This is a genomic window from Pseudomonas turukhanskensis (assembly GCF_027922365.1).
GTDB lineage: Bacteria > Pseudomonadota > Gammaproteobacteria > Pseudomonadales > Pseudomonadaceae > Aquipseudomonas > Aquipseudomonas turukhanskensis.
Genome location: NZ_BSFN01000015.1, coordinates 1 through 57172, shown reverse-complemented (window position 1 = coordinate 57172; position 57172 = coordinate 1). Strand labels below are relative to the sequence as shown.

Sequence of the window (57172 nt, the reverse complement as noted above, 5' to 3'; positions counted from 1 at the left end):
TCTGCTTAGCGTTGTAAGCCTTCTGCCAACTGGTTGCAGGTATGCCCGTGAGGGCCTCCAGCTCAGACCACTTACGCGTTTCAGAGGTATTTCTGCGGATAACCGCCCGAAAACGATCATGAATGGCGTACAAGCTTGACCTCCGGACTAAATCAGGATATTTATTCGTATAACTAGGATTATTTATCCTAGATAACTGCCCATTTATCTACTTTACCTCAGTTCGCTATGGAGAACATCCAAATGGCAACCAGTACCGAACAGCTCATTCTGGATCATTACAACAGCCCTCTCCTGTCTCTCGCTCAGGTCGCGCAAATCCTCAACCGAAGTCCTCAAGGGTTGCGCATCACTCTGAGCGGCGACAACGAAATCGCACGCAAGCTAGGGCCGGCCAAGAAACGCATAGGTAAGCGCGTTCTGTTCTGCGTGTCAGATCTAGCTCGGTTCATCGACGAAGCCTGAGCCGACGATGAGCATCAAAGCCATGAACTGGGCATGGGAGCAGAACCTTCCACCAGGTTCAAAGTTGGTTCTCATGGCGCTAGCAGATAACGCTGACGACCAGGGTTACTGCTGGCCAAAGATCAAAACGATTGCGGCTAAGTGCTGTGTATCGGAGCGGACAGCTCAGAGAACCGTCAAGGAACTTCTAGATAGCGGTTTGCTGAAGATCAGCGCTCGTTTCAATGCGCTCGGCGGCCAGGTTTCCAACGGCTACACCCTCGAAATGCACCCCCCTGACAAATTGTCACCCTCCCCCGCATTGATACAGGAGGGGGGTGACAGCCGTGACACCCCCGGGGTGACACAGCTATGTCGCGGGGGGAGTGACACAGCTATGTCACCCCTACAACCACCACATGAACCCAAAAAAGAATCATCACCAGCGCGGCCATGCGTACTTGCTCGGCTGGCACCTGAAGAGCACGAAAAAATCATGACGATCATGGATAGCCTGCCACAGGAAAAGCGCGCCGAAACTAAGGCACTGCTGGTCGATGCGCTGACCAGAGGAAAAATCCAAGCAAGCCCATCGCGCTGGTTGCGTGCAGTCATCCGCCGCAGAGGCTGCGCGCCGCTATCCGCCCAGGCTGCTCTCGATATGTCCGAGCAAGAGTTTGAACAGAAGCTAATCCAGGGCGGCATACCTCCCGAGGATGCGCGGTTCATAACCAGGCAGACCATTACAAACCGGCAAGCCCAACAACGATTGAATCGGCCAACCGCGATCTCGATCCCTCAAGTGTCAATCAACGCGGATCGAAAGCGCCCAGAGCACCCACGCAGCGCCAATGTCGCTGGGGAAAACGTGATTGGTTGACACTTGAGGGATTATCAAATGACCGAATCAGCAAGCAACCCACAACATCACTCATCCGCCACCCGTAAAAGCCTGTCGGAGCGCATAGCCGCACGCATCCAGCAACAGACGGATGCCAGCACAGCTGCGCGAAACCGCAGCGTATTCATTTCCCTGCGCGAAGACATTCAGCAGGCCGTCACCGATGGCTGGTCGCTGCTGGCCATCTGGCAGGTTTTGTTCGATGAACAGCGCGTCACGTTTACCTACCAGGCCTTTCGCCGTTACGCCCGCCAGCTGATCGACAGCCCAACCGTAGAGCCCAATTACCAGTCTCGGCATGCAGCAAAACCCGCGCAGACACCAACCGCCACAACTCGCCCCTTCGCGTTCAATCCAACCCCCGCCAAGGAGCATCTGCTGTGATCAAAAGCATCCTCCCTGGCGTTCAAACCGCGTTTACGCCGTTCAACTGCCGTTCAATGTATGGGCTCGTTGCACTGCACGCCCCAAACGCCACCCGATACCGGGAGCATGCAACTTATAGAGGCGTTAAGGAGACGGGCAGGATAGGTGAAGTACCTGTACCGGCAAGCCGGCACAGTCACTTAACTTTGCCCGTATTCGCACCTGCGGTGCTCAATGGGAGTCCTGCCCTGCGGGGCCAGCGGTGGACGCCATGAGTGAACAGCAGCCCACCCGCAAAGGCAGCACACCGATCTATGTTTGGGTGCTACCGGAAGAAAAAACGGCGATTGAATCCAATGCTCGGGCCAGTGGACTCAGCACATCGCGTTATCTGCGCAGCGTGGGCCTGGGCTACCCGGTGCATGGCATTCTCGATTATCAGCGCGTAGACGACCTGGCGCGGATCAATGGCGACCTTGGCCGGCTGGGTGGCCTGCTCAAACTCTGGCTGACCAATGATGAAAAACTGGCTATCTACGGGCGTCCGCAGATCCAGCAAACCATTCTTGGCGTACTCGACGCGATCCAGGAAAACCAGACAGCCATACGCTCCACCATGGCAGCAGTGGTCACACCTTTAGCGGCTAAAAAGGTGCAACCATGATTGCCAAGCGAGTACCCATCAAGTCCGGGCGCAAAAGCAGCTTTGCCAAGCTGGCGAACTACATCAGTAACCCGCAGGAGAAGTCCGAACGGGTTGGAGTCGTCAGCGTCAGTAACTGCCACTCAACCGAGATAGAGGATGCCGCCCTAGAAGTAATGGCGACGCAGGCCAGGAACACTCGCAGCACCTCAGATAAAACCTACCACCTGCTCATCAGTTTCCGCGCTGGCGAGCAGCCACCGGCACAAGTCCTGGCCGAGATTGAGCAGCGTATTTGTACCGGGCTGGGTTTCGCAGAGCATCAGCGGGTCAGTGCCGTACACCACGACACGGACAACCTGCACATACATATCGCGATCAACAAAATCCATCCTGTCAGGCTGACGCTGCATGAGCCGTTTCGGGATTACCGCACGCTCGGTGAGTTATGTGCGGCCCTAGAGACCGAATACAGCCTTGAACAAGACAACCACCAGGCGCGCAAAAGTGGCGCAGAAAATCGCGCTGCTGACATGGAGCATGCGGCGGGTGTCGAGAGCCTTATCGGCTGGGTGAAGCGCGAGTGCCTTGAGCAGATCCAGCGCGCACAAACCTGGCAATCACTGCACCAGGTGATGCATGAACACGGCCTGGCTTTGCACCTTCGCGGCAATGGCCTGGTGATCAGCGATCAAGCAGGCACCACGATAAAAGCTAGTTCGGCCTCAAGGGATTTATCGAAAGCTAAACTGCAAGAGCGCCTTGGCCCGTTTGAAGCATCGACTGAGCAACACCCCGATGCCCAGCCGAAACGTAGCTATCAAGCAAAGCCCATGCGCTCGCGCATGGATACAACGGAGTTGTACGCCAGGTACAAAACCGAGCAACTGAATAACGCTGCAGCATGCTCAGCTGCCCGAACAAAGGCGCATGAGCGCAAAGCTCAAAAGATTGCTGCCGCCAAGCGCAGCGGTGCCATGAAACGTGCCGCGCTCAAACTGGTGAGCACCGACCGCCTGGCCAAGAAAGCGCTCTATGCGCTGATCAACCAAACGTTTAAGAACGAAATCAACAAGGCCCATCAGCGCTACCTTCAAGAGCGCCAGATGATTACCTCGCAGCATAAGCCTCGTACCTGGAATGATTGGCTACAGCACAAGGCCATGTCAGGAGATCAACACGCACTGGCCGCATTGCGTGCCCGTGCTCCCGCTCAAAGCCTGAAAGGCAACACTGTCAGCGGCAGACACACCAGCGTTCATGCGCCGCTTAAAGGTCTCGATACGGACAGCATCACCAAAAAGGGCACGCTGATATATCGAACCAGCGGCTCAGCAATCCGTGATGACGGCCATGCCCTGAAAGTTTCTCAAGGCGCTGCCATCGATGACCTTGCTGCAGCCTTGCAGCTTGCCATCCAGCGCTTTGGCCAGACTCTCACCGTAAACGGAACAACCGAGTTTAAGCAGCAGGTTGCATCAGTCGCGGCCGCCCGCCGATTAGCCGTGCAATTTGATGATCCAGAACTTGAACAAACACGCCTGGCCCTCCTGGTCGGCAACCGCCTGCAGTCGAGGAAGTCACGCTCCTCGGGCATCCATCGCTAAAACGTAAAGGAGATACTGATGCGAAAGCAGAAAATTTTAGCCGCTAAAATTTCATTGGCCCTTGTGCTGCTGGGAGGGGCATCCGCCCTGCCGGCCTATGCAGGCATCCCCGTGATCGATGGGGGCAACCTAACCCAGAACGTGCTGACAGCCATGGAGAGCGTTGCCCAGACGCTCAAGCAGGTAGAGCAATACGCCAAGCAGGTCGAGCAGTACTCGACCCAGCTGCAGCAGTATGAGAATCAGCTGCAGAACACGGCCGCGCCTGCGGCCTATATCTGGGATCAGGCCAACCGCACGATCAATAAGTTGATCGAGGCGCAGGACATGCTGGCGTACTACCAGCGTAAAGCTGGCAGCCTTGACGCCTATTTGGCCAAATACCAGGACGCTGCCTACTACCGCAGTTCGCCATGCTTCAGTGGTGGGGGATGTACGCCAAGTGAGCGCGAAGCGATGTCTGCCAATCGCCGCCTGGCCTCTGCCTCGCAGAAGCAGGCCAATGATTCCTTGTTCAAGGCCATCGCCCAGCAGCAGGACAATATGGCAGCAGATGCCCGCCAACTGGAGCGCCTGCAATCAGCGGCATCTACCGCCGATGGCCAGGTCAAAGCCATTCAATATGCCAACCAGCTGGCCAGCCACCAATCGAACCAGCTTCTACAGATTCGCGGGCTGATGCTTGCCCAGCAGAATGCCCTAGTCGTTCGCAGTCAGGCAGACGCTGACCAGTCCGCCAAGGAGCTGGCTGCGCATGAGGTATCTACTGCCGCTCGCGGGCCGGAATCGCTTCCCACGAATCCAAAGAAGTGGTGAGGAGAAACGCCATGACCAAAGCCATTCCCCTCGCCATTGTGCTGCTAGCCGCAACCCTGGCCGGCTGCGAGTCGGCCACCCTGGACTGCACTGCCCCACAGAGTCAGCAACAAAAACAGGAGTGCGCTCATCGCGCCTCAACGGAGCCACGCGGCCCCGACACCCTACCTGCCAACCCGAAGAAGTGGTGATGCCATGAAGATCATTAAAAGCACTCTGCTAGTGGGCCTGCTTTTCTCTCTGTACTCGGCCGGCGCATCGGCTGAACTGGCCTTCCACGACCCGGCCACCCAGATGGGTGTACTGGATCAAGTCGTGCAGGAGTTCGTCAGTCGCGCCGCTGCCTGGCAAGGCGTAATCATGGCTGCAGCCACTTGGTTATTTTGGACGCTGGGCACCATCAGCTTTACCTGGACGATGGGTATGCTGGCTCTGCGCAAAGCAGACATCGGCGACTTCTTCAGCGAATTTATTCGCTTCACTCTGTTCTTTGGCTTCTTCTACTGGCTGCTGCAGAACGGCCCGTACTTTGCGGAAACCATCATCAATTCCCTGCGCCAGATCGGCGACAACGCTGCCGGCACAGCCGGCCTGTCGCCCTCGGGCGTAGTCGATATTGGTTTCATGATCTGGAAGCAGGCCATTTCCAACCTATCGGGTTGGAGCCCTGTAGACAGCTTGGTCGGTTTGGTGCTCAGCGCAGGCATCATGTTGGCGCTCGCCACCATCGCCGTGAACATGCTGCTGCTTCTAATCTCTGGCTGGATCTTGATGTACGCCGGCATCTTCTTCCTGGGCTTTGGTGGCTCCAGGTGGACATCGGACATGGCCATCAACTATTTCAAAACCGTTCTCGGCTTGGCCGTTCAGCTGCTGGTGATGATCCTGCTGGTCGGGGTAGGCAACAACCTGCTGACCAGCTTCTACGCCAAAATGAACAAGGCAACACTCAACTTTGAAGAGCTCGGCGTGATGCTGGTGTTCTGCTTAGCGTTGCTGACCCTTACCGGCCAGGTGCCGAAAATGGTTGCTGGCATCATCAGTGGCGGGGGTGGCGGCGGAGGTGCTGGTGGCTTCGGTACAGGAGCTATTGCAGGAGCCGCCCTTGGGGCAGCAGGTACAGCTGCGGGTGCTGCAAGCATGGCCGGCTCCGCCGTTATGAGCGGTGCTCAGAATATCTCTGGTGGCGCATCAGCGCTCAAAGCCGCCATTCAAAAGGCGCAAGCCTCGGCCGATGGCGGTTCTGATATGCCATCGCTAGGAGCTGGCTCATCAGGCTGTTCGGGCTCAAGCACTGAATCACCACTGCAGGCTGCCATGGGGTTCGACTCCAGCAGTGAACCTGGCGGCATGATGCAAAAGGCTGCCAGCCTGGCAGCGGGTACTGCATCTGAATTAGCCAAAGGTGCAGGCAGCCTGATCAAGGAAAAAGCCAGCGAGGCCGTCAGCAACTTTCAGGAGAAAGCCAGCCAAACCTTCGGCGGTCAGCTCGCATCGAGCATTCAGGGAGAGCCATCTTTCGACGGGGACAGTCTGTCAGCAGCGGGGCAAGACGATAGCGATATGAACGACGAGATAGCCCAGTTCGTCAATCGTGATCGCGGCTCGGCTACCTGAGAAATTTTAGCGGCTAAAGTTCAGGGCCATATGGCGGGCTGAGCGCTCAGGCAATGGGAACCCTCTTCATCGAAGAGGGTTCTTGATCGGGCGAGCACTTCCTTGGAGTGTGTTGCTCAGGGTTACTCAGCCCAAGCTTCTGATTGTCCCGAATGGCATCAGCAACTGCTTGCTCCATCAGCCTATTCGCGCGCTCGCGTCCGATGGCATCAATCAGTGATTTCATAAATTTTGCCTGCGTATCAAGCTTTGGAAATTTAGCGGCTAAAACCAGCGCTGCTTATTCTGATCACCGTTTCACACGAACTTTAGCCGCTAAAATTCCAAGTATCCACGGAGGAGCCTGCGTGACGAATCCCCAAAATGATCAGCCGGAAGGCTGGGGCTATATCGACAAACGTGACCGTGCCTACGAGGCCGGCATCTGGGTAGGCGTCGAGCCCTGTTACAGCGAAGAGCAGGGCAAGGCACGGGCTGCAGAATTAGAACAGGCTGACCCCAGCCACGAATACACTGCCGAACCTTTTCTGGAGCTACCGATATGGATAAGTCGAAAACCACTGAGCCCGTGAGGCGTCTCACAGATCAAGAAATAGCCGACCTGCGCGCAGATATGCAGCAGGCGGCCGAGTGGACGCGTAAGGAACTGGCTCGTCGACGCCAAGAAAAAACCACCGACTCCCCCCTACCCCGCCACGAATAGCTAACCGTGCTGGAAGAAGGCAGGAACGGGGCAGAATACTTGCCGAAAAGTTACACATTCCGCGCCAAAACGCCTAAGCCCTCGGCTTTTTCGCATTACAGAAGCGCCTTCCTTTATCATCCCTAGCATCGTGTGGTGATTACTTTCCCGGTCACTGGCTCAGGACGTTTGGCCATCGCGGCCAGTGGCCCCTCGGCCTAGGCCGAGGGGCCGAGCTGAGTAGCCAAAGCTGCGACCAAATCAATGGCCGGGATGTAGCCATCACCCACAATTTTAGCGGCTAAAATCGTCGCCTTCGCGCAGTAGCGATCTGGACAGTGGTAACCCATGAATGCAGTAGAGATTGAATCCGCTATATCGGATCTGGCCCTTGAACCCTTTGACGCGGCGGAGTTTCCGTTCACTTTCCTGGCCGCATTTGGCAACAAGGAAACCGCGCTCAAACGCCTACGCGCCGGCAACAACAACGCCTCGGATGTACCGGGCGGCGTACTACTGCGCAGCAATATTCATATCGCCGCCTGCGAGCCAGGCACCGTGGGCGAAACGCTCAAGGCCTTGCGCGCCAGCCCGGCCACCACTAAAGCCAAAGCCAAGTTCATCCTTGCCACCGACGGGCAAACGCTGGAGGCCGAAGAGCTGATCACGGGTGAAACCATCACCTGCGACTACCGGGACTTTCCCAACCACTTCGGTTTCCTGCTGCCGCTGGCCGGCATCTCCACTATCAAGGAGATCAAGGACAACCCCATCGACGTGCGCGCCACCAGCCGCCTGAACAAGCTGTACGTCGAACTGCTGAACGAGAACCCGGACTGGGCCAAGGCCGAACGCCGCCATGACATGAACCATTTTATGTCTCGGTTAGTGTTCTGCTTTTTTGCTGAAGACACCGACATCTTCACTGGCGATGGACTGTTTACCACGACGGTTGAGCATTACAGCGAGCGCGACGGCTCCAACACCGACCAGGTGCTGTCGGAAATCTTCCGCGCCATGAACATTAAGCTGGCCGAGCGTGCCAGTGCAGAACCGCGCCTGCCTGGCTGGGCCAACACCTTCCCCTATGTGAATGGCGGTTTGTTCTCAGGTAGCACCGAGGTGCCGCGCTTTACGCGCATGGCACGCACTTATCTGCTTCACGCCGGCAACCTGAACTGGCAAAAAATCAACCCAGACATCTTCGGTAGCATGATACAGGCCGTAGCCGATGATGAAGAGCGCAGCGCACTGGGCATGCACTACACCAGCGTGCCCAATATCCTCAAGGTATTGAACCCACTATTCCTTAATGATCTGCGCGAACAACTGGAGGCGGCAGGCGACAACAGAGCCAAGCTGCTTAATCTGCGCAAGCGCATGGCACGCATCCGCGTATTCGACCCAGCATGCGGCTCCGGCAACTTTCTGGTCATCGCCTACAAGCAGATGCGCGAGATCGAGGCAGAGATCAATCGCCGCCGAGGCGAGGCCAACAATAAATCGGAAATTCCGCTGACCAATTTCCGCGGCATAGAGCTACGCGACTTTCCGGCCGAGATTGCCCGCCTGGCGTTGATCATCGCCGAGTTCCAGTGTGACGTGCTGTATCGCGGCCAACAGGATGCCCTGGCTGAGTTTTTACCTCTGAACGCGCAAAACTGGATTGTGTGCGGCAATGCACTCCGGCTGGATTGGTTAAGCATTTGCCCGCCGACCGGCACAGGCGTAAGAGTGGTGGCCGATGACTTATTTGGCACACCGCTGGAGCAAGCGGAAATTGGGTTCGAGAACGAGGGAGGTGAGACATTCATCTGCGGAAACCCACCTTATCTCGGCGCTCGAGGTCAGGAGGATGAGCAAAAAACAGACTTGCAAATTCTCTTCGGACACGTAGAGAACTGGAAGTCTCTCGATTACGTCGCAGGCTGGTTCATAAAGGCAGCCCATTACGGAATGCAAACTCCTTGCACCTCTGCATTTGTATCAACGAACTCAATCTGCCAGGGAGCACAAGTTGCGATTCTTTGGCCACTGATTCAGGAGGCGGGGAGCAGCATATCGTTTGCTCACACCTCATTCAAATGGTCCAACCTAGCCAGTCATAATGCCGGCGTAACAGTGATAATCGTGGGTATCACGACTCAGCCTAGCAGTACACGTCAACTATTCTCGCTGGACACTTTTGGGCAAATTACCGAACGCCAATGTTCGCAAATAAACGCGTATCTCGTAGCGGGTCCTGGCGTCATAGTGGAGAAGGTAAGCCAGCCACTGGGGCCACAGAGCGAGATGACCTTTGGCAATACTCCCATAGATGGGGGGCACTTACTGCTGTCTCGAAGTGAGCTAGAATCGCTGCAGCTTTCGCCAGAGCACCGTACCCGTTTTGTCCGTCGCAATTATGGTTCCGCTGAGTTTATACGCGGTCTCGAACGTTACTGTTTTTGGATCGAAGATCAGCACTTGGCTGAGGCCGAGTCGATAGAGCCTATAGCTCAACGAATTAGTGCTGTTCGAAGCCTGCGTCTCAACGGAGGAAAGACGGCGAGGGATATTGCACACCGATCACATCAGTTCCAGCGAACGTATGTTGGAAAGAGTTGCACGCTAGTTGTTCCACGAGTTTCATCGGAGTCGCGTTTATATTTGCCAGTGGGTTTGCTGTCTCATAACGCAATTGTAAGCGACAGCGCCTTTGCTCTCTACGATGCCCCCCTTTGGAACATGGCACTCATCGCCTCACGCCTACATCTGGTCTGGATCGCCACTGTCTGTGGCAAGCTGAAAACGGATTTTCGCTATTCCAACACCCTCGGCTGGAACACCTTCCCCATCCCGCAGCTCACTGAGCAAAACAAAGCCGATCTAACTGCTTGCGCCGCGGCTATTTTGCTGGCCCGCGAAGCCCACTTTCCCGCCACGATCGCTGACTTGTACGACCCGGAGAATATGCCGGATAACCTACGCCACGCCCACGATCGCAACGATGAAGTGCTGGAGCGCATCTATATTGGTCGCCGCTTCAAGAACGACACCGAGCGTCTGGAAAAGCTGTTTGACCTCTACACCAAGTTGACAGCAGACACAGCAAAGGCCACACCGAAAAAGCCACGAGGGAAAATGGCATGAGCGAGCTGATTCTCTACTCGTCGGAAGACGGCCAGACCCGGCTGCAGCTGCGGGTGGAGGGCGAGAGCGTCTGGTTAAGCCAGCTGGAGCTTGCCGAGCTGTTCCAAACCACCAAGCAGAATGTCTCCCTCCATGCGAAAAATATCTTCGAGGATGGGGAGTTGAGCCCGCAGGCAACTGTCAAGGATTCCTTGACAGTTCAAACCGAGGGCGGACGGCAGGTGCGCCGTAAGCTGACCCAGTACAACCTCGACCTGATCCTGGCCATCGGCTACCGGGTGCGCTCACCACGCGGCATCCAGTTCCGTCAGTGGGCTAGCACGCACCTCAAAGAGTTTCTGCTCAAAGGCTTCGTCATGGACGATGAGCGCCTGAAGAGTCCCGGCGGCTGGGATTACTTCGACGAGCTGCTGGCACGCATCCGCGATATTCGCGCCTCGGAAAAGCGCTTCTACCAGAAGGTGCGCGAGCTGTTTGCCCTGAGTACCGACTATCGGGCACACGAGCAGGAAACCGCTTTGTTCTTTGCCGAGGTGCAGAACAAGCTGCTTTACGCCACAACCGGCCACACTGCCGCTGAGCTGGTGGTGAAACGCGCCAATCCCGGTGAACCGAATATGGCGTTGACCACCTGGAGCGGCTCACGTGTGCGCAAGCAGGATGTGATCGTCGCCAAGAATTACCTAACGGCCGATGAAATCGACACCCTTAACCGCCTGGTGGTGATCTTCCTGGAGCAGGCCGAGCTGCGGGTCAAGCAGCGTCAAGACTTGAGTCTGGAGTTCTGGCGCAACAATGTAGACAAGATGCTGGCGTTTAACGACCAGCCGATTCTTGTGGGCGCTGGCTCGGTCAGCCGGGAGGGAATGGAGCGAGTGGTGCATGAGCGCTATGAGCTGTTTGACCGCCAGCGCCGCGCCACCGAGGCGCTGGCGGCCGATGCTGCCGATTTGCAGGAAATCGAGCGGCTGGAAACGCGGGTTGCGCAGCGTGCGAAGATCAGCCCAAAGGGAAAGAGCACATGAGTATGGGCAGAATTTGTGCAACAGGTGCTAGCACCATTGCGTTGCGCCCAGCCGTTGAAGCTCAATCTGGCCTGCTGCCTAAATTGCCCGACAGGCTGTTGGACAATTACCTATTTAGAGAAAATTTTGCATGACTAACTCAACCAACCCGACCAACAGTTACACGGTGCCATCGGTATCCATTGCCACTGCGCACACCGGGGCGTCCAGCAAGGCTAACGAGTTAGGCATGCGCACCATGCAAGAGCGTGCCTTTGCCAAGCGCGGCGAACAATACCTGCTGATCAAATCGCCCCCGGCCTCGGGCAAGTCGCGCGCGCTGATGTTTATCGCGCTGGATAAGCTGAATAACCAAGGCCTGCAACAGGCCATCGTCGTCGTACCCGAGCGCTCCATTGGCGGCAGCTTTGCCGATGAGCCGTTGAGCCAGCACGGTTTCTACTGGGACTGGCAGGTGGCCCCTCAGTGGAACCTGTGCAATGCCCCTGGCATCGATGAGCCGCGTGTGGCCAAGTCCAAGGTGGATGCCGTGCGCGCCTTCCTGTATAGCGGCGACAAGGTGTTGGTCTGCACCCATGCCACCTTCCGCTTTGCCGTGGAAGAGTTAGGCATCGACGCATTCGATAACCGCCTGATTGCCATCGACGAGTTCCACCACGTTTCCGCCAACCCGGACAACAAGCTGGGCAGCCAACTGAGCGCGTTTATCAACCGCGACAAGGTTCACCTGGTTGCCATGACCGGCTCCTACTTCCGCGGTGACAGCGAGGCCGTGCTGGCCCCATCGGAAGAGAACAAATTTGAGACAGTGACGTACACCTACTACGAGCAGCTCAACGGCTATCGCTGGCTCAAGTCGCTGGATATTGGCTACTTCTTCTACACCGGCAGATACGTGGATGCGGTCGCCAAGGTGCTGGACCCGGCGCTGAAAACCATCGTCCACATTCCCAACGTAAATGCCCGCGAGAGCCTCAAGGACAAGGAGCGCGAGGTTAACGAGATCATGAGCGCGCTCGGTGAGTGGCAGGGTGTAGACCCGGCCACCGGCTTTCACCTGATCAAAGCCAAGGACGGCCGCACGCTGAGAGTGGCCGACCTGGTGGATGACAGCGACGCGGCCAGACGCTCCAAAGTGCTCGGCGCACTGAAAGATCCGGCGCAGAAGAACAACCGTGACAACGTGGATGTGATCATCGCGCTGGGCATGGCGAAAGAAGGCTTTGACTGGATCTGGTGCGAACATGCGCTGACCATCGGCTACCGTTCGAGCCTGACCGAAATTGTGCAGATCATCGGCCGTGCCACCCGCGACGCCGAGGGTAAGGAGCGCTCGCGCTTCACCAACCTGATCGCTGAGCCAATGGCTGACCAAGCTGCTGTAGCCGAAGCGGTAAACGATATGCTCAAGGCCATTTCCGCCAGCCTGCTGATGGAGCAGGTGTTGGCCCCGCGTTATGAGTTCACCCCGAAAGACACCGGGCCGAAAGAGGGCTTCAATTACGGGCCAGAGGGGTATCAAGCGGGCGGCACCAACCTGGGTGTGAATGAAACTACGGGCCAGTTCCATGTCGAGGTCAATGGCCTGACCACACCGCAGAGCACAGAAGCCACACGCATCTGCAAAGAAGATTTAAACGAAGTAGTAACCAGCTTCCTGCAGGACAAAACCGTGCTGGAGCGCGGCCTGTTCGACAAGGAAAACACCTTGCCGGAAGAACTGACTCAACTGCGCATGGGCAAGATCGTGCGCGAGCGTTACCCGGACTTGAGCGACGTTGACCAGGAAGCCATTCGCCAGCACGCCATCGCCGCCATGAACATTACCCAGCAGGCCAAGCTGGCTCTAGCGCAGGTTGATGCTAACGGTAGCGACAACGTGCAGGGCAGTACGGCGCTGCTGGATGGCGTGCGCAAGTTCGTAAACGTGCGCGAGCTGGATATTGACCTGATCGACCGGATCAACCCCTTCGATGCCGCCTATGCGGTGCTGGCGAAGGCGATGGATGAAAAATCTCTGCGCCAGGTGCAGGCCAGCATTGCAGCCAAGAAGGTGAGCATCCCCGAAGATGAGGCGCGAGAGCTGGCCAAGCGTGCTCTGCAGTTCAAGAACGAGCGCGGCCGCCTGCCTGACATCAACTCCGCAGATGCTTGGGAAAAACGTATGGCCGAAGGCGTAGCCGCCTTGGCACGCTACCGCGCCCAAGCCAAAGCGGCGCAGGGGGAATCCGCCAATGGCTGATATGAACGATGACGACCTGCTGGATGCGCTGGGGGTAGAAGTCCCCACGCTCAAGACAGCCTCTCGAACGCCTCGCGAAGAGCGCATCATTGCTGGCTTCGAGGATATTCAGCGCTTCTATCAGGCCCACGGTCGCGCCCCACTGCATGGCGAAGACCACGACATCTTCGAGCGCTTGTATGCCGTGCGCCTGGATCAGCTGCGCAAACTGCCGGAGGCACAAACTCTACTGGCAGGCCTGGATAGTCACGGCCTACTGTCAGGTACTGCGGTCGCTACAGTAAATGTGGATGACCTAGATGAGGACGCCTTACTCGCCGAGCTGGGCATCGGCAGCGAGTCCGTCGACCAGGACGACATTACAGTGCTGCGGCATGTGCGCTCCAGTGCGGCAATAAAGGCGGCAGAAGAGATGGCCGCTCGGAACCCATGTAAAGACTTCGAGAAGTTCAAGCCGCTGTTTGATGAAGTGGAAATAGGCCTCAAGCAAAAGCGCTGGGTGACCAAGCCTTTTGGCAAGAACGCCAGTATTGAGGCTGGAGACTTCTTTATTCTGAGCGGGCTCATTGCCTATGTCGCAGAAGTCGGGGACACCTACAAAACACCGAATGCGGAGACCAATGGGCGTTTGCGCGTCATCTACTCCAATGAGACGGAAAGCGATCTGTTGCTACGATCCCTGCAGCGGGCGCTTTATAAGGACAGTGAGGGGCGTGCCGGATCTCGGCTGATCAAGGTCGACTCAGGCCCACTGTTCAGCGACATCGCCGAGCCGGACGACATAGAAAGCGGCACTATCTATGTGCTGCGCAGCCAGTCCAGCCACCCCTTCGTAGCCGAGCACCGCGAGCTGATCCACAAGATCGGCGTAACCGGAGGCCGAGTAGAAACCCGTATCGCAGGCGCAGACAAAGATGCCACCTACCTGCTGGCTGATGTGGAGGTGGTCGCGACTTACAAACTGCACAACCTGAACCGCACCAGGCTGGAAAACATCTTCCACCGCCTGTTCGGCGCGGCGCAGCTGGACTTGACCATCGAAGACCGCTTCGGCCATCCGGTTAAGCCAAGGGAATGGTTTCTGGTACCGCTGCATGTGATCGATGAAGCGGTTGAGCGCATTCGGGACGGGTCGATTACCGGTGTTACCTATGACCCGCAAACAGCGCGCTTGATTAGCTAAGGCGCAGCTAAAGCGTGACGATCAAATCCGGGCGCAAGCCAGTCTCTTCGCCCGGATATCCGCTTAGGTGGCAGAACGCACGCATGACTGCAACGAGACTAGGCGGCAATTCAAACCTGTAAACGGCAGCGAGAGCTCAGCAGAAGATGGAACTGCCTCACTCGTAAATCGCGAGCTTTCGAGACGAGGACGTTGGCCGCAAAATTAACCGCGCGTTTTAGCCGCTAAAAAGCGCGCGAACATAACGTGTTTCGTGGCTAGAATTTTTCTACCGGTACCTGAACCACGGGAGAACCCAAGATGATCAAGTGGACGGCCCAATGACCAATAACGATTATGAGCCTGCCTTTATGGATGAGGATGGCCCGTGCGAAGAACTGCCCACCTTTATCTCAACAACCAACGCTTATGAGCTATATGGCCTGAAAGAAGGCGAAACCGTGGCGGATGCCATTGCCAGGAACGCGCTGACTGAGACCAAGCAGCCCAGATGCAAATAACAGGCATACGCTACTGATTGGCCTGCTCAAGTCGCCCTGGGCCAAGGGCCATATTACGAACTTCTTGTTTGCCCATTGGCAGCCGCTTGCTGCGCATTGACAGATGAGCTGCTCGGCCAGCAAACTGTCCTCAGTCCATGGACAGTGGACGCGGAGCGACTGCGATGATGAAAGGCCAAGACATACTGTTAATGCTCAAGCTGGTTAGCTTGGCAAACCAGCACCCCAAGCCCGAGCAAGCGGCCGAGCACTTTTCCATGCGTGCGTTGGAACAGTCTACCGGCATCAGCAAATCCGAAGTCAGCAATGCGCTTAACCGCTGCATTGCCGCCGGGCTCGCCAAGCTGGGGCGCAACAGCGCACTGCCACAGGTCAACACCCGCGCCCTCAACGAATTTCTCGCCCACGGTTTGAAATACGTGTTCCCGGTACGGCCCGGCCCTATCGTGCGTGGATTGGCCACTGCACACGCTGCGCCCGTGATGGCGGGTAAGCTGCTGTCTGGCGGTGAGCACATCTATGTCTGGGAGGATGCATTGGGTGGCGACATGGGCCAAAGCATTGAGCCCTTGTTCAAAAGCGTGCCCAATGCCGTACGCCAGGATGAAGCGCTGTACGCCATGCTCGCCCTGGTAGACGCCATCCGGCTGGGTAATGAGCGCGAGGCCAGCCTGGCCAAAACTCTGCTAACGCAACAGCTGCGAGGCGAACCCGATGGCAGCTGAATGGCGCATGCAGGAACAGATGCTGCAAACCGTAGCCGATGCGCTGGGGCCGGACTTACTACGTGAGGTCGCCTTTGTCGGCGGCTGCACCACCGCGCTGCTGATCACCGACGCCTTCGCCCGCGAGGCCGTGCGCTTTACCGAAGATGTCGACGTGATCGTCCATGTGCTCGGTTATGGCAACTGGCAACGCTTGCTTACTGAACTGCGGCAGCGCGGCTTTCGTGAATCCCCTGAGGACGACATTATCTGCCGCCTGCGTTTGCCCAACGCGCTGGTCGGCCGTGATCTGCTGGTCGACTTCATGCCCGACGACGAAGCCATCCTCAACTTCACTAACCGCTGGTATCGCGACGCCCTGCAAACTGCCGCAGACCATGCACTGCCCTCTGGCACGCTGATCCGCGTTGTCACCCCCAGCTACTTTCTAGCGACCAAGCTGGAAGCCTATCGGGGTCGCGGCCACAACGACCCTCTGGGCAGTCGTGATATTGAAGACATCCTAGCTGTGGTAGACGGCCGCGACAGCCTGCACGCCGAACTGGCAAAGGCCGAGCCCGCCTTACAGCACTACATCGCCAACGCCATCAGCGCCCTACTCGCCCATCGCGACTTCGCTTACGCCGTACAATCCGCCGCCCGCCAGCAGCCGGCACGGGAAGAGCTCATTTTTCAGCGCCTGGAAGCCATCATCGAACTTCCAGCAGCTCAATAACGAATACCACCCTATCCATCAGCATGCCTCAACGGCTTAACTCCATGTACTGGAGTCAAATACCCAGGCTATAAGTGCTACTGAATACTTTCGGCCACTTACGCTTAATTTCGGTAATATCCAGTTCACTCAGGATTACTGAAGGTTAAGAAATGGACTTCACCCCCGTCATCGCGCAGGTCTGGGGCATGCTGATCTGGTTTATTCCAGCAGCACTGCTGATAGGTCTACTCAAGTCGCCTTGGGCCAAGGGTCATATCGGCGAACTCCTGGTGCGGCTATTTGCCCATTGGCAGCTGGATAAGCAGACCTACCGCCGTCTGCACAACGTCACCCTGAGCACGCCAGACGGCACCACACAGATCGACCACGTATTCCTCTCGCCCTACGGCATCTTCGTACTGGAAACGAAGAACATGAGCGGCTGGATCTTCGGCGGCGAGAAGCAGGCGCAGTGGACGCAGAAGCTCTACAAACGCACCTTCAAATTCCAGAACCCGCTGCGGCAGAACTACAAGCACCTCAAAGCACTGGAAGCCACCCTTGGCGTTAACCCCGAGCACCTGCACTCGGTCATCACCTTTGTCGGCGGCAGCACCTTCAAAACTGAAGTGCCGGCAAACGTGACACAGGGCATCGGTTTTATCCGCTATATCAAGTCATTCCAGCAGCCGGTATTCACCGAGGCTGAACTCGACGCCCTGATGCACTCCCTGCAAACCGGCCGCCGCGCACCGACCCTCGCTACACACCGAGAGCATGTGCAAAACCTTAAGCGCCGTAGCGACCCAACAGCCGAGCGGGAATGTCCGAAATGCGGCAGCGCCTTGGTTATTCGCACCCGTAAAACAGGGGCCAATGTCGGCCAACAATTCTGGGGCTGCTCGACCTTCCCCAAATGCAAAACCATGCAGAGCCTTTAGCACGCGGCCCTAACATCAATCCTGCGCCTGGAGTCGCAATGCCCGTCCCTACCTACGACCAGTTTATTGAGCCGATCCTGCGCTACCTGGCCGCCACGCCCGAAGGCGCGACAGCGCGTGACGCCCATGAAGCAGCTGCTGATGCGCTGAACCTGTCGGAAGCACAGCGCCAAGAGCTGATTGCCAGCGGCCAGGCCACGTACAAGAACCGTGCAGGCTGGGCCCATGACCGCCTCAAGCGCGCCGGCCTGTCCAGCAGCGCTAAGCGTGGGTACTGGAAGCTGACTGACGCAGGCATTACCTATGCCGTCCAACACCCCGCCCCTCTGACTGCGGATAAGGTCGAACAGCTCGCCATTGGCTTTATGAATGTAAAACTCAAGACCCCTACAGATGCTGTCCCACTCGATGGGCAAGAGCAGCCTACAGCGGCGCTCAGGTCAGCCACTGTTAGCCCTGATGATCGTCTGGAGCAGGCTTTGCGTGAACTACGCGAAGCAACGGCTGCAGACCTGCTGGATAACCTTCTGCAAGTCAGCCCTAACCGTTTTGAAGTCATTGTATTGGATGTGCTGCACAGCCTCGGCTACGGCGCTAGCCGTAATGATCTGCAGCGCGTCGGCGGCAGCGGCGATGGCGGTATCGACGGGGTGATCTCACTCGACAAGCTCGGCCTGGAAAAGGTCTACGTCCAGGCCAAACGCTGGCAAGGCACGGTTGGCCGACCAGAACTGCAAGCCTTCTATGGCGCTCTCGCCGGACAGAAAGCCAAGCGTGGCGTGTTTATTACCACCTCAGGCTTTACGGCACAGGCAATCGACTTCTCCCGTTCCGTAGAAGGCATGGTGCTGGTGGATGGAAACCGGCTGGTCAACCTGATGATGGATCACGAGGTTGGAGTCGCATCGCGGCTGATCAAGTTACCAAAATTAGATAGCGATTATTTTGATGGAGAAGCATAGTGGCAAATCAAGCCTTCAGTACTTCATCTTTAGCACGCTGCTTATTTAAAGCTGACTTCTATGACGATCAGCGAATTTCGGATGACGATTATAGAAAAAGCGTTATTGCTTATGCTTTGCAAATAGCTCAGAACCCAACCGAAAAAACTCCAGCACTTAAACAAATTAAAATCAGCAACAAGGCGGGATACACTGCTGGCAATCTCGCCAGCAAGATGGTACTTCGGCGCTGCAACATAAACATTAATAAAGCATACAATATAGCCCCCAAAAACAGACAATCAATTTCTAGAGAGCTGCCAGCCTACTTAAGAGAGGGCACAAAATACAAAGTATACCGCCTAGATATAAAATCCTTCTTTGAGAACATACCTACAAATATACTGCTAAATATAATTGACGGCAGCGAAAAACTGTCGCACCAAACCAAACTTATAATCCGAGCCCACATTGAGCACTTCAAGCAACGCTACGGCAGCGGGATTCCAAGAGGCGTCGAAACCAGCCCTTCACTTTCAGAACTTTTACTATCCGAGTATGACAAGAAAGTCACCTCACACGATGAAGTTTTTTATTATTCACGCTTTGTTGATGACATACTGATTATTACATCCTCAAACGAGAAAGAGGATGAGTTTTATAAATGGCTATGTGATCTTCTCCCCTCACCCCTTGAATACAACTCCACCAAAACAAAAATTTACCCGGTGCCACGCCGCAAAAAAGCAGGCACAGCCAACCCAAATGGAAAGTTAGTACTCAGCTTTGACTTTCTTGGGTATTCATACAAGGTATACGACACACCACTACCCTTGAAAGACGGTGTAGAAAATAGCAAGACCGCAACTTCTATATATAGAAAAGTCCGCATAGATATAGAAGAAAAAAAGATCCGAAAAATCAAAGAAAAACTATGCAAAGCTATATATAGCTTTGCAAAAAACAAAGACTTCAAACTACTCTTCGACCGCATAAGCTTCCTAACAAGCAACAGGGAACTTAAAAACAAAGGCGGGGACAGAAAAGTACCCACTGGAATTTATTACAACTACGCCTCAATTGATACGCCGGCAGACAGTTTAAATAATCTCGACAGATTCCTGAGAAGCACACTCACAGGCAAATCCGGCAGACTCCACAAAACTTATTCATCGCACATCACGAGCGAGCACAAATCAAAACTATTAAAGCTAAGCTTTACTCAAGGATTCGAGAAGCGAGCACATAGGAAATTCAGTCCTAACCGGCTAAAAGAAATAACAAGGGTTTGGCTATGAAAAATAAAAAATACACAAAAATTGATAAGAAAGATCACTTCAGAGCCATTCTCACAGATACCGCACCTTCTGACACACCGATAATATTCTCCAATGACGGACTTTATATCAACCACCACAAAGCAAGACTGTCCGCACCAACTAATTTCAACATAATAAAATCCTTATATGAGAGAATTGTAAGCCCCATTGATAGCACGAAACTGAAAATTGACGACGCAGCAAGCGCCCAAAACAAACAGTCCTACCCTCTCAAATATAAAATAATAAAAAATGAAACCAGCCTGAGAACGTTGTCTCTAATACATCCCAGATCACAAAAAAATTATTGCTCATTTTATAGTGAATATGGAAGTGCGATTATATCTCTATGCTCTCAAAGCCCACTAACCATAAGAGCTCCTGCCAAAATTGGTGGCTCTTTCTATTCCAGTGACGCCGACCCCCATAATAAATATAAAGAAATCAACATTGACACGATCGAAACGGAACTAAATAGGAGACACGCCTCCTCATACTTTGCGTACAAAGGATTCAATAGACTTTACAAACTCTACAACTCATCCAGATACTTCAATCTGGAGCAAAAATACGCTTCAATGTGGACGCTAGATATAGCAAACTGCTTTCAAAGCATTTATACGCACACAATATCCTGGGCAATTAAAAACAAAGAATTTATAAAGCAAAACATCGCCAGCACAAATCAATTTTGCCAAAAATTCGATACCTTGATACAAAGAAGCAATAACAATGAAACTAACGGCATACCTATCGGCTCAGAAGTAAGTAGAATTTTCGCTGAAATAATCCTCCAAGATGCTGACATGAAGATAATTAGCGCACTTGGGAAGCACCGACTAAAACATGAAATAGATTACGACATATTAAGATATGTAGACGACTACATTGTTTTCTCTCACAACAATGACAATTCAGAGCTAATCGCAGACACGATTTCTGACATACTCAGCACCTACAACCTAAACATCAGCGACTCAAAAAAAATAAAATATAAACGACCGTTTCTCACAGAAAAATCTAAAGCAATAATCGGGACAAAGCTACTACTAGACGACCTTGAGAAAACGCTCTTCACCAAAACAACTCACAAAGGAAAACGCCAACTAACCCCGAACGACATATATAATCCTGAAAAATTATGCCAGAGCTTCATAAACAAAGTTAAATCCATAATAGCCGACAACAACAAGGGTTACTCAGAGGTATCCTCATACATTATATCCGTCTTGTGCACACGCGCACTTGACGTACTTTCCAGCTACAAACCAAACACAAAGCAAACACCCGAGGAAGAGCTAACACTTCGAGAGGCCATATTAATAATATTTCGTCTAGTCTTCTTTTTTTACAGCGTAAACCCCTCAGTACCTTCTTCTAACAAAATTGCAAAAACTTTAATAACAACAGACCAATTCATAAAAACAAAAAAAGCGCACCACCTTGAATTCTTCCGAACGGAGATAATGAGCCATGTTAACAAGCTAAAATTTCACAGGCAGAAGAACGATACCAGGAATGGTTTTATATCGCTAGAACGACTAAACATAATACTTGCCACTAGCGAGTTTGGCAGCAACTATCTTCTACAGCCAAGTATCTTCTCATACTTAGAAAAAGACGAAGTAAACATTACGTACTTCGATATAGTGGCCCTTACCTACTATTTTAAGAATTACCCAATATATAGCACTGCAAAGGATATCTTAATAAAGATAGCGATTGGTAGACTAAATGAAAATTTCAACCTTCAGCAAGAGTCGGAACAAGCCCACATTTTCTTGGACCTAATATGCTGCCCATACATCACCGCCGACTTAAGAATAGAGCTAATAAAAAAGTACCTCGCCTCATACGAGCCCGATGAGGTTTTCACCGACGATATCGTCTCTGCTTTTGCAACTGAGCTTTTGAATAATTTCTGGTTTGTAAAATGGAAGAATTTAGACCTAATTAAACTTCTAGAGCGAAAAGAGTTGAAACCCGTCTATTGAAATGTTAATAAGTGCTTGTTGGTTAGAGGTCAAGATTGCTATGGCGCTGGACGATAGATTCTTATCCTACAACGCATTTCGCTCGTTGCTTTATTCAGACCCGCAAAGTCTAAATAAAGCCCTGAGTTGAGAGGTACCGTTCGCAAGAGCGTGCTTCACACACCTGATGCTGAGGCCTCTAATCAACATTTTATTCACGAGCTACCCCGCAAGCCCTGCCACCGACTTCAGCAGGCGCACACGCAGCCTAAATTGCTCCCTCCAATAGCGCCAAGCATTGGCTGTTGGTCATTCCCTGATCTTCGGCATCCTAGTAGATTCTCATTTCAAGCAACTCCCAATCGGGACTTTATCAATCCCATATTGGGACTGATCGGGGGCCGCCGGTGCAATGCCTGATCCGCAACACGACCCAGAGCATCTGCGTAGGCAGAGGTCGATGGAAAAGCAAAAACTGACCGTTTCGCGGTACAAAAAACAGTACACTGGCGGTACAGTGCCCAGCTTCTACAGATTTCGCTCAATTACGCTAAGCCCGCTCTACGGTGCTACTTTCAGCTAACTGTACCTGCGCTAAGCTACGCCCGATTTCACTGGGCTTGCAGCGTTTCTAGGCAACTCATAATCCTTTGGTCCACGGTTCAAGTCCGTGTGGGCCCACCAATTAAAAAGCCGCGCGTTGCGCGGCTTTTGCTTGTCTGCTTTATCAGTTTCCGCAACGTCGTTTGTGTGCCGATTAGCTCGTCACAACTGGGCCTTCGCCGCCGCTTTGAATTCCCTGACTGCATGGAAAATCGGGAACACAGCTGCCTTCAATTGAAGATGCCGTCGGTCTCATCTAGCGAAGACTGTCGTGCGAGGATGGGCTTGCAGTGAGCGCCTTCCACTAGCCAAAAAAACCCACATTCCGCTCTGCCCACGTAGCCAAGAAACTCTTTAAAAGTGGCGATTGCGGAGCAGTGAACAAGGTCGCCGGCGCTCCTTGTTCTTCAATCATGCCATTGGCGAGAAACACTACCTTGTCGGCCACCTGTGCAGCAAAGCCCATTTCATGGGTCACCACGACCATAGTCATGCCGTCATCTGCCAGCGTCCTCATCACTTTCAGCACCTCGCCGACCAGCTCGGGGTCCAGCGCGGAGGTGGGTTCGTCGAAAAGCATGATTTTTGGTTCACGCGCCAGGGCGCGAGCGATGGCGACGCGTTGCTGTTGGCCGCCAGAGAGGGTGTTGGGGTAAGCGTCAGCTTTGTGGGCCATGCCGACTTTGTCGAGTACAGCCAGCGCTTTGGTTTTGGCTTCTGTCTTGTTCATTCTGGTGACGAGCACCAGTGGTGCCATCACGTTTTCAAGCACGGTTTTATGCGGCCATAGATTGAACTGCTGGAAGACCATAACGACGTTGGCGAGGTCTTTTTGTATAACCCAGTCGGGCAGACGTGTGAGGTTGCCGGCGGGGTCGGAGCCGTAGCCGATGAGCCTGCCTTCTACTAGCACTTCCCCGCTGTCGTAGCTTTCGAGGAAGTCTACACAGCGCAAAAGGGTGCTTTTGCCGGAGCCAGAGCCACCGATGATGCACACCACTTCGCCTGCGTGCACATCCAGGCTGATACCTTTGAGCACGGAGTTATCGCCGAAGCGTTTGGTTACGTTGATCAGTTTGATCACGGGTTTGCCTACGTTTTGCATGCAGTGTCCTCACAATCCAGGCTGGTAGCGGCGCGTGTACCTTCAAGCAGGCGTACGCTGCGGGCGAGCAAAAAGGTGATCAGCCAGTACGTCAGGCCCAGGAATAGGTAGGGCTCAATAAAGGTGAAGGTCTCGCTGGACATGCGGCTTGCGGCACTCATCATTTCCGGCACAGTGATGATTGATAAAATCGCCGACTCTTTTACCAACAGGATGGTTTGGTTAAGGATCGCCGGAAGAACCAACCCGAGCATTTGCGGCAGTTTCACTTGGCTGAGCACCTGCCAGCGGGAAAGACCCAGGTCGCGTGCGGCTTCGATTTGGCCTGGCGGTACGCTGAGAAAACCGCTGCGCAAAATCTCCGCAAAGTAGGCGGCGCTGTATAGGCCGAGGCCACCAATGCCTACCTGCAACGCGCTCAGTTCAATACCGATGAACGGCCCACCGTAGAACACCAGGTAGATCTGCACCAACAACGGTGTGCCGCGAAACACCGTGAGATACAGCTGGTAGAAAAGCCGCAGCAGCCGGTTGTTGACTTGCCCAAGCAGGCACAGCAACAAGCCCCAGAGCAGGCCGATGACCAACGCACCGGCGCTGCTCAGCAGAGTAAACACTACCCCTTGCAGCAGGACCGGTCCGTAGTCGATGTAGAGGTGCAGGTTCATTGGGCCTCCATCAGCGCGTGCTCAACCGTTTTTCCAGGTACTTCCCGATGTACCCAGCGCTTAGGGTAAGCGTGAGGTAGAGCAAGCCTGCGGCGGTAAAGAACTCCAGCGGCCTGTAGGTAGTGGATGAATAGGTATGGGCGATGCGCATCAGCTCGGTGACGGCGATGGTAGAGACCAACGAGGAGTTTTTGATGATATCGATGGTTTCATTGACCAGCGCCGGGATGGTCGCGCGGACCACTTGCGGCAGTTGTACGTGACGAAGAATCTGCCAACGGTCCAGGCCAATATCCCAACCAGCCTCGGTTTGCCCGCACGGCAGCGTTTCAAAGCCGCCGCGCAAGATTTCCGCCTGTGAGGCGCCGCTATTTAGTGCCAGAGCAATGATGGCGGCGAGAAGCGGCGGCAGGCTAATGCCGATAAGGGGCAACATAAAAAAGATCATGGACAGTTGCACAAGCAACGGCGTGCCACGCAGGGTGCTGATGTAAAACGCCGCGACGGCGCGCAGCACGGGGTAGCCCGAGACCCGGGCAATGCACGCCAGCACGCCGATAACAAAGCCGAGTAAAATCGCTAAGGCAGAAATCCACGCAGTCATCCACAAGCCGTTTAGCAACTCGCTGCGGTAGTCGAGCACGACACTCAGGTCGAACATACTCAACCCTCGTCGACGCCGTGGCGACGCTGCCAGGCTACAGCGGCGACGCAGAGCAACTCAAAGAGTACGGTCGCCCCCACCATCGCCGTTGTGCCGCTGGGATCGAATGGCGGAGAGACCTCGACTACATCGCCGCCAACGATGTCCAGATCAGCGAGCGAGCGCATCATTTGTTGCGCTTCAAAGGTAGTGAAGCCACCGATTTCCGGAGTGCCTGTGCCGGGGGCGTAAACCGGGTCCAGACCGTCGACGTCAAAGGTGACGTACACCGGGCTGTCGCCTACCACGCGGTGAATTTCTGTAATCACCGCAGACAGGCCCAATTGGTAGAACTCTTCAATGCTGACGACGCGCATGCCACTGTCATAGCTGAATTTCCAGATATCGCGGTCCGTAATGCTGCCGCGAATGCCGATCTGGATAGTTTTTAACGGGTCGATCAGCCCCTCTTCGGCCGCCACTTTGAACGGCGAGCCGTGGTGAAAGCGCGAGCCAAGGTAAAAGTCGCCGGTGTCGCAATGGGCGTCGAAATGCACCAGCGCAAGGGGACCGTTCTTGGCCAGGGCACGCAATACCGGCAGCGTTACCGAGTGGTCACCACCAACCGACAGCGGCACGATTCCAGCAGCACAAATCGGCTCATAGAACTGCTGGATGGAGTCATGGGCAGCCGTCAATTCGAACGGGCTTTCTGGTACCGCGTCACCGACATCAGCCACCCGGCACAGCTCAAACGGCGCAATACCGGTGGCTTGGTTGATGATGCGTATCAGGCTCGACTGATTGCGAACTTCACGCGGACCATGACGCGCACCGGGGCGGTTGGTCACTCCGCCGTCGAATGGAATACCCACCAGGGCGATATCCACATCCGCCAAATCAGGGTTGAAAGGGGTGCGCATAAACGTGGCGATGCCGGTGTAACGCGGCTGGGTTTTCGGGTCAGCGCTCATGGCCTGGCTCCAACAGGGAATAAACCGGGCTGCGGGCGCAGCCCATGTGCGAACAGCCAGCGGTGCCGATTAGTTCAGCGGCTCGGGCAGCACGCCTTCGGGCACATCCATGGTGAAACCGAACCACTTCATCTGCAGTTCAGCGAGCTTGCCGCTCTTTTGGAGTTTGAGAATGCCAGCGTTGAAAAAGGCCACCAGCGACGCTGAATCGGCCTCTTTACGCGCAGCCCAGGCGTAGTAGCTCTTATCGCCAAAAGGCGGCTGCACGATGGCGAACATGTCTGGGCGCGACTTCACCACCGAGGACAGATTTGGCAAGGCCTGGGGCACAATATCCACGCGGCGCGAAGCCAGCGCAGCGTAGGCTTCGTTGTAGTCAGTGAACTCTTTGATATCGGCGACCTTCAGACCTTTAGGCGCCAGCACGTCCTTCTCGAACTTGCGCACAGCAGTGCCCTGCGCAGATCCCGCTTGCACGCCGATAATCTTGCCGGCCATATCCGCCGGGCTATTGATGCTGTCATCAGCCTTACGCTTTAGTATGGCCACCGATGCATCGGAAATCGGGTTGGTGAAGGCGTAAGCGTCCAGGCGTTGGCGAGTGATCATCAAGGAAGTCGCGACGATGTCATAACGCTTGGCGTTAAGGCCGGCGAGTATGCTCTGGAAAGGCAGGTCCAGCTGCTTGAGCTTCACACCCGGCAGGTCTTTGAGAATCTCGTCGAGCATGTCCTTGCCATAGCCGACGATCTTGCCATCCTCGAGCATTTCAAAGGGCGCATAACGTGCTTCGGTGGCAACCACGATTTCGCCACGGGTCTTGATCTCATCAAGCAGATCAGCTTGGGCGTGGACGGCCGCCAGTAACAGGCCGGCCATGCACAGCAGCTTTTTCAGCGGAGTAACGGTCCTGGGGGTCATACGCACATGCTCCAGCAATAGACGGCTTGGTTGAAAGGCTGAAGCCATCTTCGAGCACGGGCTCGCAGCGCAACAAACGGTATCTGCTAATAACCATGCATAAGGTGGGCTAATGCCCCATGTTGGCGCAGCGCCAGGCCAAGGTATCGGCCTGGGCGTGGACCCGTACGCCACTGCGGCGCCCATGCAGGCCGCATGCGGGCTTGGCACGCTGCGTGCTCATGCAGAAGGGTAGAAAGGCCGCACCAGCAGGAGCGTCCGTTTTTCGCCTTAGGAGCCTGTGTGCCCATTCGCCTTCCGCCGCTTGAAGCGCTGCGCTATTTCGAAGCTGCAGCCAGGCACTTGAGCTTCACCCTGGCCGCCGATGAACTCTGCGTTTCGCAAAGCGCGGTAAGCCAGAAAGTCATTCAGTTAGAAGACCGTTTGGGCTACAAGCTATTTGAGCGCCGCACCCGCCAACTGGTGCTTACCGGGCCTGGCACCCAGCTATACCCGGCCGTTCACTCGGCCCTGGGTTTGCTCAGCGAAACCCTAAGCGATATCGATACCCGCAGCCAGCAAAGCAAGCTCACCGTTTATTGCATGCCGTCGTTCGCCAACCGATGGCTGATGCCACGTCTGCATGATTTTCATAGCAAGCATCCGCATATTGCACTGCACCTGATCGCCGAGTTTGCCGAACCCAATTTCCATAATGAAATCGTCGATATCGGCATCTGCCACGGCACGGCCGAACAGCCGGCGATGGAGCAGCATCTGTTGTTCAGTGACTATATTTATCCGGTCATCAGCCCCGCGTTGCTGGAGCAGGTTGACCTACGCGAACCCGGCGACCTGCGCCGAACCGTACTGCTACACGACTCCCTACCACACGCCAAACTCGCCACCTCCTGGCAGAGCTGGTTGACGGAAAGGGGCGTGCGGCATGTCGACTGCAGTGGCGGTTACCGCTTTAACCAAGCGGACCTGATAGTAGGTGCGGCTCTCAATGGCCGCGGTGTGGCCCTGGGGCGCCACGTGCTGGTGGCCGCCGAGGTGGCACGCGGGCGGCTGGTTCCCTTGTTCAACGATGTCGTCGAGGACGACGGTGTCTATGCCGTATTCCTGAAAAAACTGGCCAACCGTCCGCAAGTAAAGGCCTTCTGTAGCTGGCTGCAAGAGCAGGCCTTGGAGTTCCAGCACCAGCAAAGCGTCGAGCGCATTATTGGCTCAGCCCAAACGTTGGCCGTTGCGCATTGAGCACCCAGGCTACCTACTTGAAGAGCGTCTCAAACATCGGCCGAAGCAACTTATTCCCCGACTCACTCAAATGGTCATCATCGTAGTAAATCGGCCACCCATTATGCGTCCCCGAACACCGCTCCCCGTCGCATAGCAGCGGCAACGGATCGAGTATCTGCGCGCCGCATTGCTCTTTGGCTTTGTCTTGCATGGCCCATACAAACGCGTGGCGTTGGTGGTAGTCGGCGAGGGTTACGAATACGGGGCGTTCTTTGCCCCAGATGAGGCCTCGGGCGACGGTGCCTGGGACGTTGACGCCCATCTCGGCGATCGGGCGCATCAGGTACAGGGGGTGGTGTTTGGTGATTTGGCAGGCGGTGGCGATAAAGTCTTTTTCGATTTCGGCGAAGTAGGCGGGGCTGAAGCTGTCGTAGTGGGTGCTGAACATAAATACAGGGCGTTCGAGCGCGGGGTCTTCGGCTTCGCCGGTTACGCCGCCCAGTAGGTTGCCGGTGGTGCGGGTGACCATCACGACGGGCAGGCCGGGGTATTGGGTTTCCAGGTCTTCTCTTACGTCGTGGTTGAGTTTTTTGCAGTCGCCTTTGGGTGCAACGAGGTCTGGGGCGAAGCTGATGTAGCAGCCGGCTGAGGCACGCAGCATTACGCCTTGGTCGGCATGGGGCAGCGCGGCGACCAGGGCGCTGACGACCGAAGCGGCGTGGCTGTCGCCGACCAGAATGGCCGCCACGTTGGGGCCGCCGTAGATGCATTCGGCATCGGCTTTGCGGCATTCGGCGCGGCGTTGGTCGTAGTTTTTCTTTTCGCCTTCGATCACCGCCACCGCTTCAGGCACGCGCTGGGGGTAGCCGTCGTGGGTGCGGATCAGCCGTGCTGGCAGTATGGCCAGGGCCACTATCACCACGAGCAGTACGGTGGCGGGCGCGGCTTGCAAGCGCGCCAGGCGCTGGCGGGCGAGCACTTCTACCCAGCGGTGGGATTGGTCGCCGAGCAGAACGGTGAGCAACAGCCCGCCCGCTATCCATAGCGGCTCGGTGTGTTTCTGGGCGTACACCAGTGCCACCACCAGCGGCCAGTGCCAGAGGTAGATGGAGTAGGAGCGGTCGCCCAACCACTGGGCAAGGCGTGAGCCGGTGAGTATGGAGGTCTGGTTGGCGGCGAGCAGTACAAAGGCCGTGCCCAGTACGGGAATCAGGGCGTGCCAACCGGGCCATTGGCTTTGCCCATCCAGCAACAGGGCGGCGCCGATAATCAGGGCAAAACCGGACCATTCCAGCGCGAGGCCGGTGCGTGCGGTGATGCGTAAATGGGGTGCGGCGAGAAATACCAGGCCGCCGGCCAGTAGTTCCCAGGCGCGGGGGTTGAGGCTGTAGAAGGCGGCGGCGGGATTGCTGTTGGTCAGGTGAATGCACCAGGCCAGCGACGCGGCGAATAGCAGCGCCAGGCTAATAGCAACGGTCTTGCGCCCGGGCAAGAGTTTCCACAGTGCGGCCAGCACCAGCGGCTGCAGGATGTAGAACTGCCATTCCACGGACAGCGACCAGGTGTGCAGCAGCCATTTGTCGTGGGAGGCGGCGTCGAAATAGCCGGCTTCGTTCAGGTACGTCTGGTTGGATACAAACAACAGGCTTCGGTAGGCGTGCTTGGCGGCCAGTTCGTATTCGTCGGGCAACAATAGAAACCAACCAACGGCCAGCAGCACCAATGCCACGACCAGCAGGGCGGGAAGAATTCGCCGCGCGCGAGCCAGATAAAACGACCAAAACGAAAAACTGCCCGTCTCAAGGCCTCGCACGATAATGCTGGTCATCAGAAAACCAGAAATCACGAAGAACACGTCAACGCCAATAAAGCCGCCGCCAACCTGCACGATGCCGAAGTGGTACAGCACCACAGCGGCCACTGCCCAGGCGCGCAAGCCATTGATATCGAGACGAAACCCTTGTGAAGCTTGAGGCATCAATACATTCCAAAAAACGCTAAAGAGGCGCTACTGCCAATGGCCTGGTCGAAGGCGTGCATACGTGCGAATTCGTGCGGCATTGTATGGGTTCCCTTACCAAAGTCGCAGCTTCTTCGTATTGCAAATCCAGCTGCATCAGCGTTTTTGGCACTGGACCAACGGTGCCTACAGCCAGCGCGCTTGCTGCCGATAAACCCTGTTCACGAGTGTCTGGCGCCGGCGGCGAGTTTGAACTTCGCAGGCCATAGGCCAGTCGACCTTAGGTAACCGTTAAATACGGAGGTACGTCATGGACATTTCCAGCGTTGGCGCGGCGGTCTCGAATGCGCAGTCGGCCAAACTCCAGTCCGATGTATCGATCAAGATGCTGAGCAAAGCCTTGGATATGCAGTCCGAAGGCGCGATGGCGCTGATCGAGGCGATTCCAGACCTGTCGGCGCTGTCGAGTAATCCGCCGAATCTGGGCAACTCTATTGATGTAATGGCCTGACGGCACATTAGGTGGGTGTAACGGTCTGACGGCATATTGGCCTTCTGTGTCAGGCGTTGCCTACACTTGGCTTATATCCACCCGAAATAACAGACAACTGCCTTCATCGGCAGCATGGAGCGAAGATGACTCAGGACAATGCAAAACCAAGTTGGCATCAGCAAGTGGCCGATGATCTGGTCGACCCGGTGATGAAGGACTTGACCTGGCACGGTCGGACCATCGACTGGTTTTTGCAGGATCTGGTGCAACTGACCAATGAAACCGAGCTGCAGGTGGGCGTTACCCTGTCGACGCCAGCGGGTGTCATTTCCGGAATCCTGATCAGCGTAGAGCAGTATTTCCGCCTGTTCGGCGAGTCGTTCGCCAGCTCCTGGCCGGTGGCCGACGCCGATCGCCTGCGCGCCCACTACGCGGAGCTGGGCAAATCGCGATTGCCCAAGACCGATGGTGAAAACCCGCCGCCTGTGCAATACCTGCACTTGAAGGACGCCAAGTTGAGCACGCCGTCCGGGCAGATGCCGGCCAGTGAAGGTCTGTTGTGGCGCGGCACCATTGCCTCGATTTCGGGTTTTTCGCTCGGCTTGCTGGCCGATGACCTAGGCGACGACATTCAGCTAACGCTGCAGCCTTAACGCTCGACGCACGAAAAGCCCCGCTCAGGCGGGGCTTTTTTATGCCTGCGTTTTACCCAACGTCTACCCAACGTCTACCCAACGTCGGCGCGGGCTTAACGCTTGGCGATGATGTACACGGCATGCACGATGCCGGGGATATAGCCGCACAAGGTCAACAGAATGTTGAGCCAGAACGCGCCGCCAAAGCCAACTTGCAAAAAAACGCCCAGCGGCGGCAGGAGGATGGCGATCAGGATGCGGATCAGGTCCATGAAATCAGTTCCTATTGTGAGAAAACGTACCCCCTAACCGACCCGCCCTCCTTCTATCTGGTTCAACCTAACGTTGCCTTCAGTCTTTGTGCGTATGTTTCGCGGCGTACAGACAGAGCATTTCCACGGCAATGGTGGCGCCTGCCAGGGCGGTTACTTCGGCGTGGTCGTAGGGCGGCGCCACTTCCACCACGTCCATGCCCACCAGGTTGATGCCGCGCAGGCCGCGAAGAATTTCCAGCGCCTGATGGCTGCTCAAGCCGCCGCATACCGGCGTGCCGGTACCGGGGGCGAAGGCCGGGTCGAGGCAGTCGATATCGAAGGTCAGGTACACCGGGTTGTCACCCACGCGGGCACGAATCTGTTCGGCGATCTGCTCCGGGGTGTGGCGGTGGACATGGCGGGCGTCGAGCACCTGAAACCCCATCACATCGTCGTTGGTGGTGCGCAGGCCGATTTGTACCGAGCGCGCCGGATCCACCAGACCTTCGCGGGCGGCGTGGTAGAACATGGTGCCGTGGTCGATGCGCTGCACCGCTTCGTCGGGCCAGGTGTCGCTGTGGGCGTCGAAGTGGATCAGCGACAGTGGGCCGTGTTTTTTCGCATGGGCTTTGAGCAGCGGGTAGCTGATGAAATGGTCGCCGCCCAGGGTGAGCATGGCGCAGCCGGCGCCAAGTATTTCATCGGCGTGGGCTTCGATGGCGCCTGGGGTGAGCTGCGGTTGGCCATGGTCGAAATCGCAGTCGCCGTAGTCGATCACCGCGAGTTCATCGAAGGGGTCGAATTCCCAGGCGCTGGGGCGCGCCCAGGCCATCTGGCACGAGGCCGCGCGAATCGCCCGTGGGCCAAAACGGGTGCCGGGGCGGTTGGTGGTGGCGGTGTCGAACGGCACGCCGCTGACCACCACATCTACGCCCTCCAGGTCGCGGCTGTAGCGACGGCGCATAAAGCTGGTGATGCCGCCGTAAGTCGATTCCGCCGCCGTGCCGTAAAGGCTTTCACGGGTGATGGCTTGGTCATTGCGAGAGGCCTGGTCCATTGCGTTGCTCCTTAGTAGTGGCTGCGGAAGGAGGTCCACAGGCGAGTGCGTTCACGTTGTGCCGGCAGGCTTTGCATCTGGTCGCTGAACAGACGCGCGCGCACCTCGGCGGGCGGGTAGATATCCGGGTCGCTGGTTACCGCCGGGTCTACCAGCGCGGTGGCCGCGCTGTTGGCGTTGGCGAAGAACACGGTGTTGGTGACTTCGGCGATGGCTTCGGGGCGCAGCATATAGTTGATAAAGGCCAACGCGGCTTGTGGGTGCGGGGCGTCTACCGGAATGGCCATGGTGTCGAACCACACCAGCGTGCCCTCACGGGGAATGCGGTACACCACCTCAAACGGTTGCTTGGCCTCTACCGCTCGGGCAGCGGCGGTGGCGGCATCGCCGCTGTAGCTCAGGGCCATGCACACTTCGCCCTTGGCCAGGTCGTCGATCTGCCGGCCGGAGGCGACATACCGTACGTTCGGCTGTAGCTGGGCGAGCAATTGCTGCACCTCTTTAAGGTCGGCCGGCTTGTCGCTGTAGGGGTCGTGGCCGAGGTAGTTGAGGGCGATGCTGATCACTTCTTGCGGCGAGTCGAGCACGCCGATGCCGCAGTCTTTCAGCTTGCTGGCGTATTCGGGCTTGAACAGCAGGTCGAGCGTGTTGAGCGGCACGTCCGCGCCCAGGCGTTTGCTCACCGCTTGCTTGTTCAACCCCAGGCCGACGGTGCCCCAAGTGTAGGGCACGCCGTAGCGGTTGCCGGGGTCGGAGGTGGCGAGCTTGCCCAGCAGGTCGGGGTCGAGGTTGCTGTAGAGCGTAAGGCTGCTGTGGTCGATGGGCTGCACGGCCTTGGCTTTCACGGCGCGGGCCAGGCCGCTGGAGGATGGAAACACCAGGTCATAGCCGCTGCCGCCGGTGAGTAGTTTGCTGTCCAGGGCTTCGGGGCTGTCGAACACGTCGTACTTGATCTGAATACCGGTCTCAGCCTGAAAGGCTTTCAGCGCTTCGGGGCCGATGTAGTCGGACCAGTTGTAGATATTCAGTACTTTTTCTTCAGCCTGGGCCGACAGGTGCAGCGGCAAGGTGGCGGCCAGCAGTAAAGCGCACGCGGCGATTCGCATGGTGATGATCTCCTGGGCAGATAACGGTTACCGCGCTTCTCAAGGAGTGGCCACTCAGCGGTGGCAGGAAGCTCTGGATGGCGTGGATACTGCGCCGCGCTTTGCTTCTGATAAATGCAAAGTGATATACCTTGGCATCGACAGCTATCAATGTTTGGACTTGCCATGCTGAGCCAAGTACGCGACCTCGATCTGCAATTGCTGCGGCTGTTTATCAGCGTGGTGGAGAACGGCGGCTTCAGTGCGGCGCAGGGCGACCTGGGGATTGGTCAGTCCACCATCAGCACGCAGATGGCCAAGCTGGAAACCCGCCTGGGGTTTCGGGTGTGCGAGCGCGGCAAAGCCGGCTTTCGTCTGACGCCCAAAGGGGAAGAGGTGCTGCTGGCCACGCGCAAGCTCTTCACCGCATTAGACGTGTTCAAGAACGAAGCCCGGGGCATGGCCGACAAGCTGCTGGGGGACCTGTGCATCGGTTTGTCCGAGGCGCTGGACCCGCATGTACTGGCCAAAGTCAGTGAGGCCATCCGCCTGTTTCGCCAGCGTAACCAGGCCGTGCAGATCGAGCTGCGCAGTGCCGCGCCGGCCGAGTTGGAGCGACGCTTGTTGCAGGACCAGATGCACTTGGCCATCGGCTATTTTTCCGGCGTGCAGGCAGCCATCGACCATCAACTGCTGTTTACCGAGGAGCAGGCGCTGTACTGCGGCGATGCCCATCCGTTTTTTGCGCGCAAGAAACTGACGCTGGAAGAACTGAGCGCGCAGGACGGTGTGAAGTATCCCTACCGGTTCGACCAGGCCGACGACCCGTGGCAGGCGCAGGTCAGCAGCGCGCGCAGTGAGCAGGTTGAAGGCACGCTGGCTTTCGTCTTGTCTGGCGCGCACCTGGGCTACCTTCCTACGCATATCGCAGCGCCCTGGGTGGCGGCCGGACGCCTGCGGGCGCTGCTGCCGAAACAGCTGAGCTTTAGCGTCAATTTCTACTTGGGCAGCCACCGTGGCCGCCAGCCGAGTGAAGCGCAGAAGGCGTTTGCTGCTGATTTATTCAGCGCATTCCAGCAACGCTGAAGCGCTCTAAACGGCCCGGTACAGCGCCAAACGCCAGCTATAGTTCCTAGCTCACCCTTTTCCATCCCGCCCAAGGAGTCACCATGAGCAAGGTTCACCGCGTCGCGGTATTGGTTGGCAGTCTGCGTAAAGCCTCGATCAACCGTAAGCTGGCATTGGCCCTGGCCGAGCTGGCACCGCCCTCGCTGCAGTTGGAGATTGTCGAAATCGGCGACCTGCCGCTGTACAACGAAGACATCGACGTCAGCCCCGCGCCCGCGGCTTACACCGCGTTTCGCGACAAGGTCAAAGCCGCAGAGGCGCTGCTATTTATCACCCCGGAATACAACCGCTCGGTGCCGGCGCCGCTGAAGAACGCCATTGATGTCGGCTCGCGCCCCTATGGCCAGAGCGTGTTCAGCGGCAAGGCGGGCGCTGTGGTCAGTGCATCGCCTGGCGCGGTCGGCGGCTTTGGTGCCAACCATCATCTGCGCCAGTCCATGGTGTTTCTCGACGTGCATATGCTCCAGCAGCCGGAAGCCTACCTGGGCGGCGCGGGCAGTTTCTTCGGCGAAGACGGCAAACTGAGCGACGGCATCAAACCCTTCCTGCAGAAATTCATCGACACCTATGCCCAATGGGTGGCGTTGCACAGCAAAGACTGAACGCCGCACAACCGGTCTGCCCGCCCTGGGCGACGTGCTGACCAAGTCGCACGAAAAAGGCGGATTGGACTTCGGCACCATCGGCTCATCGGCCGTGTTGGCTGGGATTCTTCTGGCGCTGGTTGTAGCGGCTACGGTGCACAAGAATCGCCGTGACAGTCAGGCGGCATTGGAGGCCGCGTAACGCGAGGTATACAAACAAAAACACCGACGCAACGTCGGTGTTTTTCGTTCTGCAGAAAAAAGAAAACCCCGCCGAGGCGGGGCTTTGCAGACTGTGTCCTGACATCCGTAATCATCCATCATCCTGATGGAAATCCAGCGTATCCCTGTTGGTTCCTTGGCGCTTCCTGCACAACGTCCATGGAAAAGAGAGTAACCAGCTGTTATTCCTAACACTAGCGGCGATAAGCAGCACGCAATGTAAGCTTTGGCTTACACAGCTTTAAACCATGCCTTAGGTCGGCTTTATTTTGTGAACGGGCTCTTGTTAGACTCGCATTGTCCTACAAAATAACAACTCGAAAGATTGCCGACAGTGCAGTTCCCTGGGGTCAGTCACATGCGCGCAGTAGCAGTTGCCGTCGCAGGTTTAACGTTTTGCGCTTGCTCCACGGCGTTCGCGGGTGGGCAAAACCAGCTTCAGGATCCCAAGGTCGCCATCGACCAATTCTTCTGGAAACAGCTCTACGCCAACGGCGGCACCACCCTGTATTGCGCTAAGCCCTTTACCGGTGAACGCGGCCAGGTGTCGGCAAGCCTCGTGTACACGGTCAAGCAGATAAAATCGGCCTTGCGCTGCGTCACCGACGAGCAATGCGCTGCCGCCAACCCTCAATACCCCTATATGTTGAGCGACCTGCACAACATGTATCCGGCCCTGAGTTTGGTGGAGCTGGCGCGGCGCAATGCGCAGTTCGGCGAATTGGGTGATGGGGTATCGAGCAAGTTCAGCGATATCGGCTGCCAGCTTAAAGCCAGCTTCCAACTGATAGAGCCGCCGGACACCGCCAAGGGCAATGTCGCCCGGGCGATTTTCTATATGCGCAGCGAGTATGGCCTGCCCATCGTCGGCCAGTTGCAGATGTACAAACGCTGGAACCAGATCGACCCGCCGGACGCCGAAGAAAAAGCCCGCAACGACCGGATCGAAGCGCTGCAGGGCAACCGCAACCGGTACATCGATGCCCCGGCAGCGGCGGATCAGATAACCCAGGAATAATCGGTAACCGCACGTGTTGCCTCGTACGATTTGAGATCGAGCGAGCTAGAGCGGGGCAAGGCCAATACGGCCCGGGCAAAAAAGGCTTTTCAAGCGCAGTTGGCTGTAGCCAATGAGCATTGAAAAGCCTTTTTTAACGCAGCCACGCCGACGCGCAGCCGATCGATCAGAACTGCGAAGCGTCCAAGAGATACAGCGACTCACTCCCGGCCTTGACCGAGGCGGTCAGCGAGTGAATACGCGGCAGCAGGCGCGCGAAGTAGAACCGCGCGGTGCCCAGCTTGCTGGCGTAGAACTCGTCTTGACCTTCCTTGCCCAGCGCCGCACGCGCCATCAGTGCCCACATGTACGCATAGGCGGTGTAGCCGAACACGTGCAGGTATTCCACCGAGGCCGCGCCGATTTCATTCGGGTTGCCCTTGGCGCTGTTGAGCAGCCAGTCGGTCAGGTCGTCGAGGTTGGCAACGGCAGCTTTCAGCGGCTCGACGAACTCGGCCAATGAGGCGTCGGCGCTGCCGGTGAAGGCTTTGATTTCATCTGCGAAGTGCTTATAGAACGCACCGCCGCTGCCGACGATCTTGCGGCCAACCAGGTCGAGCGCCTGAATGCCGTTGGTGCCTTCGTAGATCTGGGTGATGCGCACGTCACGCACCAGTTGCTCCTGGCCCCACTCACGGATAAAGCCGTGGCCGCCGAAGATCTGCTGGCCGTGCACGGTGGTTTCCAGACCAAGGTCGGTGAGGAACGCTTTGGCAATCGGGGTCAGCAGGGCCACCAGTTCTTCCGCACGCTTGCGCGTGGTGGGGTCTTCGCTGAACTTGGCAGTGTCGAGCTGCATGGCGACGTAGCTGGAGAACGCACGGCCGCCTTCGTTGCTGGCCTTCATGGTCAGCAGCATGCGGCGCACGTCCGGGTGCACGATGATCGGGTCGGCGACTTTATCTTTGGCGACCGGGCCGGTTGGCGCACGGCTTTGCAGACGGTCACGGGCGTATTCCACTGCGCTCTGGTACGAGCGCTCGCCAGCGGCCAGGCCTTGGATACCTACGCCCAGGCGCTCGTAGTTCATCATGGTGAACATCGCCGCCAGGCCTTTGTTCGGGCCGTCGATGATGTAGCCGGTAGCGCCGTCGAAGTTCATCACACAGGTAGCCGAACCCTGGATACCCATCTTGTGTTCGATGGAGCCACAGCTAACGGTGTTGCGCTCGCCCAGGCTGCCGTCGGCATTGACCATGAACTTGGGCACCAGGAACAGCGAAATGCCCTTGGAGCCAGCCGGGGCGTCCGGCAGTTTTGCCAGCACCAGGTGAATGATGTTTTCGGTCAGGTCGTGCTCGCCGCCGGTGATAAAGATCTTGGTGCCGGTAACTTTGAACGAGCCGTCAGCCTGCGGCTCGGCTTTGGTGCGGATGATGCCCAGGTCAGTGCCCGAATGCGGTTCGGTCAGGCACATGGAGCCCGCCCAGACGCCAGCGTACATATTCGGCAGATAGGTTTCTTTCAGCTCGGCGCTGGCGTGGGCATTGATCGACAGGCAAGCGCCGGCAGTCAGCATTGGGTACAGGCCGAACGACAGGTTGGCAGCGTTGAGCATTTCCTCAACCTGCGCTCCGAGCACCTTGGGCATGCCCATGCCGCCGTAGGTGGGGTCGCCGCCCACGCCTACCCAGCCGCCTTCGCCGTAAATCTTGTAGGCCTCGGGGAAGCCCGCGGGTGTATTCACCACGGTGTTGTTCCAACGGCAGCCTTCTTCGTCGCCGCTGCGGTTCAGCGGGGCGATGGTTTTGGCGGTGACCTTGCCAGCTTCTTCGAGGATTGCCTCAGCGGTGTCGGCATCGACAACTTCCGCCAGTGCCGGCAGCTGCTGCCAGAGTTTGGAGACCTCAAATACTTCATTGAGGACAAAGCGCATATCGCGCAGGGGAGCTTTGTAGTCGGCCATGTGACGATCCTCGAACGATCCAACGATACGGCCCAGCGGCCGGTATGGGGCAGGGCTAGGAGTTTACCCGAACAACTTTTCAGACACATAGGGTCATGGTGTGACCGAATGGTCTAACCACGATCGCAGCCGCAACGCGATCAATCCCCTCTCCCGCTTGCGGGAGAGGGTTAGGGTGAGGGGCTTTTTTTCGTAGATCTACGTCGGGGCCAGGCCCTCACCCCCAGCCCCTCTCCCGCACACGGGCGAGGGGTGCTTAATCAGCTTCAGCCTTGAGCTTTTGCTATAGGCAAAAAACAAAGCCCGCCATAAAGGCGGGCTCTGTTCAGCCTAGGCGCTTAGCCGGCGAACTGCTCGGCGCTCAGTTGCATCAGGCTTTCACTCCCGGCTTCCACGCCCGCACGGTGCACCATGGTGCGCGGCAGCAGGCGTTTGAAGTAGAAGTCGGCAGTGGCCAACTTGGCTTGGTAGAACGCGGCATCACCGCTGCCCGCTTCGATTTTCTCTTGCGCCACTACCGCCATGCGCAGCCAGAAGTAGGCCAGCACCACGTAGCCGGAGAACATCAGGTAGTCGGTCGCCGCAGCGCCCACTTCGTCCGGGTTCTTCATCGCGGCCATGCCGACCTTGGTGGTCAAATCGCCCCACTCTTTATTCAAGGTCGCCAATTGCGCGAACTGCGCTTGCAGCTGTGGATGCGCGGCGTTGGCTTCGCAGAACTTGTGCACCAGCTTGGTAAAGCCGCGCAGCAGTTTGCCTTGGCTGCCGAGCACTTTGCGGCCGAGCAAGTCGAGGGCCTGGATGCCGTTGGTGCCTTCGTACAGCAGGGCGATACGGCAGTCGCGTACCAGTTGCTCCATGCCCCACTCACGAATAAAGCCGTGGCCGCCAAACACCTGCATACCGTGGTTGGTCACCTCAAGGCCGGTCTCGGTCATAAAGGCTTTGCAGATCGGGGTCAGGAAGGCCAGCAGGTCTTCGGCTTCCTGGCGCTGTTCGGCGGTGTCGGCGTGCAGTTGGTCGAGCAACTGGGCGCAGAAGTACGAGAGCGCACGGTTGCCTTCGTTGAAGGCTTTCATGGTCAGCAGCATGCGGCGCACGTCCGGGTGGACGATGATCGGGTCAGCCGATTTGTCCGGGGCTTTGGCGCCGGTCAGCGAGCGCATTTGCAGGCGTTCGGTGGCGTACTTCAGGGCGCCCTGGTAGCTGGTCTCCCCCAGGCAAAGCCCCTGCATCCCGGTACCCAGGCGCGCATGGTTCATCATGGTGAACATGCAGTTCAGGCCTTTGTTCAGCTCACCAATCAAAAAGCCCTTGGCGTTATCGAAGTTGATCACGCAGGTGGCCGAGCCTTTGATGCCCATCTTGTGTTCGATGGAGCCGCACGAGACGGCGTTGCGCTCGCCCGCTTCACCATCGGCGCCCGGCAGGAACTTGGGCACGATAAACAGCGAGATGCCTTTGGTGCCCGCCGGCGCGTCCGGCAGCTTGGCCAGTACCAGGTGGACGATGTTGTTGCTCATATCGTGCTCACCGGAGGAGATGAAAATCTTGCTGCCGGTGAGGGCGTAGCTGCCATCGGCCTGGGGCACGGCGCGGGTTTTGATCAGGCCCAGGTCGGTGCCGCAGTGGGCTTCGGTCAGGCACATGGTGCCGGTCCAGCTGGCGGCGGTCATGCGCGTCAGGTAGGCCTGCTTTTGTTCTTCGGTGCCGTGGGCGTAGATGGCCGCCATGGCGCCCTGGGTCAGGCCCGGGTACATGCCCCAGGCGTAGTTGCTGGAGCCGATCATTTCGCTGAATAGCAGGCCCAGCGAATGCGGCAGGCCTTGGCCGCCGTAGGTCGGGTCTACCGAGAGGCTCATCCAGCCGCCATCAGCGAATTGCTGGAAGGCTTCTTTAAAGCCCTTGGGCGTGGTGACGACGCCGTTATCGAATTGGCACTCCTCTTCGTCGCCGGAGCGGTTCAGCGGCGCAATCACTTGCTCGCAGAACTTCGAGCCTTCTTCGAGGATGGCATTGACCATGTCCGGCGAGGCGTCTACCGCGCCCATGGCCGCATAGCCAGCGTGGAAGTCGAACACTTCGTCGACCAGAAAGCGCATGTCGCGCAGGGGGGCCTTGTATTCGGGCATGGGGGATTCTCCTTGGCAGGGACGCGGTAAGCGTCTTCGTGGCAGACAAACTACTGCCGCCCCGAACCCTGAACAATCACGTTGCGCGCGCTGAATGCGCGCCTATAAGCGTACCGGGCGCTAGGCGGCCGGGGTTTTCGCGGCGGCCACCCGCACCGCACCGCGACGGTTCTGACCATGCTGAATGACGCAGTTACGCCCGGCCGCTTTGGCGGCGTAAAGCGCACGGTCGGCGGCCTTGATCACCTCTTCCGGCGTGCGCTGGTCGCTTTCTTTTTCGGCCACGCCGATGCTGACGGTGACCGTCACGCTGGTGGCTGCCGCCGCACCCCGGCGTTGTTTGCCCTTGGCATCGTTTTGCGGGCGGTTGCCCTTGTCGCGCAGCTGAATCACGTAGCTTTCTACTGCCTGGCGTACGGTTTCCAGATGCGGCCGGCACTCGTCCAACGTTTTGCCGGAGAACACCAGGGTGAATTCCTCGCCGCCATAGCGGTAGGCCTTGCCGCCGCCGCCAATCTTGCGCAGCTGGCTGGCGACCACCCGCAGCACTTGGTCGCCTACGTCGTGGCCGTGGGTGTCGTTGAATTTCTTGAAGTGGTCGACGTCGGCCATGGCGATGACATAGTTGCGGCCCAGGCGCGGCAGGCGTTCGTTAAGCGCACGGCGGCCCGGCAGGCCAGTGAGCTCATCACGAAAGGCCATCTGATACGCCTCGTGCGCCACCGCCACAGCCAGAATCAGCATTACCTGGCTGCTCATCACGTTCAGGCCGTGGGGCAGCAGAAAGGTCTTGGGCAGCATCAAGCACAGCCCGACGAGGCCGACCAACTGCGCCGCGTGCAGGGGGCGTGGTTTGTAGATGTATTGAGCGATCAGCCCGATAAAGGCCAGCAGGAACACCGGGTACGCCAGTTGCACCATGCTCATCCACTCACCGTGCAGCGAGGGCCAACGAATTTGCGCCAGCCATTCGAGCATGCCGTCCGGGTAGCGCTGCGCCAGGCCCACGGCCACGGCGCCAACGGCCAACAGCACGGCCGAGCGCGCGACCAGATCACGAACCAGATGGGTGCGTTCCTGCCACGCGGCGTAAATGCCGTAAAACAGCGGCAACAGCAGGCTGCACAGGTGAAACACCAACGCCGTATCGGGTCGCGCCTTGCCGGTGGCACGGAAGAAATCGGCCTGTGTATCGAGCACAAAGTAGGCGCAATACACCACCACCAGCAGAAACAGCTCGCGCTGGCGAGAGTAGATGAGGCAGAAGGCGCCGCCGAGAATCAGCAGCAAGGTCGGCAGCACATTGAACAGCGAGGTAAAGAACTCGTTGAGCAGTTGCAGACTGGCAGCCGCTATCCCTGCCACCAGCAACAGCAACGACGGCAGAAAATGGCTGAAACGAAGGGCTTTCAGGCGATGCACGGAATGTGTTCCACGGGCCGCCAGAAGAAGGCGGCGAACGGGTGGCATTTTGCCTATTTCTCGCGCGTTCGGCACCCGTTCGTGTCGCAATTTCCGTCACAACCGTAGGGCGAATACCAGAGGTATCCGTCGCCACGATCGCAACGGCGGATCTTCGCCCTACGCAAAAAAAAACCGCCCGCCTGTAAGGGCGAGCGGCTTTTTCGAGCGGTGGAACCGTTACAACTTAGTAGCCCAGGGCGAAATCTTCTTCGGCCAGGTCCATCAGGTTGTTGGCGCCCGACAACATGGCGTCTACGTGCGCGCGGGTGCGCGGCAGAATACGCTGGAAGTAGAAGCGCGCGGTTTGCAGCTTGGCTTTGTAGAAGGCTTCTTCGTTGGTGCCGGCAGCCAGTTTCTCAGCAGCCACGCGAGCCATGTCGGCCCAGAAGTACGCCAGGCAGGTGTAGCCGGAGTACATCAGGTAGTCGACCGAAGCAGCGCCTACTTCTTCGCGGTCTTTCATCGCGGCCATACCAATTTTCATGGTCAGCTCGCCCCACTCTTTGTTCAGCTTGGCCAAAGGACCTGTGAACTCGGCAACAGCCTCGTTACCTTCGTTGGCCTGGATGAACTTGTGCACGATCTTGGTGAAGCCTTTCAGCGCTTCGCCTTGGGTTTGCAGGACTTTACGACCCAAGAGGTCGAGGGCCTGAATACCGGTGGTGCCTTCGTACAGCATGGAAATGCGGCTGTCGCGAACGTTCTGCTCCATGCCCCACTCGGCGATAAAGCCGTGGCCACCGTAGATCTGCACGCCGTGGTTGGCGGCTTCAAAGCCAACTTCGGTCATGAAGGCCTTGGCGATTGGCGTGAGGAAGGCCAGCAGAGCGTCGGCTTTCTTCTTGGCTTCTTCGTCTTGGCTGTACTTGACGATATCCACTTGCTGCGCGGTGAAGTAGACCATTGCGCGGTTGCCTTCGGCGAACGCCTTCATGGTCAGCAGCATGCGGCGTACGTCAGGGTGCACGATGATCGGGTCAGCGGCTTTGTCCGGCGCTTTCGGGCCAGTCAGCGAGCGCATCTGCAGACGTTCACGAGCGTACTTCAGGCCGCCCTGGAAACCGACTTCGGCGTGGGCCAGACCTTGCAGTGCAGTACCCAGGCGAGCGGTGTTCATAAAGGTGAACATGCAGTTCAGGCCTTTGTTCGCTGGGCCGATCAGGTAGCCGGTGGCGCCATCGAAGTTCATCACGCAGGTGGCGTTACCGTGGATACCCATCTTGTGCTCGAGCGAGCCACAGGATACGGCGTTACGGGTGCCAACGCTGCCGTCTTCGTTCACGTTGAACTTGGGCACGATGAACAGGGAAATACCTTTGGTGCCCTGAGGGGCGTCCGGCAGGCGAGCCAGAACGATGTGGACGATGTTATCGGCCATGTCGTGTTCGCCAGCGGAAATGAAGATCTTGGTGCCGGATACTTTGTACGAGCCGTCCGCTTGCGGTTCAGCCTTGGTACGCAGCATGCCCAGATCCGTACCGCAGTGCGGCTCGGTCAGGCACATGGTGCCGGTCCACTCACCCGATACCAGCTTGGTCAGGTAGGTGTGCTGTTGTTCCGGGGTGCCGTGCTCGGAGATGGTGTTCATCGCACCGTGCGACAGGCCTGGGTACATGCCCCACGACCAGTTCGAGCTGCCAACCATTTCGCTGAGCACCAGGCCGAGCGATTCCGGCAGGCCTTGACCGCCGTGCTCAACGTCGTGCGACAGGCTTGGCCAGCCGCCTTCAACGTATTGCTTGTAGGCTTCTTTGAAACCAGTCGGGGTTTTAACGCCGGACTCGCTCCAGGTGCAGCCTTCCAGGTCGCCAACACGGTTCAGCGGCGACAGCACTTGCTCACAGAACTTGGCGCCCTCTTCAAGAATGGCATCAACCATGTCTGGAGTAGCGTCTGCGCAAGCCGGCAGGCTTTGGTAGTGCGCTTCGTAGCCGAGCAATTCGTCACGTACGAAACGAATATCACGCAAGGGGGCCTTGTAATCAGGCATAGCGGTAACCTCTACGATGTGGAGACCGGCTTGGCGGTCTTGTGCGAGATCTTTCTCGATTGCCCGGCGGCCAGGATTCAGCCCAGCAATCAAACAGGCGTTTGAAACATACGTTTACGCCGAAACCTTGTCAAGCATCAGTCCTACAGGCCTTTAGGCAAAGGCTTCTATCTGTGGCGTGCTATCCACCGGCGAGGCGATGCTCTGGTACAGCTGAACTGAAGCGGATGTATCAGCGTTTTGGGCAGCGTCGGTGGCAGGTTCCTGAGCGTTCTCCTCCTCGCGCCGGGCGCGGGCCTTGTCCAGATTTTCCGTACGGCGCTCCTGTGCCAACTCAGCCCGAGCGGCCGCTGCCAGGCCTTGCGCCTGAGCCGCTACACGCAGGTCTTGCGCGGACGGGTCGGCTGGTGCCAGCGCCGCACGCATCACCACTTCCATCTTGCTGATGGTGGCGGCCGGATCATTGGCCACCGCGCTGACATCAATGCCCACTTCGCCGCCGATGGCGTACGACTTGCCGTCCGGCCCGCGCTGCATGGTGTAGCTAGGCGAACCAGCGTAGGCACCGCCCACCGACGCGTGCGCCGCTTCGTGGGAACGCACGTCGGCATCGCGGCTGGCTAGCTCGGAGATTTTCTGACGGTCCAGCTGCGCTTGCCGGGGATCGGTTTCGTCCGTTTCGCCAGCCTTATCCGTCGAGTTTTGGGCAGTATCGGCGCCGCTACGGTCTTTTTCTTCGGCTGCCAGGCGTGTGCCATCGGCAGACAACGTCACCGTGGCATCAGGCGATGCTTGAGTAGCCGTAATCGGTTGGATGGCATCGGTAGCTGCAGGCGAGCGCGCATTCGCAAGAAGCGAAGCCTGCGTAGCGAGGGGGTACGTCGCAGCACTGCCGATTTGCATGGGCACCTCGTACGCGCCCGTGGTAGAACTCGCCCGTCAAGCAGGCAACCGCGTCAAAATTCAGGCGCGGATATCGATCAGGGTACCCAGCACTTCATCGCTGGTTTCAATGACTTTGGCTCCGGCTTGCGCCTCGACCTTGCCAACGTTCAGCTGCACCAGATTGTCAGCGGTGTCGGCCGCATCGGAATTGCGGTTAACCGAACTGCTTGCGATATCGGATGCAGCCTGATCAATCCGGCGCTGGCCAGATTGCACGGTGCTTAACCCGGAGCTGAAAGCACTACCCGAGATTTCCATCGCCAACCTCACTAAAGAGAAATTTCTGACGCCAATTTAAGCAGATCGCGCTCAAAAAACGTACAAACAAAAGGCTATCGGTTTGCCACTGTTTATAGCGGCAAGTGTGATAACTGCAGATGCTCGGCGACTTCTTCCGGCGATGCATCAGCGAGGCGAGGCACGCGGCCCAAGCACGGCGCCGCTAACAGCTCGGTCAAGGTGGCGAGATTTTCCTCAAGCCGCGACGTGCCCGGATCGACGATATTGGCCACCCAGCCGACCAGTTGCAGGCCGTCGCGGGCAATGGCTTCGGCGCTCAGCACGGCATGGTTGATACACCCCAGGCGCACACCGACCACCAGAATGACCGGCAACCCCAATGCCACCGGCAAATCCGACAGATAGCCGCCGTCGCCCAGCGGCACCCGCCAGCCGCCCGCCCCTTCCACCACGGTGAAATCGGCGCCGTGCTCCAGCACATGACGCACTGGCGCCAACAATGCCGCCGCCGTCAATTCGACGCCCGCCTCACGCGCCGCCAGATGGGGCGCAATGGCCGGGGCAAACGCCAGCGGATTGACTTCATCGTACGTCAGCGGCAACGAACACTGCCCCAGCAGCGCCAGCGCATCGCTGTTGCGCAGGCCTGCGGGCGTGGCCTCGCTGCCCGAGGCCACCGGTTTGCAGGCTGCCGTGCTCAGGCCCTGGCGGCGGGCGGCGCATAGCAGGCCAGCGGCGATGGTGGTTTTGCCAACTTCGGTGTCGGTACCGGCGATAAAAAATGCAGCAGTCATATCAACCTTCTTTTTCCAGCACGGCGTAGAGCACCTGGTACGTCGCCGGCAGCCCCTGGGGCTGGCGGAACCGCTCATAGGCCTCGATCAACGCCAGAATTCGCGCCCGCCCGGTCAGCCCACCAGGGCGACCCGGGTTGAGGTTATGGGCCCCGAGCGCTTTCAGTTCATGGGTCAGGCTGCGCACGTCCGGGTAATGCAGCACATGGGGCCGCACCTGCAGGCTCTGCACCCGCAGGCCGCTATCGGCACACAGCTGTTGATAGTCGTTGAATTGGCGGAAGCGATTGACATGCACATGGCCGTCCACCGCCTGCCAGCTATCACGCAGCTCCTGCAACGTGCCGACGCACAAGCTACTGAAGGCCAGCACGCCGCCGGGGCGCAATACGCGTCTGGCTTCGCTGAGCACCGCCGTGAAATCGCCGCACCACTGTACCGCCAGGCTGGAAAACAGTAGGTCGCGGCTGGCATCGCGCAACGGCAAGCGCTCGGCGTCGCCGGCAATAAAGTGCGTGGCGCCGCCCAACGGGCGGGCGTGTTGCAGCATGCCTTCGGCGATGTCCAGGGCCATGCCCGGCGCAGTGCCGTAATGCTCGCCCAGCGCGCGGGTGAAATAGCCGGTGCCGCAGCCGATATCCAGCCAGTCGGCGGGGGTAAAGTCCGTGGGCAACTGCTGCAACAGGTGGTGGCCAACGTCGCGCTGCAGCTCAGCGACGCTGTCGTAGCTGGCGGCGGCGCGGGAAAAGGACGCGGCAACCTGGCGCTTGTCGGGCAGCGTGCCCTGGCTGAAATCAGTCATCGCCAGACTCGTGCAAAAAGCCTTGAATCGCCGCTGCCACTTCGTGGGGACGCTCCAGCACAAAGGCGTGGCAGGCCTGCTCGATCAGCCCCACTTCCACATCACCGAGCAGCTCCAGCAGCGCGCCAGCGGCTTCGGCGGGCACCAGCGCGTCGGCGCCGGCAAACAGGTGCAGTTGCGGGCCGCTGAACGCTTGCAGGGCGCCGCGGGTGTCCAGCGCAGCCAGCACCTGCAAGCCTTGCAGCAGATTGCCGGCGCGATGCCCGGGTGCGCTGGCGGCAAGCTGACGGGCCAGACTGCGAGGCTCCTCGCCTCCCTGGGCGCAAAGCAGCGTAAAACGCTTCAGCGTGGCCTCGGGGCTTTGCCCACAGCCGTGCAGAAAGGCCGTGAAGTCGTTTTCCGGCATGGCTGCCGGCCAACGATCACTAGCGACGAAATTGCTGTTGCTGGCCAGGGTGATCAGCCCGCAACAGCGGTCGCCACGCCGGGCCGCCAGTTCGGCCGCCAACATGCCGCCCAGCGACCAGCCGGCCAACCAGCAATCGGCCGGCAGCGTGGCATCCAGCTCATCCAGCCAATCGGCGGGGTCACTGGAATCCAGCGTTGGCAACGGCTCGATCTGCACCTGCAAGCGCTCGTCCAGGCCGCGCAATGCAGCGGCCAGAGGCTCCAGTGGCGCACTGCCCAAACCCCAGCCGGGCAGCAGCACAAGGCGATTACGCATCGGCCGCCTCCATCAGCGGCCAGCATTCAGCCAAGGCGTTAAGCAGCTGCTGCACCTGCACCTCGCTATGGGCGGCCGACAAGGTCACCCGCAAACGCGCGCTGCCGGCCGGGACGGTGGGCGGGCGAATAGCGGTCACCATCAAGCCGCGCTCGCGCAGCATCTGCGACAAGCGCACGGCGCGGCCGGCATCACCGATCAAAATAGGCTGTATTGGGGTAAAGCTATCCATCAACTCCAGGCCGATCGCTTCGGCACCACGGCGAAATTGCTGGATCAGGGCATTCAAGTGCTCACGCCGCCAGTGTTCGGTGCGCAGCAGCTTCAAGGCCTGCAGCGTGGCGCAGGCTAGCGCCGGCGGCTGACTGGTGGTGTAGATATAAGGACGGGCGAACTGCACCAGGGTTTCGATCAGCTCTTGGCTACCGGCGACAAACGCGCCCGCCGTGCCAAAGGCTTTGCCGAGGGTGCCGACCAGCACGGGCACATCTTCCATGCTCAGGCCGTAGTGCTCGACGATGCCGCCGCCGTTGGCGCCCAGCGGGCCAAAGCCGTGGGCGTCGTCGACCATCAGCCAGGCGCCGGCGTTCTTGCAGGTGGCGGCCAGCGTGGGTAGGTCGGCCAGATCGCCGTCCATGCTGAATACACCGTCGGTGACCACCAGCGTGTTGCCTTCCGGCTCTTTTTTGCTAGAGCGGGCAATCCGCAGACAAAGGCTCTCGGCATCGTTATGCAGATAACGGGAAAACCGCGCGCCGCTGAGCTGCCCGGCATCCAGTAAAGACGCGTGATTCAGGCGATCTTCCAACACCGTATCGCCCTGCCCCACCAGCGCCGTCACCGCCCCTAGGTTGGCCATATAACCGGTAGAAAACAGCAAGGCGCGAGGCCGGCCCGTGAGCTCGGCCAGAGCTTCTTCCAGTTCGTGGTGCGGCGTGCTGTGGCCGATAACGAGGTGCGAGGCACCGCCGCCCACGCCCCAGCGCTCGGCGCCGGCTTTCCAGGCAGCGATTACCTCGGGGTGGTTGGCCAGCCCCAGGTAGTCGTTGTTGCAAAAGGCCAGCAACGGTTTGCCGTCAACCACCACCTCGGGGCCTTGCGGGGTTTCCAGCAGCGGGCGTTGGCGATAGAGGTTGTCGGCGCGGCGGGCGGCCAGGCGGGCGGAGAGATCGAAGCTCATGAAGGCGGTCTTTGCTGTTAACCCTGTAGGAGCGAGCTTGCTTGCGAAGCCTGCGAGGTTCAAAGGCTTCGCGAGCAAGCTCGCTCCTACGGGTGTCTGGGCGAAAAATCGAGAGCTTAGGCCGAAGCGGCGTCGTAAAACAGCTCGCTGCTTTTCTGCTCGATCAGCGCTTGCTCGATGGCCGCCTGATGCACTTCGTCGGCGTGCTCTTCGCGCGCTTCGGGTTTGATGCCCAGACGGCTGAACAGCAGCATGTCCTTGTCGGCCTGCGGGTTGGCGGTGGTCAGCAGTTTTTCGCCGTAGAAAATCGAGTTGGCACCGGCAAAGAAGGCCAGGGCCTGCATTTGCTCGTTCATGGCTTCGCGCCCAGCAGACAGCCGTACGTGCGATTTCGGCATCAAAATGCGCGCCACGGCCAGCATGCGGATGAAGTCGAAGGGGTCGACGTCTTCGGCGTTGGCCAGCGGCGTGCCCTGCACTTTCACCAGCATGTTGATGGGCACCGACTCCGGGTGTTCCGGCAGGTTGGCCAGTTGAATCAACAGGCCGGCGCGGTCATCCAGCGACTCGCCCATGCCCAGAATGCCGCCCGAGCAGATCTTCATGCCGGCATCACGCACGTAGGCCAGGGTTTGCAGGCGCTCGCTGTAGGTACGGGTGGTGATGATGCTGCCGTAGAACTCCGGCGAGGTGTCGAGGTTGTGGTTGTAGTAATCCAGGCCGGCCTCAGCCAGGGCGCTGGTTTGCTCTTTGTCGAGCTTGCCGAGGGTCATGCAGGTTTCCAGGCCCAGGGCCTTTACACCTTTAACCATTTGCAGCACGTAGGGCATGTCTTTGGCTGACGGGTGTTTCCACGCGGCGCCCATGCAGAAACGGGTGGAACCGATGGCCTTGGCTTCCGCCGCCGCCTCCAGAACCTTCTGCACTTCCATCAGCTTTTGCTTATCCAGGCCGGTGTTGTAGTGCCCCGATTGCGGGCAGTACTTACAGTCTTCGGGGCATGCACCGGTTTTGATCGACAGCAGCGTCGAGACCTGCACGCGGTTGGCATCGAAATGCGCGCGGTGCACGGTCTGGGCCTGGAACAGCAGGTCGTTGAAGGGCTGTTGAAAAAGCGCCTTAACCTCAGCAAGGGACCAATCGTGACGCAGGTTAGGAGTGGTAGTGGCGCTCATCGGGCAATCCTTCTTGTAGTCGTGCGCGGGGCGTAAAAAAGTAAAGCCCACAAGCGCGGTATGGATGTTCGGCATAGTTAAGGAAGCGAAATGCGCTGTCAACCAGGCGGATGGAAACAGGTTTACAAGTGGTTAAATAATGAACAGTCGTGTCTGTTGTGCGATCAGCGCGGCGACTACCCACGGCCCATTTGCAGCCCGTGCGAGGCAGACCTGCCGTTGCTGGAAGCGGCCTGCCGCATCTGCGCCTTGCCGATGCCGGCCGACGACCTCATCTGCGGTGAATGCCAGAAGCAGCGGCCGTATTTCGATCAGGTGCAAACGCCCTGGCGCTACGCCTTTCCAGTCGATGCGCTGATCACGCGCTTCAAGCACCACGGCAAGTGGCCTTTGGGACGTCTGCTCGGGGTGCTTTTGTCACACCATCTGCAAAACGCCTTTGCCCGTGGCCTGCCGCGCCCCGATCTGCTGCTGCCGGTACCGCTGGGCAAACAGCGGCTGCGCCAGCGCGGGTTCAACCAGGCCGGCATGCTTGCCGACTGGCTGCACCAGCACCTGAACCTGCCGATACGTGCCGACCTGCTGCGCCGCGACCGGGAAACCGACGCTCAGCAGGAGCTGGACGCCGCCGCGCGCCAACGCAATCTGCGCAATGCGTTTGCCTTGAGCGAAGCGAGCCTGGTGAAGGGTAAGCACCTGGCACTGGTCGACGACGTGCTCACCACCGGCGCCACCGCCAACAGCCTGGCGCGCCTGTTGAAAAAAGCCGGCGCCACGCGTGTGGACGTCTACTGCCTGGCGCGCACGCCGAAACCCGGTGAAACAGCCTGAGGCCGACGCACGCCAGACGCGAAGGCGTACACTGATGCCCCACGCCGCCTGGAACGCCCCATGAGCCACCCCTTTGCTGACCTCACGCCCGACCTGGTTCTCGATGCCGTTGAAAGCATCGGGTTTCTCAGCGACGCCCGTGTCATGGCGCTAAACAGCTACGAAAACCGCGTGTACCAAGTAGGCATCGACGAAGGCCAGCCGCTGATTGCCAAGTTCTACCGTCCAGCGCGCTGGACCGATGCGGCCATTCTCGAAGAGCACAGCTTTACCGCCGAACTGGCCGACTGCGAGGTGCCGGTGGTGGCGCCGCTGGTGCACAACGGCAAAACCCTGTTTGAACACCAGGGCTTTCGCTTCACCCTGTTTCCCCGTCGCGGCGGCCGCGCGCCGGAGCCTGGCAACCTTGACCAGTTGTATCGCCTCGGCCAACTGCTCGGGCGTCTGCACGGCGTCGGCGCCAGCAAGCCGTTCGAACACCGTGGCGAGCTGGACGTGCAGACCTTTGGCCGCGATTCGCTGAATACCTTGCTGGAGGGCAACTTCATTCCCAAAAGCCTGCTGCCGGCGTACGAGTCGGTGGCCCGCGATGCGCTGAAACGGGTGGAAGACCTGTACGCCGCCACGCCCTATCAGCCCATCCGCATGCACGGCGACTGCCACCCCGGCAACATGATGTGCCGCGACGAGGTGTTCCATATCGTCGACCTCGACGACTGCCGTATGGGCCCGGCGGTGCAAGACTTGTGGATGATGCTGGCCGGCGACCGCCAGGAGCGCCTGGGCCAACTGGCCGAACTGGTGGACGGCTACCAGGAATTCCATGACTTCAACCCGCGCCAACTGCCGCTGATCGAAGCCCTTCGCACCCTGCGCCTGATGCACTACAGCGCCTGGCTGGCAAGGCGTTGGGACGATCCGGCGTTTCCCATGAGCTTTCCCTGGTTCGGCACCGAACGCTATTGGGGCGAGCAGATTCTGATTCTGCGCGAGCAGTTGTCGGCCCTTCAGGAAGAGCCGTTGCGGCTGTTCTGAGTTGTTGCCCCTACTCGCGCACCAACCGTAACCCGACATGGGTGGGCACCGCGCCTGCCGAGGCGGCACCGGCAACGGGGTCGCGTTCAAGGTCGGAGAGCGCACTTAGGTGGCGACCCGCAGCGATATGTGCGCCGCAAGCGCCATCCGCTGCCCCGGCAAAACAGGTGTCTGTCCATTCCCAGACGTTTTCCGCGAGGCTCAAGGCGCCACTGCTGCCTTGCTTGGTAAAACGCAGCAGGCGTTGCTGCGCCTGCTCCGACGCAGGATTTGCAGCAGCGTCAGCCAGCGGTTGATCCATCACGTAATCCGGGCCAACCGCATGTAGCCATTCGGCGTAGCGCGGCAAACGGTGACGGTTGCCGGTGGAGGCAGACAACCACTGGGCATATGCCTTGGCATCCAGCCAACTGAGGCCAACCACTGGCCGCCGGCCATCCCGGCTTTCGTGCCAAGGCTTATCCAACGCCTTACACCCGCCATCGCGCACACACGCGGCATATTCGGCCTGGCTGACCTGGCGCCGCATGATATGAAAAGCCTCCACCGACTCCTCGATTGGCCCCGTAGCCTCCGGCAATTGATATTTCACCGTGCCAGCAGCCACATCCGCCATATAGGTTTGCCGGTCAGGTACCACCGACTCACCGCCCACTACTGCAAACAATCCCAATAAGGCCGCACCCAATCGATCCATGGTAGGGCCCTCACTTAACCGGCGTAGACGAAGTGGAAACCGCCGGCAGTGCGGTCCCCATAAACGTCGTGCACATGGCAATAACCCGCGGTTGTACTGCTGTCATAAGTCACCTGTTCGCTAATGATCAGCCGCCATTGCAGGCCATTGGCACAGCGGGTTTGCTGTCCTGAAGCAATGGATGCCAACTTCAGGTGTGTTCCTACATAGCGCTCAGCTGTATACGGACAGACGTTGCCGGGCTGACTAGAATGTGCCCCTGAGTTTTTTGCCCAAGGACTTCCATGACCACCGCCAACCCGCGCCGCGGGTATCTGCTTGGTATTTGCGCATACACCATCTGGGGCTTGTTCCCGCTGTATTTCAAAGCCGTCGCCCAGGTGCCGGCGCTGGAAATCATCGTTCACCGCATTCTTTGGTCCGCGCTGTTCGGCGCCCTGCTGCTGTTGGTGTGGAAGCACCCGCGCTGGCTCAGCGACCTGCGCGACAACCCGCGGCGCATTGCCGTATTGGTAGGCAGCGGTTCGCTGATTGCGGTGAATTGGCTGGTGTACGTGTGGGCGGTGAATAACGGCCGCATGCTAGAGGCCAGCCTGGGCTACTACATCAACCCACTGATCAATGTGCTGCTGGGCATGCTGCTGTTGGGCGAACGGTTGCGCCGTCTGCAATGGCTGGCCGTGGGGCTGGCCAGTATCGGCGTGGCGCAGCAACTGTGGCTGGCCGGGCATGTGCCCTGGGTGTCGCTGGCATTGGCGTTTTCGTTCGCCTTCTACGGGCTGATTCGCAAGCAGGCGCCGGTCGCGGCGTTGCCGGGGCTGGTAGTGGAAACCTGGTTATTGGTGCCGTTTGCCGTCGCTTGGCTGGCGTTCAACGCCGACGCGGTGAGCATGCAGGCCAGCTTCTGGACCAGCACCCAGGTGCTGTGGCTGGCGGCTGCCGGGCCGGTCACGCTGGTGCCGCTGCTGTGCTTCAACGCAGCGGCGCGGCACTTGCCGTATGCCGCCTTGGGTTTCCTGCAATACGTGGCGCCGACCCTGGTGCTGCTGCAGGCGGTGCTGCTGTTCGACGAACACCTGAGCACCAGCACCCTGATTGCCTTCGGCTTTATCTGGGCGGCGCTGGTGATCTATAGCGTGGATGCGTGGCGCAGTTTGCAGCGCAACAAACTACTCGTCGCCGCGCAGGACTAACTCCACCATCAAGTCATCGGCCAACGTCTCCAAGCGCGCTTGCAGCACGTCGAGCGATAACGAAAGCGGCACCGCCAACTTCGCCTCGGCGTGAAACAGCGGTTCGTTGCTCATGGGCGCGGGCGCCACGTCGGTGTCCAGGCTTTCCACGTTCACCGACAGCTCGCTGAGCACGCGGGTGATATCGCGCACGATGCCGGGGCGGTCGTTGCCCACCAGGTCGAGCAGAATCGGCTTGAAGCTACGCTCAGGCTCGCTGCCGCTTTCGGCCAGCAGCACGCGAATGCCCTGCTCGTTCAGCGCCTGCAACGAGGCCACCAGTTCGGCATGGGCATCGGCCGGCACGCTCACTTTCAGAATGCCGGCAAATTGCCCGGCCATGCGCGACATTCGGCTTTCCAGCCAGTTGCCGCCGTGGGTGGAAATGCAACTGGCGATCTTTTCCACCAGGCCAGGCTGGTCTTCGGCAATCACGGTAAGGACCAAATGGTTCACGGGGTGACTCCTCAAATTTAGGCAGATTGTGGGCTAGGACGAATTTTTGCCCTACGCCAGACTTAACCAATACGTCAGATAAACCTCATCCTTCACATACCCCAGGCGTTCATACAGCGCCTGGCCGGCCAGGTTGGTTTTCGCCGTCTCCAGCTGCAAACCACAGGCTCCGGTTGCTTCGGCATGGCCCCGGGCGGCGTTCATCAGTAGCTCGCCGACACCCTGGCGCCGGGCATCCGGGCTCACATACAAATCGCTAAGCAAAAACGCCGGCGCCAAGGCTAGCGACGAGTAAAACGGGTACAGCTGCACAAAGCCCTGGGCCGTGCCAGACGCATCGCGAGCCAAAAACAAAGTGGAATCGCCCTTTTGCAGACGAGCGGCAAGAAACTCACCAATCACGTCAACCGGGCGCGGCACCTGATAAAACTCCAGGTAACCGGCAAACAACTGCGCGAGTTCGTCAAGGTCGCTCGCTACCACCGCTTTTACAGGCATGCACAGCACTCCATGAGGGGTTGCGCGAGTATAGGCAAAAGCCGATAACCGCTGTCGAGACGGGGAAAACAGGTAGTAACACTACAAAATCGTGTACGAAATGCAGATTTTTCTGGAACAAAACCCCCATTTTTTGAGAACATCCGCGCCCTCGTTGTGACCGCCGGGCCCTAGGCCGGTCGCGGTTCGACGCGCGCCCGCTGATTTTCACCCGATCATGATGTAGTATGCCGCGCCACGGACTACAAGACGGCCAACGCCGGGTCCGTACAGGGCTATCCGCAGTGAGCTATTGAGTACAGCTAAGAGCTGAGCAGAGAGGCAAGTAATGACTGAGCGCGTTCAAGTCGGTGGCCTGCAGGTCGCCAAAGTCCTGTTCGACTTCGTAAACAACGAAGCCATCCCCGGTACCGGGATTTCTGCCGAGCAGTTCTGGGAAGGCGCTCAAAGCGTCATCAAGGACCTGGCACCGAAGAACCAAGCACTACTCGCCAAACGTGACGACTTCCAGGCCAAGATCGACGCCTGGCACCAGGCACGTGCTGGCCAGGCGCATGACGCCGTGGCTTACAAAGCCTTCCTGGAAGAAATTGGTTACCTGCTGCCAGAAGTAGCGGATTTCCAAGCCACTACCCAAAACGTCGACGAAGAAATCGCCCACATGGCCGGCCCGCAGCTGGTAGTGCCGGTGATGAACGCCCGTTTCGCCCTCAACGCGTCCAACGCCCGCTGGGGTTCGCTCTACGATGCCCTGTATGGCACCGACGCGATCAGCGAAGAAGGCGGCGCCGAGAAAGGCAAGGGTTACAACAAGGTTCGTGGTGACAAGGTTATCGCCTTCGCCCGCGCCTTCCTCGACGAAGCCGCGCCACTGGCTGCTGGCTCGCACGTCGACTCCACCGCGTACAAACTTATCGACGGCAAACTGGTGGTCGGCCTCAAAGGCGGCAGCAACACCGGTCTGCGCGACGACGCTCAGCTGATCGGTTTCCAAGGCCCGGCTGATGCTCCGGTTGCGGTGCTGCTCAAGCACAACGGCCTGCACTTCGAAATCCAGATCGACGCCAAGAGCCCCATCGGCCAGACCGATGCCGCCGGCGTCAAAGACGTACTGATGGAAGCGGCCCTGACCACCATCATGGACTGCGAAGACTCGGTTGCTGCCGTCGATGCCGACGACAAGACCGTGATCTACCGCAACTGGCTCGGCCTGATGAAGGGCGACCTGGCTGAAGAAGTCGCCAAAGGCGGCACCACCTTCACCCGCACCATGAACCCGGACCGCGTCTACACCAAAACCGACGGCAGCGAGCTGACCCTGCACGGTCGCAGCCTGCTGTTCGTGCGTAACGTGGGCCACCTGATGACCAACCCGGCGATTCTCGATGCCCAGGGCAACGAAATCCCAGAAGGTATTCAGGACGCGCTGTTCACCAGCCTGATCGCGGTGCACAACCTCAAGGGCAACACCACCCGCAAGAACACCCGTACCGGCTCGGTGTACATCGTTAAGCCAAAAATGCACGGCCCGGAAGAAGTCGCGTTCACCAGCGAAATCTTCAGCCGCGTCGAAGACGTTCTGGGCTTGCCACGCAACACACTCAAAGTCGGCATCATGGACGAAGAGCGCCGCACCACCGTCAACCTCAAGGCGTGCATCAAAGCCGCCAGCGAGCGCGTGGTGTTTATCAACACCGGCTTCCTCGACCGTACCGGTGACGAAATCCACACCTCGATGGAAGCCGGCGCCGTTGTGCGCAAAGCGGCCATGAAGTCCGAGAAGTGGATCGCCGCCTACGAGAACTGGAACGTGGACATCGGCCTGGCCACCGGCCTGCAAGGTCGCGCCCAGATCGGTAAGGGCATGTGGGCCATGCCCGACCTGATGGCCGGCATGCTTGAGCAGAAAATCGCTCACCCACTGGCCGGTGCCAACACCGCCTGGGTACCGTCGCCGACCGCCGCAGCCCTGCACGCGCTGCACTACCACAAGGTTGACGTGTTCGCCCGTCAAGCCGAGCTGGCCAAGCGCGCCCGTGCCTCCATCGACGACATCCTCAGCATCCCGCTGGCCGCCAACACCAACTGGTCTGCAGACGAAATCCAGAACGAATTGGACAACAACTCGCAGGGCATTCTGGGTTACGTGGTGCGCTGGATCGACCAGGGTGTCGGCTGCTCGAAAGTGCCGGACATCAACGACGTTGGCCTGATGGAAGACCGCGCGACCCTGCGTATCTCCAGCCAGCTGCTGGCCAACTGGCTGCGCCATGGCATTGCCAGCGAAGAGCAGATCGTCGCTAGCCTCAAGCGCATGGCACCGGTGGTTGACCGTCAGAACGCCAACGACCCGGTGTACCGCCCGCTCGCTCCGGACTTCGATAACAACATCGCGTTCCAGGCTGCCCTGGAGCTGGTGATCGAAGGCGCCAAGCAGCCCAACGGTTACACCGAGCCGGTTCTGCACCGTCGTCGTCGTGAATTCAAAGCCAAGAACGGCCTGTAATTCACCCGCCGCACGATAAAAAAACCGCCCTTCGGGGCGGTTTTTTTATGCATTTGCTCTCGTAGGGTGTGCTCCGCGCACCGTTGCGATTGCCGATAGACCGCCTGGTGCGCGGAGCACACCCTTGTATCTCGACTCCTCCTCGAAAGAGGAGATAGTCTCCGACTGATCATCGGGGGAGGGTTTGAAAGCCGGGCACAC

54 protein-coding genes and 1 pseudogene (1 of these 55 cut by a window edge) are annotated in these 57172 nt (G+C 58.3%); 31 read left to right on the top strand and 24 right to left on the bottom strand.

The features are described 5' to 3' along the window. Positions 1-133 carry the beginning of a hypothetical protein gene (locus PKE98_RS20160; RefSeq protein ID WP_271197104.1) on the bottom strand. It extends 422 nt beyond the left edge of the window, so only the first 133 of its 555 coding nucleotides appear in the window; it begins with the start codon at positions 131-133; its stop codon lies off the left edge, out of view. 110 nt (positions 134-243) lie between these two features. Here PKE98_RS20160 and PKE98_RS20155 point away from each other — a divergent pair, with 110 nt between their 5' ends. The 21 genes and pseudogenes from PKE98_RS20155 (at position 244) to drt3b (ending at position 21775) form a co-directional block, all read left to right on the top strand. After that, a complete protein-coding gene (locus tag PKE98_RS20155) occupies positions 244-465 on the top strand; it encodes a helix-turn-helix domain-containing protein (RefSeq protein WP_271197103.1) in 222 nt (73 codons plus the stop codon). A 7-nt stretch (positions 466-472) separates the two neighbouring features. After that, positions 473-1324, top strand: coding sequence for a helix-turn-helix domain-containing protein (locus PKE98_RS20150; RefSeq protein ID WP_271197102.1), 852 nt, complete (start codon positions 473-475; stop codon positions 1322-1324). Between the two features lie 18 nt (positions 1325-1342). Continuing rightward, complete coding sequence (locus PKE98_RS20145) at positions 1343-1729, top strand: TraK family protein (RefSeq protein ID WP_271197101.1); 387 nt, start codon at positions 1343-1345, stop codon at positions 1727-1729. Positions 1730-1982: 253 nt separating this feature from the next. Continuing rightward, positions 1983-2375, top strand: a complete 393-nt coding sequence (gene traJ / locus PKE98_RS20140; protein WP_271197100.1) for a conjugal transfer transcriptional regulator TraJ — start codon at positions 1983-1985, stop codon at positions 2373-2375. After that, positions 2372-3961: a TraI/MobA(P) family conjugative relaxase gene (gene traI, locus PKE98_RS20135; protein ID WP_271197099.1), complete on the top strand. Its 1590-nt coding sequence runs from the start codon at positions 2372-2374 to the stop codon at positions 3959-3961. Before traJ ends, traI begins: the two co-directional genes overlap by 4 nt. 18 nt (positions 3962-3979) lie before the next feature. Further along, the gene (gene trbJ, locus PKE98_RS20130) at positions 3980-4777 is read left to right on the top strand and encodes a P-type conjugative transfer protein TrbJ (protein ID WP_271197098.1); all 798 of its coding nucleotides are present in this window, start codon (positions 3980-3982) and stop codon (positions 4775-4777) included. Positions 4778-4788: 11 nt separating this feature from the next. Then, entirely contained in the window at positions 4789-4968 is a 180-nt protein-coding gene (locus PKE98_RS20125; RefSeq protein ID WP_271197097.1) for a hypothetical protein, read from the top strand. 4 nt (positions 4969-4972) lie between these two features. Next, positions 4973-6394, top strand: a complete 1422-nt coding sequence (gene trbL / locus PKE98_RS20120) for a P-type conjugative transfer protein TrbL (protein WP_271197096.1) — start codon at positions 4973-4975, stop codon at positions 6392-6394. Positions 6395-6741: 347 nt separating this feature from the next. After that, complete coding sequence (locus PKE98_RS20115) at positions 6742-6966, top strand: hypothetical protein (protein ID WP_271197095.1); 225 nt, start codon at positions 6742-6744, stop codon at positions 6964-6966. Between the two features lie 458 nt (positions 6967-7424). Continuing rightward, positions 7425-10208, top strand: a complete 2784-nt coding sequence (locus PKE98_RS20110; protein ID WP_271197094.1) for a class I SAM-dependent DNA methyltransferase — start codon at positions 7425-7427, stop codon at positions 10206-10208. Beyond that, positions 10205-11233 carry a virulence RhuM family protein gene (locus PKE98_RS20105; RefSeq protein WP_271197093.1) on the top strand — a complete coding sequence of 343 codons (1029 nt, stop codon included), beginning with the start codon at positions 10205-10207 and terminating at the stop codon, positions 11231-11233. The genes PKE98_RS20110 and PKE98_RS20105 overlap by 4 nt, the downstream gene beginning before the upstream one ends. A gap of 130 nt (positions 11234-11363) precedes the next feature. Continuing rightward, positions 11364-13475, top strand: coding sequence for a DEAD/DEAH box helicase (locus PKE98_RS20100; protein ID WP_271197092.1), 2112 nt, complete (start codon positions 11364-11366; stop codon positions 13473-13475). Further along, positions 13468-14658: a GIY-YIG nuclease family protein gene (locus PKE98_RS20095; protein WP_271197091.1), complete on the top strand. Its 1191-nt coding sequence runs from the start codon at positions 13468-13470 to the stop codon at positions 14656-14658. The genes PKE98_RS20100 and PKE98_RS20095 overlap by 8 nt, the downstream gene beginning before the upstream one ends. A 320-nt stretch (positions 14659-14978) precedes the next feature. Then, positions 14979-15158, top strand: a complete 180-nt coding sequence (locus PKE98_RS20090; protein ID WP_271197090.1) for a hypothetical protein — start codon at positions 14979-14981, stop codon at positions 15156-15158. Positions 15159-15168: 10 nt separating this feature from the next. Then, a pseudogene (locus PKE98_RS20085) lies at positions 15169-15240 on the top strand (nuclease-related domain-containing protein); the annotation flags it as partial. Between the two features lie 109 nt (positions 15241-15349). Beyond that, positions 15350-15883 (top strand): MarR family transcriptional regulator, encoded by a 534-nt coding sequence (locus tag PKE98_RS20080; RefSeq protein WP_309298765.1) that lies wholly within the window; start codon positions 15350-15352, stop codon positions 15881-15883. Then, complete coding sequence (locus PKE98_RS20075) at positions 15873-16598, top strand: hypothetical protein (RefSeq protein WP_271197089.1); 726 nt, start codon at positions 15873-15875, stop codon at positions 16596-16598. The genes PKE98_RS20080 and PKE98_RS20075 overlap by 11 nt, the downstream gene beginning before the upstream one ends. A gap of 152 nt (positions 16599-16750) precedes the next feature. Then, positions 16751-17521: a nuclease-related domain-containing protein gene (locus PKE98_RS20070; protein ID WP_271197088.1), complete on the top strand. Its 771-nt coding sequence runs from the start codon at positions 16751-16753 to the stop codon at positions 17519-17521. Positions 17522-17559: 38 nt separating this feature from the next. Next, positions 17560-18483 (top strand): restriction endonuclease, encoded by a 924-nt coding sequence (locus PKE98_RS20065; RefSeq protein WP_271197087.1) that lies wholly within the window; start codon positions 17560-17562, stop codon positions 18481-18483. Further along, positions 18483-19760 (top strand): antiviral reverse transcriptase Drt3a, encoded by a 1278-nt coding sequence (gene drt3a / locus PKE98_RS20060; protein WP_271197086.1) that lies wholly within the window; start codon positions 18483-18485, stop codon positions 19758-19760. The genes PKE98_RS20065 and drt3a overlap by 1 nt, the downstream gene beginning before the upstream one ends. Continuing rightward, on the top strand, positions 19757-21775 hold the full coding sequence (gene drt3b / locus PKE98_RS20055) for an antiviral reverse transcriptase Drt3b (RefSeq protein WP_271197085.1): 2019 nt from the start codon (positions 19757-19759) through the stop codon (positions 21773-21775). Before drt3a ends, drt3b begins: the two co-directional genes overlap by 4 nt. A gap of 886 nt (positions 21776-22661) precedes the next feature. Here drt3b and PKE98_RS20050 read toward each other — a convergent pair. The 5 genes from PKE98_RS20050 to PKE98_RS20030 form a co-directional block, all read right to left on the bottom strand. Further along, positions 22662-23441, bottom strand: a complete 780-nt coding sequence (locus PKE98_RS20050; protein ID WP_271197084.1) for an amino acid ABC transporter ATP-binding protein — start codon at positions 23439-23441, stop codon at positions 22662-22664. A gap of 8 nt (positions 23442-23449) precedes the next feature. After that, complete coding sequence (locus PKE98_RS20045) at positions 23450-24130, bottom strand: amino acid ABC transporter permease (protein ID WP_271197083.1); 681 nt, start codon at positions 24128-24130, stop codon at positions 23450-23452. Between the two features lie 10 nt (positions 24131-24140). Next, a complete protein-coding gene (locus PKE98_RS20040; protein ID WP_271197082.1) occupies positions 24141-24791 on the bottom strand; it encodes an amino acid ABC transporter permease in 651 nt (216 codons plus the stop codon). 2 nt (positions 24792-24793) lie between these two features. Then, complete coding sequence (speB, locus tag PKE98_RS20035; RefSeq protein ID WP_271197081.1) at positions 24794-25747, bottom strand: agmatinase; 954 nt, start codon at positions 25745-25747, stop codon at positions 24794-24796. Positions 25748-25816: 69 nt separating this feature from the next. Then, positions 25817-26668, bottom strand: a complete 852-nt coding sequence (locus tag PKE98_RS20030; RefSeq protein ID WP_271197080.1) for a transporter substrate-binding domain-containing protein — start codon at positions 26666-26668, stop codon at positions 25817-25819. Between the two features lie 282 nt (positions 26669-26950). Between PKE98_RS20030 and PKE98_RS20025 the strand changes: the two genes are divergently transcribed. Beyond that, positions 26951-27907 carry a LysR substrate-binding domain-containing protein gene (locus PKE98_RS20025; RefSeq protein WP_271197079.1) on the top strand — a complete coding sequence of 319 codons (957 nt, stop codon included), beginning with the start codon at positions 26951-26953 and terminating at the stop codon, positions 27905-27907. Positions 27908-27920: 13 nt separating this feature from the next. Here PKE98_RS20025 and PKE98_RS20020 read toward each other — a convergent pair whose 3' ends face one another. After that, on the bottom strand, positions 27921-29867 hold the full coding sequence (locus tag PKE98_RS20020) for an acyltransferase family protein (RefSeq protein ID WP_271197078.1): 1947 nt from the start codon (positions 29865-29867) through the stop codon (positions 27921-27923). A 292-nt stretch (positions 29868-30159) separates the two neighbouring features. Here PKE98_RS20020 and PKE98_RS20015 point away from each other — a divergent pair, with 292 nt between their 5' ends. Continuing rightward, positions 30160-30360, top strand: coding sequence for a YjfB family protein (locus tag PKE98_RS20015; protein ID WP_271197077.1), 201 nt, complete (start codon positions 30160-30162; stop codon positions 30358-30360). 125 nt (positions 30361-30485) lie between these two features. Continuing rightward, positions 30486-30995, top strand: a complete 510-nt coding sequence (locus PKE98_RS20010; RefSeq protein WP_271197076.1) for a GvpU-like protein — start codon at positions 30486-30488, stop codon at positions 30993-30995. Positions 30996-31090: 95 nt separating this feature from the next. Here the strand turns inward: PKE98_RS20010 and PKE98_RS20005 are convergent, their stop codons facing one another. The 3 genes from PKE98_RS20005 to PKE98_RS19995 form a co-directional block, all read right to left on the bottom strand. Further along, complete coding sequence (locus PKE98_RS20005; RefSeq protein ID WP_074939855.1) at positions 31091-31249, bottom strand: YqaE/Pmp3 family membrane protein; 159 nt, start codon at positions 31247-31249, stop codon at positions 31091-31093. 79 nt (positions 31250-31328) lie between these two features. Further along, positions 31329-32288 (bottom strand): agmatinase, encoded by a 960-nt coding sequence (gene speB / locus PKE98_RS20000; protein WP_271197075.1) that lies wholly within the window; start codon positions 32286-32288, stop codon positions 31329-31331. Positions 32289-32299: 11 nt separating this feature from the next. Next, on the bottom strand, positions 32300-33394 hold the full coding sequence (locus PKE98_RS19995) for a polyamine ABC transporter substrate-binding protein (RefSeq protein ID WP_271197074.1): 1095 nt from the start codon (positions 33392-33394) through the stop codon (positions 32300-32302). Positions 33395-33559: 165 nt separating this feature from the next. On the opposite strand from PKE98_RS19995, the gene PKE98_RS19990 reads away from it, so the two are divergent. The 3 genes from PKE98_RS19990 to PKE98_RS19980 all read left to right on the top strand — a co-directional run bounded on the left by PKE98_RS19990 (position 33560) and on the right by PKE98_RS19980 (position 36325). Then, the gene (locus PKE98_RS19990; RefSeq protein ID WP_271197073.1) at positions 33560-34459 is read left to right on the top strand and encodes a LysR family transcriptional regulator; all 900 of its coding nucleotides are present in this window, start codon (positions 33560-33562) and stop codon (positions 34457-34459) included. A gap of 83 nt (positions 34460-34542) precedes the next feature. Then, complete coding sequence (locus PKE98_RS19985) at positions 34543-35103, top strand: NADPH-dependent FMN reductase (protein ID WP_271197072.1); 561 nt, start codon at positions 34543-34545, stop codon at positions 35101-35103. A gap of 562 nt (positions 35104-35665) precedes the next feature. Then, positions 35666-36325: an endonuclease gene (locus PKE98_RS19980; protein ID WP_271197071.1), complete on the top strand. Its 660-nt coding sequence runs from the start codon at positions 35666-35668 to the stop codon at positions 36323-36325. A 166-nt stretch (positions 36326-36491) separates the two neighbouring features. Here PKE98_RS19980 and PKE98_RS19975 read toward each other — a convergent pair whose 3' ends face one another. The 11 genes from PKE98_RS19975 to bioB form a co-directional block, all read right to left on the bottom strand. Beyond that, on the bottom strand, positions 36492-38270 hold the full coding sequence (locus tag PKE98_RS19975; RefSeq protein ID WP_271197070.1) for an acyl-CoA dehydrogenase C-terminal domain-containing protein: 1779 nt from the start codon (positions 38268-38270) through the stop codon (positions 36492-36494). Positions 38271-38608: 338 nt separating this feature from the next. Then, a complete protein-coding gene (locus PKE98_RS19970; RefSeq protein ID WP_271197069.1) occupies positions 38609-40402 on the bottom strand; it encodes an acyl-CoA dehydrogenase C-terminal domain-containing protein in 1794 nt (597 codons plus the stop codon). A 120-nt stretch (positions 40403-40522) separates the two neighbouring features. Further along, complete coding sequence (locus PKE98_RS19965; RefSeq protein WP_373877891.1) at positions 40523-41872, bottom strand: GGDEF domain-containing protein; 1350 nt, start codon at positions 41870-41872, stop codon at positions 40523-40525. A 178-nt stretch (positions 41873-42050) separates the two neighbouring features. After that, the gene (locus tag PKE98_RS19960) at positions 42051-43856 is read right to left on the bottom strand and encodes a phenylacyl-CoA dehydrogenase (RefSeq protein ID WP_271197067.1); all 1806 of its coding nucleotides are present in this window, start codon (positions 43854-43856) and stop codon (positions 42051-42053) included. Positions 43857-44009: 153 nt separating this feature from the next. Beyond that, positions 44010-44759: a putative metalloprotease CJM1_0395 family protein gene (locus PKE98_RS19955; protein ID WP_271197066.1), complete on the bottom strand. Its 750-nt coding sequence runs from the start codon at positions 44757-44759 to the stop codon at positions 44010-44012. A 60-nt stretch (positions 44760-44819) separates the two neighbouring features. Then, on the bottom strand, positions 44820-45059 hold the full coding sequence (locus PKE98_RS19950) for a hypothetical protein (RefSeq protein WP_271197065.1): 240 nt from the start codon (positions 45057-45059) through the stop codon (positions 44820-44822). Between the two features lie 92 nt (positions 45060-45151). Further along, positions 45152-45835, bottom strand: coding sequence for a dethiobiotin synthase (gene bioD / locus PKE98_RS19945; RefSeq protein WP_271197064.1), 684 nt, complete (start codon positions 45833-45835; stop codon positions 45152-45154). A 1-nt stretch (position 45836) separates the two neighbouring features. Then, complete coding sequence (gene bioC, locus PKE98_RS19940) at positions 45837-46637, bottom strand: malonyl-ACP O-methyltransferase BioC (protein WP_271197063.1); 801 nt, start codon at positions 46635-46637, stop codon at positions 45837-45839. Further along, positions 46630-47361: an alpha/beta fold hydrolase gene (locus PKE98_RS19935; RefSeq protein WP_271197062.1), complete on the bottom strand. Its 732-nt coding sequence runs from the start codon at positions 47359-47361 to the stop codon at positions 46630-46632. The genes bioC and PKE98_RS19935 overlap by 8 nt, the downstream gene beginning before the upstream one ends. Next, positions 47354-48541: an 8-amino-7-oxononanoate synthase gene (bioF, locus tag PKE98_RS19930; protein ID WP_271197061.1), complete on the bottom strand. Its 1188-nt coding sequence runs from the start codon at positions 48539-48541 to the stop codon at positions 47354-47356. The genes PKE98_RS19935 and bioF overlap by 8 nt, the downstream gene beginning before the upstream one ends. A gap of 116 nt (positions 48542-48657) precedes the next feature. Continuing rightward, a complete protein-coding gene (gene bioB / locus PKE98_RS19925; RefSeq protein ID WP_271197060.1) occupies positions 48658-49716 on the bottom strand; it encodes a biotin synthase BioB in 1059 nt (352 codons plus the stop codon). Between the two features lie 90 nt (positions 49717-49806). On the opposite strand from bioB, the gene PKE98_RS19920 reads away from it, so the two are divergent. Both PKE98_RS19920 and PKE98_RS19915 read left to right on the top strand, forming a co-directional pair. After that, the gene (locus tag PKE98_RS19920; protein ID WP_271197059.1) at positions 49807-50547 is read left to right on the top strand and encodes a ComFC family protein; all 741 of its coding nucleotides are present in this window, start codon (positions 49807-49809) and stop codon (positions 50545-50547) included. A 60-nt stretch (positions 50548-50607) separates the two neighbouring features. Continuing rightward, positions 50608-51582: a serine/threonine protein kinase gene (locus PKE98_RS19915; RefSeq protein ID WP_271197058.1), complete on the top strand. Its 975-nt coding sequence runs from the start codon at positions 50608-50610 to the stop codon at positions 51580-51582. Positions 51583-51592: 10 nt separating this feature from the next. Here PKE98_RS19915 and PKE98_RS19910 read toward each other — a convergent pair whose 3' ends face one another. Beyond that, entirely contained in the window at positions 51593-52279 is a 687-nt protein-coding gene (locus PKE98_RS19910) for a formylglycine-generating enzyme family protein (RefSeq protein WP_271197057.1), read from the bottom strand. A 284-nt stretch (positions 52280-52563) separates the two neighbouring features. Between PKE98_RS19910 and rarD the strand changes: the two genes are divergently transcribed. After that, a complete protein-coding gene (gene rarD / locus PKE98_RS19905; RefSeq protein ID WP_271197056.1) occupies positions 52564-53472 on the top strand; it encodes an EamA family transporter RarD in 909 nt (302 codons plus the stop codon). Here the strand turns inward: rarD and PKE98_RS19900 are convergent. Both PKE98_RS19900 and PKE98_RS19895 read right to left on the bottom strand, forming a co-directional pair. Then, a complete protein-coding gene (locus PKE98_RS19900) occupies positions 53449-53967 on the bottom strand; it encodes a glycine cleavage system transcriptional repressor (protein ID WP_271197055.1) in 519 nt (172 codons plus the stop codon). The genes rarD and PKE98_RS19900 overlap by 24 nt on opposite strands. 51 nt (positions 53968-54018) lie before the next feature. Then, positions 54019-54465 (bottom strand): GNAT family N-acetyltransferase, encoded by a 447-nt coding sequence (locus tag PKE98_RS19895; RefSeq protein ID WP_271197054.1) that lies wholly within the window; start codon positions 54463-54465, stop codon positions 54019-54021. A 328-nt stretch (positions 54466-54793) separates the two neighbouring features. Between PKE98_RS19895 and PKE98_RS19890 the strand changes: the two genes are divergently transcribed. After that, on the top strand, positions 54794-56971 hold the full coding sequence (locus tag PKE98_RS19890; RefSeq protein ID WP_271197053.1) for a malate synthase G: 2178 nt from the start codon (positions 54794-54796) through the stop codon (positions 56969-56971). Positions 56972-57172 lie beyond the last annotated feature (201 nt).

Excerpts from the sequence above, each read along its gene's own strand:
- PKE98_RS20155 (WP_271197103.1), top strand. The coding sequence starts at position 244 with ATGGCAACCAGTACCGAACAGCTCATTCTGGATCATTACAACAGCCCT.
- PKE98_RS20150 (WP_271197102.1), top strand. The coding sequence starts at position 473 with ATGAGCATCAAAGCCATGAACTGGGCATGGGAGCAGAACCTTCCACCA.
- PKE98_RS20145 (WP_271197101.1), top strand. The coding sequence starts at position 1,343 with ATGACCGAATCAGCAAGCAACCCACAACATCACTCATCCGCCACCCGT.
- traJ (WP_271197100.1), top strand. The coding sequence starts at position 1,983 with ATGAGTGAACAGCAGCCCACCCGCAAAGGCAGCACACCGATCTATGTT.
- traI (WP_271197099.1), top strand. The coding sequence starts at position 2,372 with ATGATTGCCAAGCGAGTACCCATCAAGTCCGGGCGCAAAAGCAGCTTT.
- trbJ (WP_271197098.1), top strand. The coding sequence starts at position 3,980 with ATGCGAAAGCAGAAAATTTTAGCCGCTAAAATTTCATTGGCCCTTGTG.
- PKE98_RS20125 (WP_271197097.1), top strand. The coding sequence starts at position 4,789 with ATGACCAAAGCCATTCCCCTCGCCATTGTGCTGCTAGCCGCAACCCTG.
- trbL (WP_271197096.1), top strand. The coding sequence starts at position 4,973 with ATGAAGATCATTAAAAGCACTCTGCTAGTGGGCCTGCTTTTCTCTCTG.
- PKE98_RS20110 (WP_271197094.1), top strand. The coding sequence starts at position 7,425 with ATGAATGCAGTAGAGATTGAATCCGCTATATCGGATCTGGCCCTTGAA.
- PKE98_RS20105 (WP_271197093.1), top strand. The coding sequence starts at position 10,205 with ATGAGCGAGCTGATTCTCTACTCGTCGGAAGACGGCCAGACCCGGCTG.
- PKE98_RS20100 (WP_271197092.1), top strand. The coding sequence starts at position 11,364 with ATGACTAACTCAACCAACCCGACCAACAGTTACACGGTGCCATCGGTA.
- PKE98_RS20095 (WP_271197091.1), top strand. The coding sequence starts at position 13,468 with ATGGCTGATATGAACGATGACGACCTGCTGGATGCGCTGGGGGTAGAA.
- PKE98_RS20090 (WP_271197090.1), top strand. The coding sequence starts at position 14,979 with ATGACCAATAACGATTATGAGCCTGCCTTTATGGATGAGGATGGCCCG.
- PKE98_RS20080 (WP_309298765.1), top strand. The coding sequence starts at position 15,350 with ATGCTCAAGCTGGTTAGCTTGGCAAACCAGCACCCCAAGCCCGAGCAA.
- PKE98_RS20075 (WP_271197089.1), top strand. The coding sequence starts at position 15,873 with ATGGCAGCTGAATGGCGCATGCAGGAACAGATGCTGCAAACCGTAGCC.
- PKE98_RS20070 (WP_271197088.1), top strand. The coding sequence starts at position 16,751 with ATGGACTTCACCCCCGTCATCGCGCAGGTCTGGGGCATGCTGATCTGG.
- PKE98_RS20065 (WP_271197087.1), top strand. The coding sequence starts at position 17,560 with ATGCCCGTCCCTACCTACGACCAGTTTATTGAGCCGATCCTGCGCTAC.
- drt3b (WP_271197085.1), top strand. The coding sequence starts at position 19,757 with ATGAAAAATAAAAAATACACAAAAATTGATAAGAAAGATCACTTCAGA.
- PKE98_RS20045 (WP_271197083.1), bottom strand. The coding sequence starts at position 24,130 with ATGAACCTGCACCTCTACATCGACTACGGACCGGTCCTGCTGCAAGGG.
- PKE98_RS20040 (WP_271197082.1), bottom strand. The coding sequence starts at position 24,791 with ATGTTCGACCTGAGTGTCGTGCTCGACTACCGCAGCGAGTTGCTAAAC.
- speB (WP_271197081.1), bottom strand. The coding sequence starts at position 25,747 with ATGAGCGCTGACCCGAAAACCCAGCCGCGTTACACCGGCATCGCCACG.
- PKE98_RS20030 (WP_271197080.1), bottom strand. The coding sequence starts at position 26,668 with ATGACCCCCAGGACCGTTACTCCGCTGAAAAAGCTGCTGTGCATGGCC.
- PKE98_RS20020 (WP_271197078.1), bottom strand. The coding sequence starts at position 29,867 with ATGCCTCAAGCTTCACAAGGGTTTCGTCTCGATATCAATGGCTTGCGC.
- PKE98_RS20015 (WP_271197077.1), top strand. The coding sequence starts at position 30,160 with ATGGACATTTCCAGCGTTGGCGCGGCGGTCTCGAATGCGCAGTCGGCC.
- PKE98_RS20010 (WP_271197076.1), top strand. The coding sequence starts at position 30,486 with ATGACTCAGGACAATGCAAAACCAAGTTGGCATCAGCAAGTGGCCGAT.
- PKE98_RS20005 (WP_074939855.1), bottom strand. The coding sequence starts at position 31,249 with ATGGACCTGATCCGCATCCTGATCGCCATCCTCCTGCCGCCGCTGGGC.
- speB (WP_271197075.1), bottom strand. The coding sequence starts at position 32,288 with ATGGACCAGGCCTCTCGCAATGACCAAGCCATCACCCGTGAAAGCCTT.
- PKE98_RS19995 (WP_271197074.1), bottom strand. The coding sequence starts at position 33,394 with ATGCGAATCGCCGCGTGCGCTTTACTGCTGGCCGCCACCTTGCCGCTG.
- PKE98_RS19990 (WP_271197073.1), top strand. The coding sequence starts at position 33,560 with ATGCTGAGCCAAGTACGCGACCTCGATCTGCAATTGCTGCGGCTGTTT.
- PKE98_RS19985 (WP_271197072.1), top strand. The coding sequence starts at position 34,543 with ATGAGCAAGGTTCACCGCGTCGCGGTATTGGTTGGCAGTCTGCGTAAA.
- PKE98_RS19980 (WP_271197071.1), top strand. The coding sequence starts at position 35,666 with ATGCGCGCAGTAGCAGTTGCCGTCGCAGGTTTAACGTTTTGCGCTTGC.
- PKE98_RS19975 (WP_271197070.1), bottom strand. The coding sequence starts at position 38,270 with ATGGCCGACTACAAAGCTCCCCTGCGCGATATGCGCTTTGTCCTCAAT.
- PKE98_RS19970 (WP_271197069.1), bottom strand. The coding sequence starts at position 40,402 with ATGCCCGAATACAAGGCCCCCCTGCGCGACATGCGCTTTCTGGTCGAC.
- PKE98_RS19965 (WP_373877891.1), bottom strand. The coding sequence starts at position 41,872 with ATGCCACCCGTTCGCCGCCTTCTTCTGGCGGCCCGTGGAACACATTCC.
- PKE98_RS19960 (WP_271197067.1), bottom strand. The coding sequence starts at position 43,856 with ATGCCTGATTACAAGGCCCCCTTGCGTGATATTCGTTTCGTACGTGAC.
- PKE98_RS19955 (WP_271197066.1), bottom strand. The coding sequence starts at position 44,759 with ATGCAAATCGGCAGTGCTGCGACGTACCCCCTCGCTACGCAGGCTTCG.
- PKE98_RS19950 (WP_271197065.1), bottom strand. The coding sequence starts at position 45,059 with ATGGAAATCTCGGGTAGTGCTTTCAGCTCCGGGTTAAGCACCGTGCAA.
- bioD (WP_271197064.1), bottom strand. The coding sequence starts at position 45,835 with ATGACTGCTGCATTTTTTATCGCCGGTACCGACACCGAAGTTGGCAAA.
- bioC (WP_271197063.1), bottom strand. The coding sequence starts at position 46,637 with ATGACTGATTTCAGCCAGGGCACGCTGCCCGACAAGCGCCAGGTTGCC.
- PKE98_RS19935 (WP_271197062.1), bottom strand. The coding sequence starts at position 47,361 with ATGCGTAATCGCCTTGTGCTGCTGCCCGGCTGGGGTTTGGGCAGTGCG.
- bioF (WP_271197061.1), bottom strand. The coding sequence starts at position 48,541 with ATGAGCTTCGATCTCTCCGCCCGCCTGGCCGCCCGCCGCGCCGACAAC.
- bioB (WP_271197060.1), bottom strand. The coding sequence starts at position 49,716 with ATGAGCGCCACTACCACTCCTAACCTGCGTCACGATTGGTCCCTTGCT.
- PKE98_RS19920 (WP_271197059.1), top strand. The coding sequence starts at position 49,807 with ATGCGCTGTCAACCAGGCGGATGGAAACAGGTTTACAAGTGGTTAAAT.
- PKE98_RS19915 (WP_271197058.1), top strand. The coding sequence starts at position 50,608 with ATGAGCCACCCCTTTGCTGACCTCACGCCCGACCTGGTTCTCGATGCC.
- PKE98_RS19910 (WP_271197057.1), bottom strand. The coding sequence starts at position 52,279 with ATGGATCGATTGGGTGCGGCCTTATTGGGATTGTTTGCAGTAGTGGGC.
- rarD (WP_271197056.1), top strand. The coding sequence starts at position 52,564 with ATGACCACCGCCAACCCGCGCCGCGGGTATCTGCTTGGTATTTGCGCA.
- PKE98_RS19895 (WP_271197054.1), bottom strand. The coding sequence starts at position 54,465 with ATGCCTGTAAAAGCGGTGGTAGCGAGCGACCTTGACGAACTCGCGCAG.
- PKE98_RS19890 (WP_271197053.1), top strand. The coding sequence starts at position 54,794 with ATGACTGAGCGCGTTCAAGTCGGTGGCCTGCAGGTCGCCAAAGTCCTG.